At 40.1% G+C, this 42,569-nt stretch carries 35 protein-coding genes and 1 riboswitch (1 of these 36 cut by a window edge); of the genes, 18 read left to right on the top strand and 17 right to left on the bottom strand.

Annotated elements, in window-relative coordinates; all coding sequences use genetic code 11:
• From K5G00_RS15330 to K5G00_RS15385, 12 genes are all read right to left on the bottom strand, one after another.
• Positions 1 to 826, bottom strand: partial view of a sensor histidine kinase gene (locus K5G00_RS15330; RefSeq protein ID WP_238767059.1) — the 5' portion only. It extends 245 nt beyond the left edge of the window; 826 of the gene's 1,071 nt are visible here — the first part of the coding sequence; it begins with the start codon at positions 824 to 826; its stop codon lies off the left edge, out of view.
• Positions 827 to 831: 5 nt separating this feature from the next.
• Positions 832 to 1,821, bottom strand: a complete 990-nt coding sequence (locus K5G00_RS15335; protein ID WP_238767060.1) for an NAD-dependent epimerase/dehydratase family protein — start codon at positions 1,819 to 1,821, stop codon at positions 832 to 834.
• On the bottom strand, positions 1,818 to 2,636 hold the full coding sequence (locus K5G00_RS15340) for an SDR family NAD(P)-dependent oxidoreductase (RefSeq protein ID WP_238767061.1): 819 nt from the start codon (positions 2,634 to 2,636) through the stop codon (positions 1,818 to 1,820). Before K5G00_RS15340 ends, K5G00_RS15335 begins: the two co-directional genes overlap by 4 nt.
• Positions 2,626 to 3,084 carry a DUF2062 domain-containing protein gene (locus tag K5G00_RS15345; RefSeq protein ID WP_238767062.1) on the bottom strand — a complete coding sequence of 153 codons (459 nt, stop codon included), beginning with the start codon at positions 3,082 to 3,084 and terminating at the stop codon, positions 2,626 to 2,628. Before K5G00_RS15345 ends, K5G00_RS15340 begins: the two co-directional genes overlap by 11 nt.
• Complete coding sequence (locus K5G00_RS15350) at positions 3,081 to 3,716, bottom strand: SRPBCC family protein (protein WP_238767063.1); 636 nt, start codon at positions 3,714 to 3,716, stop codon at positions 3,081 to 3,083. Before K5G00_RS15350 ends, K5G00_RS15345 begins: the two co-directional genes overlap by 4 nt.
• Before the next feature lie 192 nt (positions 3,717 to 3,908).
• Complete coding sequence (locus tag K5G00_RS15355) at positions 3,909 to 4,895, bottom strand: glycosyltransferase family 9 protein (RefSeq protein WP_238767064.1); 987 nt, start codon at positions 4,893 to 4,895, stop codon at positions 3,909 to 3,911.
• A 59-nt stretch (positions 4,896 to 4,954) separates the two neighbouring features.
• A complete protein-coding gene (atpC, locus tag K5G00_RS15360) occupies positions 4,955 to 5,197 on the bottom strand; it encodes an ATP synthase F1 subunit epsilon (protein WP_238767065.1) in 243 nt (80 codons plus the stop codon).
• A gap of 17 nt (positions 5,198 to 5,214) precedes the next feature.
• Entirely contained in the window at positions 5,215 to 6,720 is a 1,506-nt protein-coding gene (gene atpD / locus K5G00_RS15365) for a F0F1 ATP synthase subunit beta (protein WP_238767066.1), read from the bottom strand.
• A 119-nt stretch (positions 6,721 to 6,839) separates the two neighbouring features.
• Positions 6,840 to 7,823, bottom strand: coding sequence for a polyprenyl synthetase family protein (locus tag K5G00_RS15370; protein WP_238767067.1), 984 nt, complete (start codon positions 7,821 to 7,823; stop codon positions 6,840 to 6,842).
• 5 nt (positions 7,824 to 7,828) lie between these two features.
• Positions 7,829 to 10,228, bottom strand: a complete 2,400-nt coding sequence (locus K5G00_RS15375; protein ID WP_238767068.1) for an efflux RND transporter permease subunit — start codon at positions 10,226 to 10,228, stop codon at positions 7,829 to 7,831.
• 113 nt (positions 10,229 to 10,341) lie between these two features.
• Positions 10,342 to 11,691, bottom strand: a complete 1,350-nt coding sequence (locus K5G00_RS15380; protein ID WP_238767069.1) for an outer membrane protein assembly factor BamB family protein — start codon at positions 11,689 to 11,691, stop codon at positions 10,342 to 10,344.
• A 71-nt stretch (positions 11,692 to 11,762) separates the two neighbouring features.
• Positions 11,763 to 12,446, bottom strand: coding sequence for a protein-L-isoaspartate(D-aspartate) O-methyltransferase (locus K5G00_RS15385; RefSeq protein WP_238767070.1), 684 nt, complete (start codon positions 12,444 to 12,446; stop codon positions 11,763 to 11,765).
• Positions 12,447 to 12,711: 265 nt separating this feature from the next.
• Here K5G00_RS15385 and K5G00_RS15390 point away from each other — a divergent pair, with 265 nt between their 5' ends.
• From K5G00_RS15390 to K5G00_RS15410, 5 genes are all read left to right on the top strand, one after another.
• Entirely contained in the window at positions 12,712 to 13,299 is a 588-nt protein-coding gene (locus K5G00_RS15390) for a YceI family protein (protein WP_238767071.1), read from the top strand.
• Positions 13,300 to 13,361: 62 nt separating this feature from the next.
• The gene (locus K5G00_RS15395) at positions 13,362 to 14,528 is read left to right on the top strand and encodes a hypothetical protein (protein ID WP_238767072.1); all 1,167 of its coding nucleotides are present in this window, start codon (positions 13,362 to 13,364) and stop codon (positions 14,526 to 14,528) included.
• 78 nt (positions 14,529 to 14,606) lie between these two features.
• Positions 14,607 to 15,191, top strand: a complete 585-nt coding sequence (locus tag K5G00_RS15400; protein WP_238767073.1) for a hypothetical protein — start codon at positions 14,607 to 14,609, stop codon at positions 15,189 to 15,191.
• Positions 15,192 to 15,204: 13 nt separating this feature from the next.
• A complete protein-coding gene (locus K5G00_RS15405; RefSeq protein ID WP_238767074.1) occupies positions 15,205 to 15,633 on the top strand; it encodes an RrF2 family transcriptional regulator in 429 nt (142 codons plus the stop codon).
• Between the two features lie 138 nt (positions 15,634 to 15,771).
• Positions 15,772 to 18,333 carry a S9 family peptidase gene (locus K5G00_RS15410; protein WP_238767075.1) on the top strand — a complete coding sequence of 854 codons (2,562 nt, stop codon included), beginning with the start codon at positions 15,772 to 15,774 and terminating at the stop codon, positions 18,331 to 18,333.
• A 119-nt stretch (positions 18,334 to 18,452) separates the two neighbouring features.
• Here the strand turns inward: K5G00_RS15410 and K5G00_RS15415 are convergent, their stop codons facing one another.
• The 3 genes from K5G00_RS15415 to K5G00_RS15425 are packed head-to-tail and all read right to left on the bottom strand — an operon-like array spanning position 18,453 to position 24,041.
• A complete protein-coding gene (locus K5G00_RS15415; protein WP_238767076.1) occupies positions 18,453 to 21,563 on the bottom strand; it encodes an efflux RND transporter permease subunit in 3,111 nt (1,036 codons plus the stop codon).
• A gap of 19 nt (positions 21,564 to 21,582) precedes the next feature.
• A complete protein-coding gene (locus K5G00_RS15420) occupies positions 21,583 to 22,779 on the bottom strand; it encodes an efflux RND transporter periplasmic adaptor subunit (RefSeq protein ID WP_238767077.1) in 1,197 nt (398 codons plus the stop codon).
• Between the two features lie 20 nt (positions 22,780 to 22,799).
• Positions 22,800 to 24,041, bottom strand: a complete 1,242-nt coding sequence (locus K5G00_RS15425) for a TolC family protein (RefSeq protein WP_238767078.1) — start codon at positions 24,039 to 24,041, stop codon at positions 22,800 to 22,802.
• 311 nt (positions 24,042 to 24,352) lie between these two features.
• A riboswitch (molybdenum cofactor riboswitch) is annotated at positions 24,353 to 24,488 on the top strand.
• A gap of 186 nt (positions 24,489 to 24,674) precedes the next feature.
• Here K5G00_RS15425 and K5G00_RS15430 point away from each other — a divergent pair.
• From K5G00_RS15430 to K5G00_RS15490, 13 genes are all read left to right on the top strand, one after another.
• Entirely contained in the window at positions 24,675 to 25,850 is a 1,176-nt protein-coding gene (locus tag K5G00_RS15430) for a molybdopterin molybdotransferase MoeA (protein ID WP_238767079.1), read from the top strand.
• Entirely contained in the window at positions 25,834 to 26,634 is an 801-nt protein-coding gene (locus K5G00_RS15435) for a GTP 3',8-cyclase MoaA (protein ID WP_238767080.1), read from the top strand. The genes K5G00_RS15430 and K5G00_RS15435 overlap by 17 nt, the downstream gene beginning before the upstream one ends.
• Positions 26,635 to 26,655: 21 nt before the next feature.
• Entirely contained in the window at positions 26,656 to 27,108 is a 453-nt protein-coding gene (moaC, locus tag K5G00_RS15440; protein ID WP_238767081.1) for a cyclic pyranopterin monophosphate synthase MoaC, read from the top strand.
• Positions 27,105 to 28,034 (top strand): MOSC domain-containing protein, encoded by a 930-nt coding sequence (locus tag K5G00_RS15445; RefSeq protein WP_238767082.1) that lies wholly within the window; start codon positions 27,105 to 27,107, stop codon positions 28,032 to 28,034. Before moaC ends, K5G00_RS15445 begins: the two co-directional genes overlap by 4 nt.
• A 61-nt stretch (positions 28,035 to 28,095) precedes the next feature.
• Positions 28,096 to 30,252: a TIM-barrel domain-containing protein gene (locus K5G00_RS15450; RefSeq protein WP_238767083.1), complete on the top strand. Its 2,157-nt coding sequence runs from the start codon at positions 28,096 to 28,098 to the stop codon at positions 30,250 to 30,252.
• 154 nt (positions 30,253 to 30,406) lie between these two features.
• Positions 30,407 to 32,410, top strand: a complete 2,004-nt coding sequence (locus K5G00_RS15455; protein ID WP_238767084.1) for an FAD-dependent oxidoreductase — start codon at positions 30,407 to 30,409, stop codon at positions 32,408 to 32,410.
• 166 nt (positions 32,411 to 32,576) lie between these two features.
• Entirely contained in the window at positions 32,577 to 33,152 is a 576-nt protein-coding gene (locus tag K5G00_RS15460) for a helix-turn-helix domain-containing protein (RefSeq protein ID WP_238767085.1), read from the top strand.
• A 95-nt stretch (positions 33,153 to 33,247) separates the two neighbouring features.
• Positions 33,248 to 33,457, top strand: a complete 210-nt coding sequence (locus tag K5G00_RS15465; RefSeq protein ID WP_238767086.1) for a heavy-metal-associated domain-containing protein — start codon at positions 33,248 to 33,250, stop codon at positions 33,455 to 33,457.
• Between the two features lie 62 nt (positions 33,458 to 33,519).
• Positions 33,520 to 33,894, top strand: coding sequence for an HYC_CC_PP family protein (locus tag K5G00_RS15470; RefSeq protein ID WP_238767087.1), 375 nt, complete (start codon positions 33,520 to 33,522; stop codon positions 33,892 to 33,894).
• An 81-nt stretch (positions 33,895 to 33,975) separates the two neighbouring features.
• The gene (locus tag K5G00_RS15475; RefSeq protein ID WP_238767088.1) at positions 33,976 to 37,839 is read left to right on the top strand and encodes an efflux RND transporter permease subunit; all 3,864 of its coding nucleotides are present in this window, start codon (positions 33,976 to 33,978) and stop codon (positions 37,837 to 37,839) included.
• Positions 37,836 to 39,068 carry a TolC family protein gene (locus K5G00_RS15480; protein WP_238767089.1) on the top strand — a complete coding sequence of 411 codons (1,233 nt, stop codon included), beginning with the start codon at positions 37,836 to 37,838 and terminating at the stop codon, positions 39,066 to 39,068. Before K5G00_RS15475 ends, K5G00_RS15480 begins: the two co-directional genes overlap by 4 nt.
• Before the next feature lie 2 nt (positions 39,069 to 39,070).
• Positions 39,071 to 40,861 carry an efflux RND transporter periplasmic adaptor subunit gene (locus tag K5G00_RS15485; RefSeq protein ID WP_238767090.1) on the top strand — a complete coding sequence of 597 codons (1,791 nt, stop codon included), beginning with the start codon at positions 39,071 to 39,073 and terminating at the stop codon, positions 40,859 to 40,861.
• A 35-nt stretch (positions 40,862 to 40,896) separates the two neighbouring features.
• Entirely contained in the window at positions 40,897 to 41,268 is a 372-nt protein-coding gene (locus K5G00_RS15490) for a heavy-metal-associated domain-containing protein (protein WP_238767091.1), read from the top strand.
• A gap of 73 nt (positions 41,269 to 41,341) precedes the next feature.
• Here the strand turns inward: K5G00_RS15490 and K5G00_RS15495 are convergent, their stop codons facing one another.
• Entirely contained in the window at positions 41,342 to 42,172 is an 831-nt protein-coding gene (locus K5G00_RS15495) for a class I SAM-dependent methyltransferase (RefSeq protein WP_238767092.1), read from the bottom strand.
• Between the two features lie 188 nt (positions 42,173 to 42,360).
• Positions 42,361 to 42,569: hypothetical protein (locus K5G00_RS15500; protein WP_238767093.1), on the bottom strand; the 209-nt coding region annotated here is incomplete at its 5' end.

Raw genomic sequence — 42,569 nt, forward strand, 5'->3', positions numbered from 1 at the left:
TATGGTTCACCGCATTTTCAACCAGTAGTTGTAAAGTTACCGGTGGTATGTATGTGTTTTCAATAAAAGACTTTGTGAGCCGGGTTTCAAGAAAAACACCATTGTCGAGCCGGGTTTTGATAAGAAAATAGTAGGAATCCAGAAACTCAAGCTCTTCGGAAAGTTTAACAAGGTGAAATTCATTTTTTTCAATAATATATCGCAGGGTTTTCGACATTTTCACTATAAAATCGGCTGAAAGATCGGCGTTTTTATACACCAGCGAAGAAAGTACACTTAGACTGTTAAACAAAAAATGAGGTTCAATTTGAGCCTTTAAAGCTTTGTATTGCGCCAGTAGATTTTCCTTCTCCAATTCCTGTGCCTTCAATTTTTCACTTTGAAGATTTCTTTGCGTTTCAAAATAACCGTCGAAACCAAGTATCAATAGATACAAACTCGTTAAAGCCACTGTTAGTTCCGGATTTAACAATGCTATCCGATTCCAGTTTTCTGCATTTCCGAACAGATAAATATCACCCAGGCGATACAAATGATTTAAAGAAGCTGAAAGAACAAAGCCCAAAATTCCGTGCAGAGATGTAAGTATAACAATACGATTTACTTCCTTTTTTAGGCGTTTTGTCCAATGATGAAAATAATCATTAAAAAAATCAGCTATCCACCAAATAAACAATCCATAAGCCAAAAAAAACAGCGTGAACACCAGGCTCCGGATATTTACCTCAAATGGCCCGTGTGGAAATGATTGATCAAAACTTTTAATGACTATCTGAATAAGAAAAACCACCCAAAACCGAAGCCAGAATTTTCTTATTCCATTCATTTAAATTAAAATTTGATATAATTATTTTTTTGAAACCACAAGATAGCTTTTTCCAATGATTGTTGCAGCGGAATCACTTCAAAATCAATCTCTTTAATTGCTTTTTCTGCTGAATAATAATTCCCGGCACATATCATTTTTGCATTTGTGCTTGTTAGCTGAACCGGAACTTTAAACCATCTTTCAAGCAGGTCGCCCCCATACCCCATTAATTTTAAAAACCATGAAGGGACAGGCACCAACAAAGGGTTTTGTTGCGTAATTTTCATAACCGCTTTAAAAAAATCAGCATAAGAAAGATTTTCTCCCGCTAAAAGATAACTCTCTCTGTTTTTGCCCTTCAGCATTGCATTTACAACACCTCCTGCAACTGATTTTGCATCAACAAAATTTTTTCCACCCGGAGGACAAAATACAAACCGTTTGTTTACAACGTGAAAAAAAATTTCTCCGCTGCTGGGTTTTACATCATTTTCGCCTATCAGAAAAGTTGGGTTTACCACTACTGTATCAAGCTCATATTTTTCTGACTTATTTAAAACCAGTTCCTGCGCTAACAGTTTGCTGTACGCATAACCCGATCTTTTTAGCCACAAAGGAAACGGATTCTTTTCATTTCCCGGGAAAACTTTTGTGCCATTGCCAAAACAGTTTGCCGTACTTACAAAAACAAAACGCATAATCTTGTATTTCACACAAGCTTCAAACAGAAATTTTGTGCTTTGGACGTTGGGTTTATAAAAAGCTTCGAGTTGTGATGGAGTTTGCGTAGTCCGGGCAGCAGCATGAATAACATAGTCACAATCCTTTACTGCCTTTTCCACGTCAGTTTCAATTGTTATCCTCCCGTCAAAAAATTCGCAATTTAATCCTTTCAAGGCATCCAGGTTGCTTCCTTTACGTACCATTGCCCGCACATCAAATTCCCGGTTAATTAATTCACGAACGATGTGCGACCCCAGCAAACCATTTGCACCGGTAACCAGTACTCTCATTTACATGCTCCTCCCGCAATTTGGTTTGAAGCGTTTATTTCTCTTTGAAGAGAAGATCTCATTATTCTGAGTCTCATCCACACCGGCACTATTTTGAAAACAAGCCAGCTCAATTTGTTCATAAATCCAGGGATAATCAGCACATCACCTTTTAAAAGTTTGCGCATACATATTTTGGCCACCAGCCGGGTTTCAAGCGTTGTACTCCGAATTAAGCGACTGTGACTTTCAATCCGCTGTGTAACTTCAGCATTTGTCCTCATCCCCCCGGGGTGGGCAACACTCACGACCACTCCTGTTCCTCTCAGTTCAGCTCCCAATCCACGTGAAAATGAATATACAAATGCCTTTGAAGCCGGATAAACGGTTTTAAACGGCATAGGCCCAAAAGAAGCCATACTCGCAATATTCAGAATATACGCTCTGGATTGTCTTCTCAAAACGGGGAGAAGCAGGTGTGTCAACAAAACCAAGGCCCGCATATTCAATAATACAATCTGATCAATATATTCGGTTTTAGCTTCCAAGAACGATTTTGTACCGCCCACACCGGCATTATTTATTAAAATTTCAATTTCAAAATCACCAATATTTTGTACAAACTGTTCAACTGCCCCAAACTCAGTCAGGTCAGTTTCAAATGTTTTCACCTGAATATTAAACTGTAAAGACAGCTTTAGTCCGAAACGTTTAATGCTCTCGCCGGGCAGAGCCGTTAAAATCAGGTTTCTGCTCCTACCTGCACATTCCAAAGCCAGCTCTTTTCCCAAACCTGCGCTGGCGCCGGTAATCAGTGTATATTTTTCAATGTTCATCAGGGGATTTTATTTTTCGGGTTAACAGAATTAGAGAAATATAATATCCAAGAATCATCGCAAGAATTCCGGTGATAAATCCTCCCAGCAACAATGACAGAAATACATCAGAACCAGCCTCAATAATAGTCCTGGCGAAACCAAGCCCAATCTTTTCCGGTATTTGAAATGCTGATTCTATTCCAAGAATCTTTTTGCCGAGCCAGTAATTAAACGCAAAAACAAAAACTCCGGTTGCCAGATTTGTATTAAAAACCCCGGCAATGGCAGCGGTTTTGTTCAAGCGGAAAAAAGAAGCCAGTGTCGCAGAAATTATCATTTGAAACCCCGGGAAAGGCAACATCCCCACAAACGAACCAAGAGCAAATCCTTTGGCAACCACTTTGGGTTCACCTTTTAAAGAGAACAGCCGTTTTACACCATTCCGTTTTACATTTTCTGTTTTCATTTTGCTTCGGCCAGTAGTTTTAACTCGTGGAAAGAATCAATAAATAGTTTCCGGATAACCGGATCCTGGATAAACCGGGGGAAAACCCGTTTGACATAAGAAACGACTCGATAATCGACGTCAGTAGTTCCACTTTTGTTTGTGCGGAATTTCCATTCACCAATGTAATTCTGCACCCGCTCAACACCATCTTTTTTTGCAAAAAAGTCGGGCTCTGAATAGACTGAGATAGTTGTTTCATCACTGAAAGTGCAAACCAAATATCTGGTTACCAAATCTTTTTGTTTAAAGGGCCACGGATAATCCATTAAAGTGTAGGTTACCCAACTGTTTTCATCCAATTTTTTTATTTCACACTTTTTAATTCCCACCGCCCAGAAATAATAATTTTCAACTTCGGAGAATTGAGGAAGAATCTCAGTCACATCTGCTTTAATCTTAAATTTGGCTCTCATCTTCCGTGTTTTTACCGTGTCGTTTACTATCCAACGATAATAAATGGAAACGTCATTGCTTTCCCTGGCGAGCTCCCATTGTCCTGTTTCGTTTGTTTTATTCTCTTTTGCGTTGGTATAAACAGACAGAACAATGCATAGAAAGAGCATAAAAAATCCTGCTTTCTGTTTAATCATCTTTTACTGTTTTCTGTTTTCACGACTAAAGTATTGTGCATTGCAGGTCTGGAAAAAGGATTTCCTGTGAACCGGCAAATTCCTTTTTAAATTGTATAAAAAGACAACTGAAACGTTTTTGTACTTTTTAAGTAAAGACAGAGAATCAGAATGATAGTGCGTTAAGAGGTGTTAAAAAATCAAAAAGGAAAATTAGTAATTCTCTTTTATCCACCGAACTGTCTCCTGCACTTCTATTTGATTCATACAATTAAAATGCTTTTTGGGACATTTATCAAACCCTAGTTTTGAGCAGGGCCTGCACTTTAAATCTTTAACTTCGATAATCTTAGAATCGGGGTGAGCCTGGTAAGGATACATACCAAATTCGGGAACGGTATTTCCCCAAAATGATAATACTTTCTTTTTAAAAGCAGTGGCAATATGCATCAGCCCGGTATCGTTTGCAAGAACCAGTTTGGCAGCACGAACCAACGATGCAGATTCATTCAAACTTAATTTTCCGACGAGATTTAATACGTTTTCCCCGGTTTCTGAATCCACTTCGGCTGCCGTGTGAATTTCGTTCTGACCACCAAGGAGAATTATCGGTAAATCAACGGCATTGCAAATTTCTATTATTTTGGAAACAGGAAGCCTCTTTGTAAAATAAGTGCCTGCAATTACAAAAACCAAAAAACTCTGTTGAAAAAACTTTGGTAGCTTGTTTTTGTCAAACTGCTCTTTTTCAGGAATAAAAAAATCAAGCCCCTGTTGGTCATTCTGCACATCAAAAACCGAAACTGTATCCAAATACCGATCAACGATATGCTTCTCGGGCAAACGGTTGATTTTAAACTGAATCATCAAAAACTTCTTAAAATTGAGTTTCTCAAAGGAAAAAGCAGGCAGTTTTAAACGACTTTTTATCCGGTTACTTCTAAAATTCTGGTGAAGATCAATAATATAATCCAGTTGCTCTTTTTCAAGCTCATCCAGCAATTCATTGATGTTTTCCTTCAACACATGAACTTTGTCGATAAATGGATTTGAGCGAACGATAGAAGCGTGTTTATTTTTGGTAACATAATGAATTTCTGCATTATCTACCTGCTGTTTTAGGCCCCGAATTACTGGTGTTGTTAAAACAATGTCGCCAATTGAACTAAATCGTATGATAAGGTATTTAATTTTCCCCATAAAATAAAAAACCCCGAAGATTAGATTCTTCAGGGTAATATAGTAATTTTTACTTTCTTTTAAACCGATTCCACCAACACAATGATTTTATTTGCCTTGTTTTCTACTACTCCACCATCGACTTCAAAGAGCTGCTCTTTTCCATTTTCCTCAACCACTTTTAGGGTTCCCTTTTCCAAAGTTGAAATAATGGGTGCGTGATTTTTTAGGATTTCGAAACCTCCTTTACTTCCTGGAAGTTGAACGAGTTTTACCTCTCCTTCAAAAACCTTTTTATCGGGTGTAATAATTTCAATAAACATGTTTATCAAATTCAGGATTAATTATCGGCCAACATCCGTTCGCCTTTTTCAATCGCTTCTTCAATGGTTCCAACCAGATTGAATGCAGCTTCCGGATATTTATCCACTTCACCATTCATAATCATATTGAAACCCTTAATAGTATCTTCTATTGAAACCAGTTTTCCTTCGAGCCCTGTAAATGCAGAAGCAACAAAGAACGGCTGTGACAAGAAACGTTGTACACGACGCGCACGATGAACCACCAGTTTATCTTCTTCTGAAAGTTCATCCATACCCAGGATTGCAATAATATCCTGTAATTCAGTATAACGCTGAAGCAACATAATTACATCTTGTGCACACTGGTAATGTTCCTGCCCAACAATCTCAGGGGTTAAAATTCTTGAGGATGAATCCAGCGGATCAACTGCAGGATAAATTCCAAGCTCTGAGATTTTACGGCTTAATACAGTCGTTGCATCAAGGTGAGCAAATGTTGTTGCCGGTGCCGGGTCAGTTAAGTCGTCGGCAGGTACATAAACTGCCTGAACCGATGTAATAGAACCTTTTTTAGTTGAGGTAATCCGTTCCTGCATCACTCCCATTTCGGTGGCCAGCGTTGGCTGGTAACCTACTGCCGAAGGCATCCTTCCCAAAAGTGCAGATACTTCGGATCCTGCCTGAGTAAAACGGAAAATATTATCAACAAAAAACAGAATATCACGACCGCCACCTTTTGAACCATCTCCATCGCGCAAGCTCTCAGCAATTGTTAATCCTGATAAAGCCACACGGGCGCGTGCTCCCGGCGGTTCGTTCATCTGACCAAAAACCATGGCCAGTTTTGATTTTTTTATTTTTTCGTTGTCAACTTTGGAAAGATCCCAACTCCCCTTTTCCATGGATTCTTTGAATTCTTCTCCATAATCAACAATATTGGCTTCAATCATCTCCCGTAAAAGGTCGTTTCCTTCACGGGTACGTTCTCCCACTCCGGCAAATACGGAAAGGCCACTGTGTGCAAGAGCAATATTATTAATCAACTCCTGAATCAAAACGGTTTTTCCAACACCGGCACCTCCAAACAAACCAATCTTTCCTCCTTTTGCATAAGGCTCAATAAGGTCGATTACTTTAATTCCGGTATAAAGAACTTCTGTTTCGGTAGTAAGTTCTTCGTATTTTGGTGGTTCGTTATGAATATTTAAACCTTCTTTTGGCAACTGTTCCAATCCGTCGATAGCATCTCCGACCACGTTAAGCAAACGTCCCAAAGAAACCTCTCCTTTTGGCATAGTTATCGGGCTTCCGGTTGAAACTACATCCATCCCCCTTCTCAGCCCGTCGGTTGCATCCATTGCAATACAACGAATCTGGTTTTCACCAATGTGCTGCTGGCACTCGACAATCAAATTATCCTTGCCTTCTCTAACTACTTCCAATGCATCGTAAATATTGGGGAGATCGCTACCTACCTGTTCGAAACTAACATCCACCACAGGACCAATAACCTGGATGATTTTACCAATGTTTTTAGCCATTTATGTTTAGATTTTATATCGGTTTTTTAACTATCAGTTTTTTCACTGCCCAACAAATTTAGTATTGTTTTGCTTTTTTACAACGAAAAGCCCTTTTTTTTGGGGCAAATTTAACGTTGTTAAAAAACACGTTGGAGCATTTTATTACTCAGGCTTTTAAGCGGAATTTTAAGATCCTCAGACACTTTAAGCTCATCCAAAATTTCAAGCGAATGCAGATAAAATGAATCTATTTTTTTCTGAATTTGTTGCTGAACACCAATCTGATTATAAATAGCTATAACTTCCTGTACTTTTTCCCCGGGGACAAAATCCTCTTTTTTTATCCAATAGTGAAGTCTCTCTGATTGTTCCGAATTTGCCATCTCAATAGCTTTTATCAGCAGGAAGGTCTTTTTATTGGCCAGGATATCACCCCCTATTTTTTTTCCAAAGGTCTCCTGGGTTCCAAACGTATCCAGCATATCGTCCTGTAGTTGAAAAGCCAGGCCTAAATTAATCCCAAAGTCATACAGTTTGTTAGCCATCTCCTCCGGAGCATCAGCCAGCAACGCACCTGTTTTTAGACTACAGGCCAGTAAAACTGCCGTTTTTAACCGTATCATTTCCAGATATTCTTCTTCAGTAACATCCAGACGAGTTTCAAAATCCATATCAAACTGCTGTCCTTCACAAACCTCAAGTGCTGTTTTTGAGAATAAACGGGCAACATCAATAATTCTAACTGATTCAATTTCGAGCAGGTATTCATAGGCTAAAAAGGACATGGCGTCGCCCGATAAAATAGCGCTGTTTTCGTTGAATTTTTTATGAACTGTGGGCCTGTTTCTTCGCACATCGGCTTTGTCCATAATATCGTCGTGTAAAAGCGTAAAATTATGAAAGACCTCAATTCCCAGAGCAGCCGGGATTGCCTTTGAAACATCTTCAGAAAATAAATTGTAACTGAGCAAAACCAAAACCGGCCGCAGACGCTTACCACCCATTTCAAGCGTGTAATCAACAGGTTCGTACAGTTTCAACGGTTCTTTCTTCCTGAGTTCCTGCGTGCGTTTCTGAATTTCGGTATTTATTTTCTCAAGTAACTCTTCAAATGTAAACATACCTGCTACTTCTTATTTTCTTCTTCTTTGTACGATATCTCCAAGTCCTCCAATTCAATATCTTCTTCCTCGTCGTAAATATGTAATAACGGTTCTTTAAACGATTTGGTTGTAGTTATTCTTTCTAAACTCGCCAGAAGCGAAGGCAGTAAAATTAAATTAGATGTAACCGCTACCAGCAAAGCAATGGAAACCAGAACACCCAATGCAACAGTCCCTCCAAAACTGGAAAGCGAAAAAATTCCAAACCCAAAAAACAACACAACCGAAGTATAAAGCATGCTCACTCCCGTTTCTTTCAAAGCCAAAACAACAGACTTTCCGATATCCCAGCCGGTTACATTTAACTCCTGCCTGTATTTGGCCAAAAAATGAATGGTGTTGTCTACCGAAATACCAAAAGCAATACTAAATACCAAAATAGTGGAGGCTTTTATGGGAATATCGGCATAACCCATTATTGCCGCGGTAAAAACCAGCGGAATTACATTTGGAATAAGCGACATAATTACCATTCTCCACGAAGAAAACATAATGGCCATAAAACCCGAAATCAGAAAAATTGCCAGCGCCAAACTCTGAAACAAATTTTTCAAAAGATACTGTGTCCCTTTGAAGGAAGTCACACTTGAACCGGTTACAACAACATCGTAATTATCGGACGTAAATATTGAATCAATATCCGACTTAAAATCAGCATACAATTCTTCCATCCGTTTGGTTCCAACATCTTTCATGCGGATGCTTACCCGCGTAATCTGCTGTGTGCTGTCCATAAACGAGTGCAGCAGGGTTGCATTTTCCTCGCCGGTTTGAGCGTATTGAAGAATAAAGTTTTTCTCGCGGTTATTGGGCAAACTGTAATAGTTTTCACGACCATTATAAAAACCCTGTTTTGCAAATTTCAGCAAATTCAACAATGAAAGCGAAGATGAAAGCTCGGGATATTCAGCAAGTCGTGTTTCCAACTGATCGATCTTTCTAAAAGTTGTCATCTGCATCACTCCTTTGGGCTTTTTTGTATCTATCATAATTTCCAGCGGCATCAGCCCGTCGAAATTACTTTCAAAAAATTTCAGGTCTATATATATCGGATCATCTTTAGGAATATCGTCAACCATGTAACCAGAAGTTTTCATCAAAGAAATGCCATAAAATCCGGCGGCAAGAATTATTGTTGTAGCTATGTACACAATTTTCCGACGATTTTGAGTAATGTTTATCAGCTGCGCAATTATCTTTGATATAAACTTATTATCCAGATGCTTAACATGCTTTGACGAAGGCGGCTCAATAAAACTGAAAATAATTGGGATCAATAATAAGGAAAGAACAAAAAGCCCCATGATATTTAAAGAGGCGATAATTCCGAACTCCTTCAACAAATTACTTTTTACGATAACAAAAGTAGCAAAACCGGAAGCTGTTGTCAGGTTCGTTAAAAATGTTGCATTCCCTATTTTTATAATTACCCGTTGAAGCGCCTTTACCTTGTTCCCGTGGCTTACAAACTCATGGTGAAACTTATTCAACATGTAAATACTGTTGGGAATACCAATCACAATCAGCAGCGGAGGAATCATTCCGGTAAGTAAGGTTATTTTAAAACCAAACAGCGCCAACATTCCCATCGACCAAACCACACCAATTAAGACAATAAGTACCGGAAAAAATACCGCTTTGAAAGAGCGGAAAAATATAAATAAAACGATGATACAAATAGCCAGCGCAAGAACGCTAAAAAAATACAGCTCCTTTTTAATTTGAATGGAATTAACCACACGAATGTATGGCAAACCGGAATAGTGTAATTTTATGTCTTCATCTTTTTCAAACTGACGACTGACTTTTTGAATGGAACGGATGAGTTTTTCCCGTTCCTTTGACTTCATCTTTTCTTTGTTTACAGTGATTGCAAGCAGATAAGCACCCGTTTCCTTATTGTAAAGAAGCCGGTCGTAAAAAGGTAAACTTCGCAAAATTGTGGCATATTCATCCAGCTCTTTTTGCGATTGCAGTGTGTCGGGAAATACCTTAACAACCTCAAACTGTTTCTTTTCAGTATCCTTTACAAGATTGTAGGAATTTGCAACCGAAATCAGGTTTTCCACGCCATCAATTGCAGAAAGTTCGGCGCACAACCTTTGCCAGCGATGAAAATGGGCAAGATGAAAAAAATTGGAATCTTGTGTTCCGATGACAATCAGATTTCCTTCTTCTCCAAAAACTTCAACAAAATTTTGATAGTCCTTGTACGCCTGATCCTTTTTGGGAAGCAATGACGAATATTCGTACGACATTTCAACCTTTTGTGCATGATAACCCAAAAAGCCGGTAATTAAAGCCAAAACGATAAGCAATAAAATTTTATTCCGAAGGATAATGCTGGAAACCCTAAGCCACATACGATCTCATGTAAATAAACAATTTGGCGAAAATAAGACAATTATTCGGATTAATAAAAAGAGATTCCCTGCAATCACGGAAACTTAAATTAACCTCAAATTTTTCTGAAATACTATTTCCCTGAAACTGCCACCAAATGATTCCCCGTTCTGAAAAACAAATAGTTATCGGAAATGGCTGGTGTGGACATTACAGTTTCGTGCAACTTATTTTCCCGGAGGATCTCAAACTCAGGCCCGGTTTTTACAGAATATACTACTCCGTCGTTGTCGGTTATGTAAATTATTCCATCGGCAGCAACAGGGCACGATGTATAACTATTTCCGCCGCCCACCTTCTCAGAATACATTTCTTCCCCCGTAACAGCATTGTAGCAGGTAAGTTTACCATTCCAGGCTGCATTATACAAATATCCGTTGTATAATAGCATCGTACTCATATAGGAACCCCCTCGCAATTTTCCCCATTTTACAAACTCGTTTGAAGTTTCATTTTCATCCAGTGTAATATCACCGCGCGCATTGTTCTGAATGGCCAGAATCGGGGAAATCTTTCCGTGTGCGCTGTTAAAGTAAACCAGATTCTCACCAACAATTGGCGTCGGAATCGGAATATCGCCACCTCCCGACTGCTTCCACAATTCTTCACCGGTTTCAAAATCGTATCCTCCCCGGTGTTTATATCCGTTAACCGCAATTCGGGCTTTTTCTCCTTCATAATAAACATTTGGGGTACACCATCCCGGGTATTCATCACGTTTCACTTTCCAAATCTCACCACCGGTTTTTATGTCGTAAGCCGCCAAAAATGAATTTTCAAAAACATCACATTGAATAACAACCACATTGTCGTGAATCAACGGCGAGCTGGCAAATTCCCATTCAGCACCCGGAACCAAAAAGAAAACCGACTGAAGAACACCAAAGTCCTTCTTCCATTGCAAGTTACCATTCATGTCGTAACAATACAATCCCTCTGAACCAAAAAATGAAACCACATATTCGCCATTGGTTGCCGAAGTGCAGTTTGCATGTGTCGACATCGGATGTCGTTTTTGTTTAGGGATTCCTGAATATGCGGTTTTTTGCCATTTTATCTCGCCCGAATTTTTATCAATACAATAGGTAATCCAGTCGTGAACCGAGGAATCCTGCACCGGAGCGATCGAACCGTAAATTCCGGTAATAACCTTTCCCGAGTCGGCCTGACTGACCGCTGTAGTTATAAAAATATTATCGCCCCAAACCACAGGGCATGAGTTGCCAAGTCCGGGAATAAATGTTTTCCAGGCAATATTTTCACCAGTTTCTGTATCCCATTTTTCAGGCAAATTTGCGTTGTCCAAAACACCGCTGGCATAATTTCCACGGTACATAAACCATTGTCTCGCCGGATCTGTTTTTTGAGCACAACTAAAAATGAATGGAGTAAGCAGGAATATCAGCAACAGTTTAGTTCTCATTCTGAATGATTTTTGGTTAAATTCAAAATAACAAATAATCTGTCAAATTTTATTACGAGAAGACACTAAAATCAATATTTTCTACCGGCTTCATCTAACATAGGCACAAAACGAACAGGTAATATTTTCTTTTCTTTGATTTTTCCTTTCTTCTTTTCCAACAACACCAACTGTTGGGTATACGACTTGCCAACAGGAATTATCATTCGTCCGCCTTCGGCAAGTTGTTCTTTCAATGGTTCAGGAATATGTGTCGGAGAGCAGGTAACAATTATTGCGTCGAAAGGAGCATATTCAGGCCAGCCTTTGTAACCATCGCCTGTTTTGGGAATAATATTTTTATATCCCAGGTCGTTAAACAGATTTTTCGCTTTCCTCGCCAGCGACTCAAAAATTTCTATTGTAAAAACGGAATCACACAACTCGGCCAAAATTGCTGCCTGGTAGCCGGAACCTGTTCCAATTTCCAAAACTTTGTCTTTTGGATCCAAATCAAGAGATTCAGTCATGAATGCCACTACATATGGTTGCGAAATGGTCTGCCCTTCATCAATCGGAAGCGGAGAGTCATTGTAAGCAAGAGCTAAAAATTCCGGATCAACAAATTTATGTCTTTCAACAGTTCTGAACGCTTTCAAGATTTTCTCATCCGTAATCCCCCTGGATTCGATTTGTACAGCCACCATATTCATCCGCCGATTTTCAAATTTCTGTGCGTTTAAACCGACGGAAAAGAATAGTATTAAAAAACTCAAAATCAAAACCTTTAAAACTTTAGTTCTCCAGTAACTCGTCATAATTTACTCCTTTCATTTTTCAACGATAAATTCAGTTCTAATGTTTCCGGCATTTTAACTTGTCAAAATATGTTGATAACATCCGAATGTAAACTCAAGGTTAAATAGAAATGTTTTAGAACACTTTAGGCCCAAAACTGATATTCATCATCATTTGCATAAAAAATACAATATTATATTTGTCCTATTAAAATGATAGGATTAATAGATTAAAAAATTAATTATGAAAAAATCGAACCTTAAATATTTACTGCTAAGCGTTTTAATCTTTTCGCTTGCAAACACTTTAAGTTTTGGGCAACAACAATTTAAAGTCATTCCTTCTGAGAGTAAATTGGTCGTCTCCGGAACATCCTCTGTTCACGATTGGGAAATAGAAGCCGAAGAATTTAGTTGCAATGCGACAATCTCTTTTAACGAAAATTCGATTACAGAAATTAGCAATGTGAATTTTACATGTCCGGTTGAGAGCCTCAGGAGCAACAACAAAATAATGAACAATAAAACACAAAAAGCACTAAACAGTGATAAATCTCCTGAAATAAATTTCCGTCTTGAAAATTCAGTAGCTGCAAACCTCGACAAAAATTCTTATGAGTTAAAAGGCCTGCTGACCATCAACGGAACAGACAAAGAAGTTGGACTCAAATTTACTTATGACAGGGCCACTCAAAATCGAATAAAGATTGAAGGAGAGGTTCCTCTAAAAATGAGTGATTTCAAAATTGATCCACCAACAGCTATGATGGGCGCGCTAAAAACAGCAGACGAGATTAAAGTTACCTACAACATTATACTTGAGAATAAATAACAAACAATTTGGAAGCTGACCCAATCAGCTGAATTTGATGAATATAAATTTAATTTTTAGTTATGAAAAAAGTAATTGTTCTATTATCGGCAGCTTTGATAAGTATGCTATCCTTGGGGCAACAATTTGAAAAACCCAAACTAGAGGCGAGTGAATTCGAGAAGGTGAAAGCAAAAGTTGGCGCTGGTTTTGCACTTCAAATGCAAGCTCTGGATCATGAGGCTCCGGTTGAACTTATCGATTTAAAAAATAATTTCAATTTACCTACTGCAAGTTTAAGCGTTACTGCAGATCTCGCACCTGGTATACAGTTGTATATCAACAACTACATGTCATCTCGTCACCATAATGAAGCGTGGGTTGAAGGTGGTTATTTAACCATTGATCACATGCCATTTTTGCCGGCCAGTGATAACCTTATGAAATATCTTACCATTAGAGCCGGGGTAATGATGCCCAACTACGGAGATGCTCATTTTTTCCGCAGCAATAATGGTAACGTAGTAAACAATCCTTTTGTCGGGAACTGGATTATGGACGCTTATACAACCAATCCCGGCCTTGATATTTTGTTCCGAAAAGATGGATTTTTAGCTCTGGTTGGGACCAACAACGGACGCGTAAATTACGGACGTGGTGGTAATTTAGGCGAAGATCTTGTTTTCAACTGGAAACTGGGTTATGATAAAAATATCAACGAAGATTTACGTATTCGTGCAACTTTGTCCGGGTATCATGTAGGAGACGGACACAGTGGCTCTTATTTATGGGACGGTGATCGTGCAGGTGCCCGCTACTACAACGTAATGCAAACAGCAGATGCTGAAGGCGACAACTTCCGCTCAGGGCGTTGGTCTCCCGGAAGCGGGCAGTCTCAGATGAACAGCTACATGGCAAACGTATTTGTTCAGTTTCATGGGCTGGAAGTTTTCGGAATTTATGAAAACATGAAAGGGGAAAAAAACGAAGCTGACCAGCACTTCACTCAAACGGCAGTTCAGGCACTTTACCGTTTGGGCAGCTTTTATGTAGGTACACGCTACAATAATGTAAGCAATAACGACGGTTCCTCTGTTGACCGTACAAATATTGGTGGCGGATGGTATATGACCCCAAATGTTGTGGTAAAACTTGACTATGTAACACAAAATTACGAGGGACCTGCTCAGGGATCCATTGATGGAGGTAAATTCAATGGAGTGGTACTGGAAGCAGGTATTGCATTTTAGTAATTAAAAGGTAGTAGAACTGGTTGTCCGGGATTTCCGGACAACCTTTCAATTTTATATTTCGGAATGTTTATCTTTTTGAAATACCAGATTTCTGTTTTAATTCTCTCGATTGTTCCCCTGTTTATCAATCACGGAAACGAAAGAAGCGGATTAAAAGTAGATGGAGATTGTCTAAATTATATTCTAATTCAGGGCTCATCAAACATTAATCAATTTGAATTTATTAATTATGATCCTGAAATTAATCAACCTCAAACTCTATTTCAAAAAGATGAAACATACCAAAACATACAAATCCCGGTAAAAGAATTTTACGGTCCAAACAACAGGATGCTTAACGACTTTTTTAGTATGGTAAAAGCCTCGGAATATCCTTATATTAAAATTGATATAGAGCCACGTGAGAAAGCTGACTTTGACGAAGCAACCGGACTAACAAACTTTAAAACAAAAATCTCAATCGCCGGAAATACCCGCAATTTTATAATTCCCTGTGCGATTAATTTTTGTGAAGATTCGGAAATGGTTTTAACAGGCGATATCGAATTAGAATTGTCTGATTTTGAAATTGAACCACCCAGAAAACTATTGGGCACTATAAAAGTAAATGACGAAGTTTTTGTTACATTTGCTTTTAAATACGATTTGAAAAAAACATAATCAACTATCTGTTTTGAAGTTTAGTACAAAAACCAGATATGGTGTCCGTGCAATTCTTGAGATTGCTATGAATGACTCCGAAAACGGGATCTATCAAAAAGATATTGCCAAAAACCAGAATATCTCATATAAATATCTCGATCATATTATAACAGCTTTAAAAGTTGCTGGTTTAGTAACAAAAGCAGGGGGTCGCAAGAGTGGCTATATTTTAACACGAGAACCGGAAAAAATTACAATTAATGATATTCACAACGCTTTTGAGCCCGGAGTCTGCGTTGTTGACTGCCTTTCGCACAGTTACACCTGCAAACGTGAAGGGATTTGTGCCTCAAGAGGATTCTGGGGACAACTGAACAATAAAATTACAGAATATTTGACTTCGGTTACACTTAAAGATTTAATCGAAAAACAGGTCAAACTAGACGACATTATCAATTAGTTTCCTTTCACAAATTATCCCCAAAATTCTTCCTTTTCCGATTCCAAACATAAATACTGATTTTTGAAAGCTTCCGCTTTGAATTAATTTTTTATTTTAACGCCCTTCAAATGAAATATTTAATCTAAAATCAGAATAATGCAAGGAAAAAATCTACTTCTTTTCTTATTGGCAATTTTGCTAATAAACGGGAAAATTATTGCCCAAAACGAACCGGTTACCACAGCTAATTATCGCCTGGCAGAACGCTTCTCTCCGGAAAAAATAAAACGAATGGTGTTTAGTACTTCGGTAGATCCCAATTGGTTAGAAACCGGAGACAAATTCTGGTATTCTTATAAAACATCTGAAGGCGAATTCTTCTATTTGGTTGATTTAGATAAAAAAACAAAAACAGCTCTTTTTGATAATGATAAAATGGCTGCGATGCTAACCCGGATAACAAAAGACCCGTACGATGGAAAACATCTGCCACCCATAAAACCAAAATTCAAAAAAAACGACACTGTTTTTCAATTTGACGTAACAAGTTCTCAGGACGAAGAAAAAGAAAAAGTAGAAGAAAGTTCTTCTGAAAAAAAGGATTCAACCCAAACAGATGCCGGCAAAAAGCCAAAAAAGGAAAAGCCGAAAAAGAAAGTTTTTCATTTTGAATACAACATTGCGAGCGGCGAATTATACGAACAGGAAGACTGGAAAGAGGAAAAAAAGCATCCGTCGTGGGCATCCATTTCACCCGACAGTTCGTACGTAGTTTTTGCCCGCGACTACAATCTGTATTGGATGGATAGAGAAAACTTTCTGAAAGCATTGGAAGAAGAGGAAGATAAAAAGGACTCCACCATTGTTGAACATCAGCTTACTACCGACGGCGAAAAAAATTATGCTTTTGGAGGCGGCTACACTCCAAAAGAAAATGATGATGAAAAAACCATAAAAAAAGAAAGCGAGAAACGCAGGGGTGCTTATATTTTGTGGTCGCCGGATTCGAAGAAATTTGCACTGGAACGCAACGACAGTCGCAAAGTAAAAGCACTGTGGGTAATTAACGTGTTGAACCAGCCACGACCGGATCTGGAAACCTACAAATACCAAATGCCGGGCGAAAAAGAAGCGCCGCAAGCCGAACTCTGGGTTTTTGATATGGATAAAAAAGAGGGCGAACAAATTGATGTTTCTGCTTTTGCCGACCAAACCTTAAACATTTGCCGGGCTAACTTAAGCAACAAAGAAAGGATAAAAGACTACATTCCGCGCAAATGGCTTGCAGAGTCATCAGATAAAATTTATTTCACCCGCACCAGTCGCGATTTACATAAAATTGATGTTTGTGTTGCCAATACAGAAAACGGTGAGGTTAAAACTCTTGTTGAGGAGCGACTAAATACCTATGTTGAAATCCAGGATCCTCACTTGATTAATAACGGGAAGGAATTTATTCACTGGTCGGAACGCGACGGATGGGCTCACTTCTATTTGTATGATGGTGAAGGAAATTTGAAAAACCAGATTACTTCAGGTCCGTGGCACTGCAACGAGATTTTAAAGGTAGATGAAAAAAACAGGGTAATCTATTTTACTGCCAACGCACTCGAAAAAGACGAGAATCCTTATTTCGAACATCTTTATAAAATAAATTTCGATGGTTCGGGATTAACACTGCTCAACCCCGGAGATTTTAACCACAGCGCCGAAATGAGCGATTCGTACCGTTATTTTATTAATAATTTCTCAAGAGTAAACACTACTCCTGCATCAGAAATCAGAGATAACCAGGGGAAATTGGTAATGCAACTTGAAACGGCTGATTTGAGTAATCTTTTTGCTGCAGGTTACAAATTTCCGGAAATTTTCAAAGCCAAAGCAGCTGACGGAATTACCGATATTTACGGTGTTATGTATAAACCTTTCGATTTTGACTCTACCAAACTTTATCCGGTTTTGGAATACGTTTACCCTGGCCCGCAAACCGAAGCGGTAAATACCTCGTTTTCATCAAGAATGGACAGAACCGATCGTTTTGCTCAGCTGGGTTTTGTTATCGTAACACTTGGAAACCGCGGTGGACATCCCAGCCGCTCAAAATGGTATCATAATTACGGATACAACGACTTGCGCGATTACGGATTGGCCGACAAAAAATATGTACTGGAACAATTGGCCGATCAACATAAATACATTGATATTGAAAAAGTGGGAATTTCCGGCCATTCCGGCGGAGGTTTTATGTCAACAGCAGCACTCCTGCAATATCCCGATTTTTACAAAGTTGCCGTTTCTTCTGCCGGAAACCATGAAAATAACATCTACAACCGTTGGTGGAGCGAAAAACATCACGGCGTGAAGGAAGAAATCGATGATAAAGGTGAATCAAAATTTATCTACGATATTGAAAAGAACTCGGAACTGGCCAAAAACCTGAAAGGAAAGTTGCTTCTGGTAACCGGCGACATGGATAATAATGTTCATCCCGGGAATACTATCCGCATGGCAAACGCATTGATGAAAGCAAAAAAACGTTTCGACTTTTTTATTATGCCCGGACAGCGACACGGGTTTGGCGACTACACAGAATACTTTTTCTGGCTAAAGGCTGACTATTTCTGCAAACACCTCATCGGTGATTATTCTATTAGCACCGACATTTTTGAGATGCGCCGCGAAACCAAAATGACACCAAGTAAAAAACGTTCAGAATGACCAACAAATAAAATCTTCCAGGTTTGCGAAACCTTGAAGGTTTAAAAATTCATTCTGATATTACACCAAACTTAACTAAAAAGGATGCTTTCAATAAAGATCGCATCCTTTTCTCCTTCTTAAAATCTCCGTTCAACTCCCCCCTCTGTTGTTATAATTTTTTTACTGTTTTTTCGTTTTTCTACCCAATAATAAACAATGGGTAAAACCATTAAGGTTAAAAGTGTTGAAGTAATCAAACCTCCAATTACCACCGTTGCCAATGGTCGTTGAACTTCTGAACCCGGACCGGTATTAAATGCCATTGGAATAAAGCCTAAACTGGCTACCAAAGCGGTCATTAAAACCGGACGCAGACGATCAGCTGCTCCTTCAATAATTAATTTTTTTAACTCTCCTTTTTTCTCTTTTCTTATTTGGTTGATATGATCAATCAGAACAATCCCGTTTAAAACGGCCACTCCAAACAATGCAACAAAACCAATACTTGCCGAAACCGACAAATACATGCCACGCAGCCAAAGCAGGAAAATTCCTCCCGACAATGCAAATGGCAGGTTCAGCAGAATAAGAATCGCATATTTCATTTTGCCAAAATTCAAATACAACAAACCGATGATGATAAAAATAGACAAAGGTACTACCAGCATTAAGTGACGCATTGCGCGACGCTGATTTTCAAAAGTTCCGCCATATTCAATAAAATAGCCGGCTGGAATATTTGCCTTTTGCATAATTTCATTTTGAAGATTGGCAACATAACTCCCCAGATCAATATCTTTTATATTGATTCCGACAATTAAACGCCGCCATCCATTTTCACGTTGAATTTCGCGGGGACCTTCCTGCAAGGCAATTTTCGCGACCCGTTTTAACGGAACATAATCGCCGTTAGGAAGATGCACCGGCACATCCTGAATTTTATGCAACTGGTCACGAATATCTTCAGGGTAACGTACGGCAATTCCAAAACGCCGCTGTCCTTCGTAAAGCTGACTCACTTCCTGTCCTCCAATTCCCGCTTCAATCACCTTTTGAACGTCGTTCACATTCAAACCAAACGAAGCTACTGCTTCGCGGTCAATCTCGACAGTTAAATAGGGTTGGCCAACCGTTTGTTCCACATAAAAATTATCGGTTCCATCCAGCTCGGGCAAAAGCGTTGAAATATTCTCTCCAATCTGGCTAAGAACATCCAAATCTTCACCATAAATTTTCACAGCCAAATCCGATTTTACACCGCTGGTCAACTCATCAACACGCATTGCAATCGGTTGTGTAAAATTATAAACAAGTCCGGGTTCCGTCTGCAAATACGGTTCAATCTGCGAAACAATATCTTCCTTTGCTATTCCTTCTCGCCATTCCTCGGTTGGTTTCAAAATAACCCAAACATCGGTTTGGTGAACCCCCATCCAGTCGTTAGCTAAATCGGAACGCCCGGTTTTTGGAACGACCGTCTGAATTTCAGGGATATTTTGAACCAATTTCCCAGCCAGCCAATTGGCATTTTCAATCGATTCATTCAGTGTCACCGACGGCATTCGAACCTGTTCAATAAGAATGGAACCTTCGTCCAGTTCAGGAATAAACTCGGTTCCCAAACGCGTCATCAAAAAAACCGAAGCTGCAAAAATCATCCCTGCAACCGAGGCCACAAGCCATTTTTTATCCATATAAGTTCCCAGCGATTTTGTATAACGCGGCTTCAAAAAATTAATGAGATAATTTTTGCGAACTTTTACTCCTTTCCGAAAAACGATAGCCGAAATAGCGGGCACAAAAATCAGCGCCAAAAGCAGGGAGCCTAAAACAGCCGCCGCTACTGTAATTGCCATCGGCCTGAACAGAATACCTTCCATCCCGCTAAAAGTCATAATCGGAACATACACCATCAGAATAATCAGCACTCCAAAGAAAATGGGCCGCACCACCTGCTGTGCCGACTTTCGTATAATTTCATCTTTGTTTTTGCCCTTTTCTTTCTGAAGTCCGTGGACAATATTTTCCACCATCACAACCGAACCGTCAACCACCATACCAAAGTCGATGGCTCCCAAACTCATCAGGTTTGCAGCCAGTCCAAATTCGCGCATCCCAATAAAAGCAAACAGCATGGAAAGAGGAATAACCATCGCCACAATCAGCGCTCCCGAAATTTCGCCAAGCAGAAGCAAAAGCACAACAATAACTAGAAATCCACCTTCAACCAAGTTAGTTGAAATCGTTTCAGTAGTTCTGCTAATTAAATCCGACTGGTCGTAAAATTTTTCAATTTTCACACCTTCTGGAAGATTTTGATTGATGTTATCAATTTTTTCTTCAATTGCCGAAATCACTTTTCTTCCGTTACCTCCGCGAAGCATCATCACAATTCCGGTTACAATTTCACCTTTTCCATCCTGAGTAACGCCTCCCTGCCGGATTTGCGTCCCAATTTCAACACTGGCCACATCCTTTATAAATACCGGCTTATTGTTGATGTTTGTGATGATAATATTTTCAACGTCCTCCACTTTATTAATTTGTCCAACACCCCGGATAATAAACTGCTCGCCGTTATGTTCCAAAAAGTTCCCTCCGGAAACACTGTTATTGTTCGCAATTGCATCCAACACTTCCGAAATGCCAATTCCAAACATTCGCAAACGACCGGGTTGAACAACCACATTGTATTGTTTTACAAATCCGCCAAATGAATTAATCTCAGTCACTCCCTTCACAACTTTCAACTGAGGAGCTATTAACCAATCCTGAATTTCGCGTAATTCAGTAAGTGAATAATTTTCACCGCGAACAACATATTGATAAATTTCGCCGAGTGCCGTTGTAATCGGCCCCAACTGCGGACTGGAAACATCGGGCGGAAGCTCGTCGGTTATCGATTGCAAACGCTGGCTTACCATCTGGCGGGCAAAATAAATGTCGGTTTTTTCTTCAAATTCAACCGTAACCGCTGATAATCCAAATTGTGAAATGGAACGCACTTCAGCAACATCGGGAAGTCCGTTCATTGCAGTTTCAATCGGGTAACTTACCAATTTTTCCACATCGTAAGGAGAGTAACGTCCTGCTTTGGTAATCACCAGAACCTGAACCGGCGTTACATCGGGTAATGAATTTATGGGTAATTGAATCAGCGAGAAATATCCGCCCACAGCCATCAGAATAACCAGCGAAAGGGCTACAAATTTCTGCCGAACACTAAATGTGATAATATCTTTAAGCATTTTATTTTCTTTTTCCGGATTATTCTTCAGCAATAATATCGAACCTGGAAAGCGCTTTTAAGCTGAAAACATTGGAAACAGCTACATCTTCGCCATTTTTCAGCCCGCTGTTTACAAATACATACTGGTCTCTGATTTCGGAAACTTCGATGGGACGCTTCTCATAAATTCCGTTTCCTTTTTGCACAAATACAATCGCCTGGTTGCCGTCGTAGGTAAGTGCTTCAACCGGAATTGCAATCGTCTCTTTTTGCGAAGAAGTGACAATCGACAAACGAACGTTCTCGCCCGGTTTTGGCCAGCCAGCAGAAGTTGGGACAACAATATTAGCAATTACCGAGCGGCTGCTTTCGTCTAACCCGGGATTGATCGATGTGATGCGTGCATTCAGTAAATTTTCCTGTTTCTCCCGTTTTGAAACAGCAACCGAATCTCCAACGGTGATAAGCCGGGCGTCATCAGGAGATAAATATGCACGAATTAAAACTTCACGTGTGTCCAACACCCGGGATAAATTTTCAAGTGCATTTACCGATTGCCCCAGTTCCACAAAATTTTTCTCAACAACACCATCAATCGGTGAATAAATTTTTAATACAGGATCAATATTTTCTCCCTTTGTAAAAAGATTGATTTCATGGTCTGAGACACCGACTGCTTTCAGCCTTGAATAAGCTGCACGAGAAGAGGCTGTTGCCCTGTCAAATTCTGCAGTGGCTCTTTCCAGTTCATTTGCAGAAGTTATTGTCTCTTCAACTAGCTGCTTTAAACGCGTTAAGCGATTGGTCTGAAAACGCTCCTCAGCAAATGCCTGTAAATATTCCGAAACCAGATTCCCAAATTCAAGACTTTGAATTTCAAATAATACATCGCCTCTTTTTACCCAACTCCCTTCAAATTTATACACTTCATGAATCTGTCCGTTTATCGGAGTGCTAATAATACTGGCGTGATTGGGCGCCTGAAAAACCACACCGGGAGCAACAACCGAGTAATCAATAAAATTATTGGTAACCTGTACGGTTTTTATTGTTAGCTCCGATTGCTCTTTGTCTGACAGTTGAATGAGATTGTTGCCCACGTCTTCTGTTTTTAAAGAAGGAGGCAATTCTGTTTGCTGAGAAACTTCACCAGAATCCTTTTTGCTTTCTGAACCGCAGGAAAAAAATAACACTGTGATTCCAAATAATAATAAAGCAGTAATTTTATTTTTCATTGTTCCTTTGATTTTTTTCACTAATAGACTAAATCTTCTTCCAGGTATTTTTCGAGGCTAACCAATTGAAGGTAGTAATCACGCAGGGCGGTGAGGTAACGCTGTTCACTTGCCAGATAGGTCTGTTGGGCATTAAGCAGGTTTAGTAAATCCACCTCACCCAACTGGTATGCTTTTAAAGTCAGACTCTGTAAAAGAGAAGCTTTTTCTTTCATGGTTTCGTTGTACCTCTTAATTATTGAGCGGCTAACAGAGTAATTGTGCCATGCATATTCAATTTGCTTTTTTGTGTTGAGCCTGATTTCCTGTTGTTTCCAGCGAATCTCATCCTGCCGTGCCAGCGCGGTATTTATTTTTCCTTTTTGTTCCAAAGGATACCAGATTGGTATTCGAAGCCCCACTTCAAAACCTTTAAAATTATACCCTGAACCATAATCCTGCTTGTACAAATTCAAACGAATGTCAGGAAGAATGTTACTTTTTGCTTCCTTTATATAAAAGTCAGCAGCTTGCAACTGGTGTTCAGTAGCCAAAAAATCGGGCTGCTTTTCCTGCACTGCGAGCGTCATTATTTGAGAGATCTCAATATCAGATGCCCGAAGCGTATCCGAAAACCCGACGGAGTATTTCTGATCTTCAACCGGTAACCCCATGGCATAAAACAATCCATATCTTGCTTTATGCAGTATCCACTGTGTCTGATCCAAATCATTTTTCGCCTCTTCCAGCCGAAGCTCTGCATTTGCTAAATCAATCCCATTTCCCATACCGGTTTCAAATTTGGTATAAACGGCATTGTATAACTCTTGCGCCAGTTTTAACTGATTCTGCATCGAGTTCTGTAAATAAAGCGCGTACAAAACTTCAACATAATAGCTTTTCACTTCAGCTTTAATCTCATTCTCTCTTGAATTTATCTGAAGTTCCAAAGATTTTACTTCCTCAGCCAGCGCTTTTAAACGATAAGAAGTAGTAAGCGGAAAATCTATTTCCTGCGAAATCGTAATTCTTCTCTCATCAAAAACATCACCCGGCCCGGAAGCAATTCCTTCTTTAAAATAGCTAATCTCGGGCGAAGATATTCCGGTTTCTGTCCGCCAAAGATTTTCTTTTTGTTTTAACTGTGCATACAATTGCTGTAGCTCAGCATTTCTGTCAAACGCCGATTCAACCGCTCCTTTTATGGTAAGCAAGCTGTCCTGAGCAAAACATTGAACAGAAAAAAACAAAAATCCGATTAGAAATATTTTTTGCTTATACATGAATATTTTTTGGTTTTATATTAAGTTACGGAAACAATCCGATATAATAACCTTATGTTTTAAATTAAGTTCAACAACCACACAAAATCGCTTATTGAAAAATTTGAAGATCCGATTCATAAATACTATGACACGAATTGATATAAAAACTTGTTGTCTAAATCCAAAAAAATAAATCAAATTATCAAAATAGCCATAAACAACTGTAATACAACAACTAAAATATAGAATCATTTTCTTTAATAATTTAAATTCATTCATATGTAAATATTTGTATTTTTGCATTTATCAATTCTTCACAGTCGGTTTTTGTGAAGAAGAGTCTCCGAGGCAAAAGACCTAAATAATTGTACGGTTTTCTGCCCGATGGGATGACCCGGAAACAGGTTATCCTCCCGAATCAGTCAGAAGACTGATGAATTGGAAAGGAGTCAGACTAAACGAATGATGAATGCCTCATCAGAAAAATCTGTCTTCTTTTTGAAAGGTTGAAGTAAAAGACACGTAGATGACAGACATAAAACAATTTCGCTCAATGGCTTTTCTGAAAAAGTTTTTTCAGATTTTGCCCGGCGGCAACACTTCTTTTTGTGAAATTTATTCCGTAGTTTCATTCATCAATTCAACGAACAAATGAACCAATTTGATAAAATTCAAACCACAATCGCGTCACTTCGCTTCATTACGAAAACAGAAGAAATTAATTTGACTGAAGCATTTTCCCGAATTTTGCAGGAAGATATTGTGGCCGACATAAACATGCCGCCTTTCGACAAGTCGGCAATGGACGGTTACGCATGCCGATTTGAAGATGTGGGTCAGCCCATGAAAATGCTCGAAATAATAAGTGCCGGTAGTGTTCCTTCGAAAAAAATTGGGGAAAATGAGTGTTCTAAAATAATGACCGGTGCTGCTGTTCCGGAAGGTGCCGACTGTGTATTTAAAGTAGAAGACTCCGAACAGCTTGAAGGCGGAAAAGTGATTTGTACAAACCCCAAAACAGCAAAAAATATTTGTTATTTGGGTGAAGATTATAAAACCGGAGAAATCCTTATTTCAAAAGGAACCAAAATAAATGAATCGCATTTGGCAGTTTTGGCCGGAGCGGGCTACAGCCGGGTAAAAGTTGCCAGCCTTCCGAAAGTTGCCCTGGTAACAACTGGTTCTGAGTTGGTTGAACCTGATCAGGTTCCGCCTCCGGGAAAAATAAGAAACAGCAACGCATCACAGGTTTCTGCGCAACTCAAAAAAATGGGAATTGAGGTGAATTATCTTGGTTTGGCTGCCGACGATTATCAAAAATTGTCGGATATAGTTAGCAGCGCACTTGAAAAATTTGACATTCTTATATTTACCGGTGGCGCTTCTGTAGGCGATTTTGATTTTATTCCACATATTCTGAAAGAACAAAACTTCTCAGTGCTTTGGGAAAGGTCGGGTTTGAAACCCGGAAATCCGATTACCGTTGCTCAAAAAGAAAACAAATATTGCATCGGACTTTCCGGAAATCCGGTTTCGTCGCTCGTGCAGTTTGAGTTTATTGCCAAGCCGCTGTTGTATAAACGAATGAACTGTAACTTTCAGCCAACAAGATTTAAAGCATTAATGGCTTCTGATTTTCACCGCAAAAAAGCCGACCGAGTAGCGGTTATTCCTGTAAAAATAAATAATGAAGGCGAAGTTGAAACTATTCCGTTTCACGGTTCTGCCCATATAAATTCGCTGGTTCAGGCCAATGCGTTAATGGAAGTCCCGCTGGGGCAATTCGAAATTCACAAGGGAGATTTTGTTTATGTTCGACCGATATAACCGAGAAATAAATTACCTGCGCATTTCGGTAACCGACCGCTGCAACTTTCGCTGTATTTACTGCATGCCAGAAGAAGGAGTGCCTCATAAACAACAATCGGAAATTCTGTCGTTCGACGAAATTACCGAAATTGTAAAAGTCGGCGCTCAACTAGGAATTACCAAAATCAGACTTACAGGAGGAGAGCCGCTTGTCCAAAAAAATATTGATGAACTCGTTAGAAAAATTTCTGAGATTCCGGGGATTTCAGAAATTACAATGACAACAAATGGTGTGTTTCTGCCGAAAATGGCGCATAAATTAAAACAAGCCGGATTGAACCGTGTAAATATTAGTTTGGATACTCTGAACCCGGAAAAATTTAAACAAATAACCCGACTGGGAAATCTGGAAGATGTTTTACACGGAATTGACGCAGCCATTGAAGCAAATCTGAAACCTGTAAAAATCAATTTTGTACGAATTCCGGGAGTAAATAAAGAAGATGAAAAATCTATTCGGGAGTTTTGTGACGCTAAAAATCTGAAGCTTCGTTTTATCCGGCAGATGAACCTCAAAACCGGCGAGTTTTATCCGGTAGAAGGAGGCGCTGGTGGAATCTGCGCCATTTGTAACCGACTTCGTCTAACAGCAGACGGAGACATCGTTTCCTGCCTGCATTCATCGCGCCGGTTTAACATCAGAAAATTAGGCATTCAGGAAGCGTTTAAATTGGCTGTAGAAAAAAAACCAAAGTGCGGAGTTGGAACAAAATCGCACGAATTTTTTAACATCGGAGGATAAATTCAACTTAAAAAAGAACACATGAATTCACTTTCACATATCGACGACAAGGGCAAAGCCAACATGGTTGACATTTCGCAAAAACCCGACCAGGTACGCACTGCACGTGCCGAAGGATTTATAAAACTTCAACCTGAAACCATCAATCTTATTCAACAAAACCTGATAAAAAAAGGAGATGCAGTTGCCATTGCAGAATTTGCAGGAATTCAGGCTGCCAAGGAAACCTCGCGTTTGATTCCGCTTTGTCATAACATTGTAATTACCAAAGCCGAAGTGAAAGGCACGGTTATGGACGACGGAATAAAAATGGAAAGCCGGCTAAAATGCATCGGTAAAACCGGAATTGAAATGGAAGCGCTTACTGCGGTAAGTGTTGCGCTGCTCACCATTTACGACATGTGCAAAGCGGTGGATAAAACCATGGAAATTGTTTCGGTAAAACTTGTCTCAAAAGAAAAATCAGATGTATGAAAAAGCTGAAAATTATTTCGGTAAATATTTCAGAAAAAAAAGGAATTGTAAAAACTCCGGTTGAACAGATTATTTTAAATAAAACCGGAATTATGGGTGATGCACACGCCGGGCACTGGCACCGACAGGTGAGCTTGCTTTCGCAGGAAAGTATTGAAAAAGCCGAAAAACAAGCTAATGCCAAATTTCCACCGGGAACTTTTGCTGAAAATCTAACGACCCAAGGAATTGAAGTTCATAAAACTGCTCCGCTTGATCGTTTTGTAAACGACGAGGTAGAAATGGAAGTAACTCAAATCGGTAAAAAATGCCACACCAGCTGCGCCATTGGAAAACAGATTGGAAATTGTATTATGCCGCTCGAAGGAATATTTTGCAAAGTGATAAAAGGTGGAATTGTGAAAGCCGGAAGCACCTTTGATTTTGTTCCCTACATTCTAAAAACAAAAATTATCACGTTAAGCGACCGCGCATCAAAAGGCGTTTACGAAGATCTGAGCGGCCCAAAAATCAAAGAACTCCTGGAAAAAAAACTTCAGGAAAAAAACCGTCATTTTTCCATAGAAAACACCATTTTACCTGACCATAAAGAGCAACTTGAAAAAACAATTCAAAAAGCGGTGGAAGAAAAAACCGACATCATTTTTACCACCGGCGGCACAGGAATCGGGCCACACGATATCACGCCCGAGGTAGTAAAACCCATGCTCGACAAAGAAATTACGGGAATTATGGAACTCATCCGTGTAAAATACGGCATGAAAAATCCGAATGCAATTTTAAGCAGAAGTGTTGCCGGAGTTATTGGGAAAACACTGGTTTATGTTCTTCCCGGAAGCGTGAAAGCAATTAACGAATACATGACTGAAATTCTTCCTACGCTGGAACATTCGCTTCGTATGTTACACGGAATTGATGCACACTAAAAAACCCCACAAAAACACGATGGAATAATTTATTGCCTATTTTTACTCCAAACTTAAACCAATGAAAAAACTACTATTTATTCTTTGTGCTGCTTTTGTATTATCGTCGTGCGAAAAGAGGGCGCAAACTTCCACCAAACAACAAAACGATATATGGGAAAAAACTTTCCCCGGAATTTGGAAAGTAACTGTAAATACACCAGAAGAATTCAATCTGCTTTCAGCCGCGAACAAAAAACCACAGGCCGAATCGTTAAACAAAAAAACCGAAATTGATTTGCCAATTTCGATAGATGAAATCAAAACATTTTCAGAAAATGGAAGAACGGTTCTTCATTTTCCACTTGAGAAAGGAGAACAGATATATGGTTTTGGGTTGAATTTCAAAACTGTTCAGCAACGCGGAAGGATTTTGCGTTTGCACGTCGATCATTACGGAGGAACAGACGACGGAAGGACACATGCTCCCGTGCCGTTTTTTGTTTCCTCAAAAGGATATGGTGTTTTGGTAAATTCGGCTCGTTACATCGATGTTTATGCAGGAACAGGCGTGCGGGTTGATGCAAAAAATCCTCCGGTAGTTTACGACAGGAACACCGAAAAAGACTGGTCGGCGCAACCGTATTCCGACAATTTGGAAATGGTAATTCCTGCTGAAGGAGTTGAAATGATTGTATTTGCCGGGGAAAATATGCTCGACGTAATTCAGCGATTTAACCTGTATTGTGGCGGCGGAACACTTCCTCCAAAGTGGGGATTGGGTTTCTGGCATCGCACTCCGACTCTTTTTACCGAAGACGATATTCAAAATGAAATTGATGGTTTTAACGAAAAAAAATTCCCTTTGGATGTAGTCGGACTTGAACCGGGCTGGCACACAAAAGCGTATCCCTGTTCTTTTGAATGGTCGCCTGAACGATATCCAAACCCTGCTGAATTTATTAAAAAAACGGCCAATCAGGGAATCAGACTCAACTTGTGGATGAATCCTTATGTTTACCCGGAAGGAAAACTTTATGAAGCGTTGCTTCCTTACGCAGGAACAAATACAGTTTGGAACGGAATTGTTCCCGATTATACAATGAATGAACCGCGTATAGTTATGCAGGAACATTTCAAAAAGTATCAGTTTGATATCGGCGTCAGCGGCTTAAAAATAGACGAAGTTGATGGGCACGACCGCTGGCTTTGGCCCGATGCAGCCCAATTTCCTTCGGGGAAAGACGGCGAGCAAATGCGACAAACCTACGGGCTTCAAATGATGTCGCTGACAGATGAAATTTTCAGAGAAAAAAATGAACGTTCCTACGGATTGATTCGCGCTGCGAACGCCGGTTCTGTTTCCTATCCCTACGTAATCTACAACGATTACTACGACCACAAAAATTTTATAACAGCTTTAATTAATTCGGGATTTTGCGGTGTACTCTGGACTCCGGAAGTACGCTCCAGCAAAACTCCGGAAGAATGGCTCCGGCGCATGCAAACAACTTGTTTCTCTCCAATGGCAATGATTAACGCCTGGGCCGACGGAACAAAACCGTGGTCGTATCCTGAAGTTTATAAGCAATGTCAGGACGTCGCCTTTTTACGCATGCAGCTGCTTCCCTACCTTTATTCAACTTTTGCGGATTATCATTTTAACGGAACTCCACCATTTCGTGCAATGAATCTGGAAGAAGGTTTTGGTTATAACGCAGAAGTGGAGAAAACAGAATTCAATGCCACAAAAAATCCGTATTCCGAAGCGGTAAAAAAAGAGGTAAAAGACCAATACATGATGGGAAAAAATATTTTAGTTGCTCCACTTTTTGCAGGTGACAAAGGAAGAGATGTGATTCTGCCCGAAGGAAATTGGTACGATTTTTACACCGGCAAGTTGGTTGGCAATGGAGAAATTATTCATGTGAAAGATGGATTTGAAAAAATACCTCTTTTTGTAAAAGACGGCGGAATTATCCCGATGATTCCAAAAATCAGGCAAACCTCTGAATGGGTTCAAAATACTCCTCTTGAAATCCGTGTTTACGGGACTGCTCCCGGCGAATTGGTTTTATATGACGACGACGGTTCAACCTTTAATTTTGAAAATGGAAGTTACACTACCAAAAAACTAACAGCAGCCAACGGAAAAGGAAGTATCGAAAATCTGCACAATTCCGACCAGTGGGTTTATGGCGATGTACAGTGGAAATTTATGAATTCAAGCGAAAACTAAAGTCAATTTTAAATCTTCATTAAACAATAAGTTAACATTTGCTTTTTCTTACATCTGTTTTTTGAAAAGTTATTTAGTTTGTACATATAAATCTAGATATTTACATATCTGGATTTTTAAATTAAAAATCAATCGATCAGAAAAACAGATAAACATGGAAAAAATTCTAATTATAGGAGGAGTTGCAGCAGGAGCCACCGCTGCAGCCAAAGCGCGGCGTTTATCGCCCAATGCACAAATTACCATGCTCGAAGCCGGCCCGGACATTTCATTTGCAAACTGTGGATTACCCTACTATATTGCAGGCGACATCGACAGCCGCTCCAAACTAATTTTGCAAAGCCCGGAAAGTTTTAATGAACAATACCAGGTAGAAGTAAACACCAATACGCAGGTAAGTAAAATAGACAGAGAAAAGAAGCTAGTACAAACCATCGATAACCAAACCGGCGCAGAAAATACGTTTGAATATACAAAACTAATTTTGGCGCAAGGAGGGAAACCCATTCAACCGGAAATTCCGGGAGCAAATTCCGACCACGTTTTTAGTTTATGGACACTGGAAGACATGGACAAAATTGATAATCACCTGAAAAATAACGAGCCCAAAACAGCTGTCGTTGTGGGGGGTGGTTTTATCGGACTTGAAATGGTTGAAGCCTTGGTTAAACGCGGGTTAAAAGTCCATGTTGTTGAGAAAATGCAACATGTGATGGCAATTTTGGAAGCTGAAACCGCCGGATTTATCACCCGCGAACTGCGTGCTTTCGGCGTTGGAATTCACACTGAAACCGCCGTTACAAAAATAAATGCCGATTCAGTAGAACTGGACAACGGTAAAAAAATAAATGCCGACATGGTATTGCTTTCCATCGGTGTTCGTCCCACTTTACAACTGGCTAAAGATGCCGGTTTGGCAATTGGTGAAGCCGGAGGGTTGCTGGTAAGTGACAAATTGCAAACTTCGGATCCAAACATTTTTGCAGCCGGCGATATGGTAGAAATTGAACACCGTGTTAACGGTAAAAAAGTTCGTATTCCGTTGGCAGGCCCGGCAAATCGCCAGGGAAGAATTGCGGCAGAAAACGCATTTGGAGGAGAGCACAGTTACAAAGGAGCCATTGGAACTTCAGTAGTTCGCGTTTTTGATGCCGTTGCCGGAACAACGGGTCTTTCTTTGAAACAGGCACGCTCAGCAGGAATTGATGCAGATGCCATTGTTGTTCATAAAGAACACCATACTTCTTACTATCCGGGTGCTGAAACCGTTAGTGTTTTGCTGGTTTTTGACAAGAAAACAGGTGTTGTTTTAGGTGGACAAACAGCAGGATACAAAGGAGCTGACAAACGGCTGGATGTAATTGCAACGGCTTGTGCAGCGAAACTTCCGGTTAGCGAAATTGCAGACATCGACTTTGCCTACTCGCCACCAATCGGAACCGCAAACGATGCAATGAACATGGCAGCCTATGTTGCTGAAAATAAAATGTCGGGATACAGTCCAAGCATTATGGTGTCGGAACTTGATGATTATTTGGAAAGCAAGCAACAAGTAATTGTATTGGATGTTCGCGATGTATTTGCACATCAGAAAAGCAAAATGAATGGCGCTTACCATTTGCCATTGGAGATGCTTCAAGCAAATGTGGAACGAATTCCAAAAGATATTCCTATTCTAATTTATGACGAAACAGGTAAAAAAGGTCACCAGGCACTTAGAACACTCGTGGGCGCAGGCTGCCAGGAGGTTGTAAATATCTCTGGCGGGCATACTTCATTACAACGTTATGCCATCGCTGCCGGTTTTAAACACATCGATATGGACATGCTTCCTATCGGGAAAAAAAATGTTGACGAAAAGGTTATGGAAGAAACCGAAACCAATAAAAATGTTGACACAGCAGAATTAAAACGCCTGGTAGTTGACGTACGTACTCGTGGAGAATTTATGGGTGGAGCTTTCCCTGATGCGATAAATATTCCTTTAGACGATTTAATGTCAGGAAGCGGAGAACTGGGAGACGACATGGATCGCGAGATTGTTGTTTACTGTGCCACCGGAGCTCGTTCAGCGTATGCACAACAGGTACTTCGTCAACGCGGATTCTCCAACGTAGTTAACGGCGGAGGAATTTCAGCCATGATGTCAAGATATTAAAAGACATTCTAATAAATTTTAATGCCGGTAACATTAAGAGTTATCGGTTTTTTTTTATCGTAACGTTTGAAACAATATTTTTCAGCGACTTTACAATTCCTTTTCATTGCCCCAATAACAAACCATATCCATTTCAATTTGTTACCTTCACAAAAAATTAGTTTCTGTGGCAACAGTTTTACACATAAAAAACATGGTTTGTCCACGTTGTATCGAAACCGTTGAATCTGTTCTATCTGAAAAAGGTTTTAAAGTGGAGTCGATAAAACTGGGTGAAGCCGAAGTTGACAAAGAACCTTCAGCAGAACAAATGCGTGAGCTTTCAACCACACTGAAGAGCAGAGGTTTTGAACTTCTCGTTGACAAAAAACACCAAATTGTTGACCAGGTAAAATCAGAAATTATAAAACTGATTCACCACAGCGAAAATGACATTCTGAACATAAATCTATCGAGCCATCTTGCCCAGACAATTGGTGCTGATTATTCTTCTATTTCAAATCTTTTTTCTTCATCGGAAGGAATTACAATCGAAAAATTTGCCATCCTTCAAAAAATTGAAAAAGTAAAAGAACTCCTTTCCTACGGCGAACTCACTGCCAGCGAGGTTGCATTTAAATTGGGCTACAGCAGTGCGGCGCATCTTTCCTCTCAATTCAAAAAAGAAACAGGAATGACTCCCGGGCAGTATAAGAATCTGAAAAATAAAGATCGGAAACCATTGGATCGAATCGGAAAATAAATTACAACACTCCAAAATCTTACAATTCTTTTCAAAAATTATATAAAATCCATAGTACTCAATCTGCATACATTTGTATTAAAAGTTTTTATAAAATGGAAAAGATAGTTTTAAAAACAGATTTGAGTTGTAAACACTGTGTTATGAAAGTGGAACCCGTGTTAAAAAATGAAGCCGGAATTATTGATTATTCCGTTGATTTGGAACATCCGGATAAACTGGTAACTATTTCTTCAGAGGGATCAAACATTGATTCGGTCATTGCAGGATTCAAAAAAGCTGGCTATTCCGCAGAAAAAATATAAATTGCACCCGAAAAAGAAATAAACTTTTATCTGATAAAATTTGTTACCGATTTAAAACAAGCATGTTACAAAAATTCAGCCATATAACGTTTTCGTGTCTGTTGTTGATCTCAACAATGGGGATGGCTGTGAGTAAACATTATTGCAGCGATAACCTGGTTTCTGTTTCGCTATTTGAAGAAGCGGATGCTTGTTGTGGCGACATGGGATGCTGTCATACCGAAAATGAATTTATTCAGGTGAAAGATGACTTCTCGGCACCAAATATTTCAACGATTCCCGTATTGGCAGAAATTACAATTTTAGGTCACGATTTGTTCGAAGGTCTGAATGTAACTTTAGCTGAAACAGAAATTCAAAAAAATACTATCTCTGGTTTACCTTTGCCTTCCTCGGTCTCTGAGGCATTGTCACTGAAACAGGTATATCTTTTATGAAATTATTATGATAAATAATTTGGATTGACTTGTTGAATTCAATCCCGTTCATTTATTGTTTGAATTTCATAAGTAACAGATATGCTAAATAAAATTATACGTTTTTTTCTTGAAAATAAATTAGTTACCACACTGGTCTTACTCCTCTTCGTAAGTTGGGGGATCATAACCTCACCTTTTGGCTGGGATACCGGAGTTTTACCAAAAGATCCTGTGCCAGTTGATGCCATCCCGGATATTGGCGAAAACCAGCAGATTGTATTTACTCAATGGATGGGACGCTCGCCGCAGGATATTGAGGACCAGATTTCCTATCCGCTGACAACGTACCTACTAGGGATCCCGGGTGTAAAATCCATCCGCAGTTCATCCATTTTCGGATTCTCAAGCATTTACATCATTTTTAATGAAAATATTGAATTTTACTGGTCGCGTTCGCGGATACTGGAAAAATTGAATTCGCTGCCATCCGGCCTGTTACCTGAGGGCGTTCAACCTTCGCTTGGCCCGGATGCAACTGCTCTGGGACAGGTTTACTGGTACACCATTGAAGGCCGCGATAAAGAAGGGAATCCAACCGGAGGCTGGGATTTGCAAGAAATTCGTACCGTGCAGGATTTTTTTGTAAAATATTCGCTGAATGCTGCCGAAGGTGTTTCTGAGGTAGCGTCCATTGGTGGTTTTGTGCAGGAATACCAAATTGATGTAAATCCTGACGCATTAAAAGCATACAACATCCCTCTGTACAAAGTCATGCTGGCCGTTCAGAAATCGAATCGTGATGTGGGCGCAAAAACCATTGAAATCAACCAGGCAGAATACCTTGTTCGCGGACTAGGTTATATAAAAAATGTTGGCGACATTGAAAAAGCAGTGGTTGCAGTTGAGGATAATGTACCGGTTCGTATAAAAGACATTGGGGTGGTTAGTCTCGGACCTTCCACACGAAGAGGCGCACTCGACAAAGATGGTGCAGAAGTGGTTGGAGGAGTTGTTGTAGCTCGTTACGGCGCAAATCCGCTGGAAGTCATCAATAATGTAAAAGCAAAAATTGCAGATATCGCCCCGGGGTTACCTTCAAAAGTACTACCCAATGGAGTGGAAAGCCAGCTTACCATCGTACCGTTTTACGACCGGTCAGGTTTAATTTACGAAACACTGGGAACGTTGGAAGAAGCGCTGTCACTTGAAGTTCTGATTGTCATTCTCGTGGTTATTATCATGGTTTACAATCTGAGGGCATCATTGCTCATATCAAGTTTACTGCCTATCGCCGTGTTGATGGTTTTTGTCGCCATGCGCTATTTTGGTGTGGATGCCAACATTGTCGCACTTTCGGGTATTGCCATTGCTATCGGAACAATGGTGGATCTGGGCGTTATTCTTTCAGAAAATATAATTAAACACACAAAAGAAGCCCCCCCCGGACAAAAACTGATTACAACTATCTACAACGGATCGGCAGAAGTGAGTACAGCGATTTTAACTGCTGTTTCTACCACAATTGTCAGTTTTATTCCTGTATTTACCATGCAGGCTGCAGAAGGGAAATTATTTATCCCGCTGGCTTTTACTAAAACATTTGCACTGATTGCAGCGCTAATTGTTTCGCTGTTTATAATGCCGGCGTTGGCACATTGGTTTTTTGGAGCGCGTATTAACAGCAAAATCATCCGGAAATGGGTGAACATCGTTCTTATTCCGGCTGGAATAATTCTGCTGATTTTCGGACAAATCTGGGGCGGAATGATGATTCTGGCATTTGGACTGGCAGGCGCATTAAAAGAAGTTCAAGGTCGGCAGAGAGAAGATCGTAGTCTTGCAGCAGATAACCAAAGCTGGAAAAACCACTTACGGAAAGCCGGCAACTGGTTTCTTGAGTACATTGAAATCGTTATTGTACTGATTGGTGTTACCTGGCTTCTGGCAAAATACTGGCTGCCACTGGGACCAACAAAAAGTTTGGTAATGAACGTCGTGTTCGTAGCCATATTGCTGACTATTATTTTGGGAGCATTTGTTTTACTTGAATATTTCTACAAAAAAATATTAACCTGGTGCCTCGACCATAAAATCGCGTTTCTATCCATCCCTGCATTTTTAATAGTCGTGGGTATTACAATTTGGATGGGCTTCAACAGTCTCTTCGGACTTTTGGCCCGTGGGTTTGACAAGGTTGGATGGAATATCCGCACTACTGAAGTTTGGTCAACATTAACACATGAATTTCCAGGCATAGGAAAAGAATTTATGCCATCACTCGATGAAGGAAGCTTCCTGCTGATGCCGACTTCAATGCCACATTCAGGTGTTGATTATAACCGGCAGGTGTTGGGTCAGCTCGACATGCTGATTTCCAATATTCCGGAAGTTGAATTGACCGTTGGAAAACTCGGCCGCGTGGAATCAGCTCTCGATCCTGCACCAATTTCGATGTACGAAAATGTGATTAACTATAAACCCGAGTTTATGCTCGATGAACGCGGCCACCGTGTGCGCTTCAAAACAGACAGCAAAGACAGGTTTATTCTGACTTCAGGTGACACGCTTTCAAACGAGAAAGCGCTTGAAATAAATATTACACGCAAGGATTTAATTCCCGACGAACGCGGAAATTATTTTCGTAACTGGAGGGAAGATATCAAATCGCCCGATGATATTTGGAATGAAATTGTGCGTGTTTCCAAAATTCCGGGAGTTACTTCTGCGCCAAAACTGCAACCAATTGAAACCCGGCTGGTGATGTTGCAAACCGGAATGCGCGCGCCAATGGGAATAAAAGTATACGGACCGGATTTAACTACCATTGAAGAACTTGGTCTGCAACTGGAAGACATTCTGAAAACAGTGCCTTCGGTAAAAGCCCAGGCTGTTTTTGCCGACCGGATTGTGGGAAAACCTTATCTGTTATTCGACATTGACCGGGATAAAATTTCACGTTACGGATTGAACGTGGAAGATGTCCAGCAGACAATTGAAACCGCTGTGGGTGGCATGAAAGTTACTTCTACAGTAGAAGGACGCGAACGGTTTCCGGTGAGGGTACGTTACCCGCGTGAATTACGCGACGATCCGGAATCACTGGGAAAAATCCTTATGCAAACGCCAACCGGAGCACAAATTCCTTTAAACCAGCTGGTGCATATAAAATACCAGCGCGGGCCACAGGCAATTAAAAGCGAGGAAACCTTTTTAGTCGGTTACGTTCTATTCGACAAAAACGACGGATTCTCGGAAGTTACCGTGGTAGAAGATGCTCGAAATGCTATCCAGGAACGGATTGACGCCGGAGATTTAGAGGTTCCTGCAGGCGTGAGCTACAAATTTTCAGGAAGTTACGAGAACCAGGTGCGTGCAGAAAAACGCCTGTCGATTGTTGTGCCCCTTGTATTGGCTATTGTATTCCTGATTCTTTATTTCCAGTTCAAATCGGTGTCCACTTCGCTGATGGTATTCACCGGAATTGCGATGGCTTTCAGCGGCGGTTTTATGATGCTTTGGCTTTATGGTCAAAATTGGTTTGTTGATTTTTCCGTTTTCAGAACCAACATTCGTGAACTTTTCCAGATGCAGACCATCAACCTGAGTGTCGCGGTTTGGGTAGGTTTTATCGCCCTGTTTGGTATTGCCACTGACGACGGCGTACTTATGGCAACCTACCTAGACCAGAGTTTTGCCCGGAACCGGACCGATAGCAGAAAAGGAATCAGAGCCGCAGTAGTAGAAGCCGGGCAACGAAGAATCAAACCGGCGGTAATGACTTCGGCAACCACAATTATCGCGTTACTGCCGATTCTGACCTCAACCGGCCGAGGGGCCGACATCATGATTCCGATGGCAATCCCGGCATTTGGAGGGATGATTTTTGCCGCCATCACCTATTTCATTGTACCGGTACTTTATAGCTACCGCGAAGAACGAAAACTTAAAAAGAGTCAGTCATGAAAAAGATAATAACAATACTAATCATATTCATTTCAGGGATTAGCGCTGTGCAGTCACAAACACTTGAAGATTATTTCCGGGTGGCTGCCGAAAATAATCCGGGGCTGCAGGCCAAATACAAGGATTTTGAGGCTGCACTGCAAAAGGTTCCGCAAGTAAGTTCACTGCCTGATCCCACGTTTTCTTTTGGCTATTTTATCTCGCCGGTAGAAACACGTGTTGGTCCCCAGCGGGCGAAATTTTCTCTCACCCAGATGTTTCCATGGTTTGGGACCCTGGAGTCAAAATCTGACGCCGCATCGTTGATGGCTGAAGCAAAGTACCAGGCCTTTTTAGATGCACGTAATATGTTGTATTTCAATATAGCAGCCGCATACTATCCGCTTTATGAGCTGAACAGGATGAAAGAGATTGAACAGGAAAATATTGACATCCTTCAATCGTATAAAACCATTGCCAATTCAAAATTTAAAAATGGTGCTTCACCAATGACAGATGTATTGCGTGTAGATATTATGCTTAAAGATGCACAGACCAGTCTCAGCATTATGAATAAGAAAGAAAAACCACTGCTTGTGACATTTAACAACTTGCTTAACCGGGATGAAAATGAAACAGTGGTCGTTCAGGATTCACTGACTTTAGAGTTATTGCCCGAAAATTTCAGAAAAGATTCGTTATTGGTGAATAATCCGATGCTGGAAGCACTGGATCTGAAAAAAGAAGCCAGTAAGGCCAGTGAAATTGCAGCTCAAAAAGAGGGACTTCCGAAAATTGGTCTAGGACTGGATTATGCGATTGTCGGGAAACGAACCGATATGGATGTAGCCGACAATGGCAAAAACATACTCATGCCAATGGTTTCGGTGAGCATTCCTATTTTCAGAAAAAAATACAACGCGGCAGAAAAAGAGGCTCAAATCATGCAGGAAAGTTATGAGTTTCAAAAAGAAGAAACCATTAATTCTCTTACCTCAGGATACGAGTCCGTTTGGTTTCAAATTCAACAACAGAAAGAATTAATTGAATTGTACGATGAGCAAATTCTGGAAACCAACCAGACTTTGAATCTGTTATTCAGCGCTTACGGAAATTCAGGAAAAGATTTTGAGGAAGTGCTGCGAATGCAACAGCAACTGTTAAAATACGAGAAAATGAAAGCCATGGCAGAAACACAATACCAGACAGCTTTGGCAAAATTAAATTACATCACCGCAAAAACATATTAACAATGAACACAAATAGAAAAACAATAATTATAGTTCTGGCAACACTGGCAATTGGTTTGTTGCTGGGATGGTTGATATTTGGTGGTTCAGAAAACAAAGCTACCGAGGAGCATCAGCATGAACACAGAGAAGAAGAAGTTGCCGGAGAGACGACCTGGACTTGCTCCATGCACCCGCAAATTCGCCAGAATGAACCTGGTGACTGCCCCATATGCGGTATGGATCTGATCCCACTGGAAGAGGAACAAAACGGAGGTATCGATCCTGCAGCCATAAGTATGTCGGAAACCGCTATGCAATTAGCCAATATTCAAACAGCCGTGGTAGGTTCTTCTGATCCTGTAAAAGTGATTAGACTTGATGGAAAAATTCAGGAAGACGAACGCTTGGTTTTTTCACAATCGTCGCACATTCCGGGGAGAATAGAAACTTTAATGGTGAATTTTACCGGCGATTACGTTCAAAAAGGACAGGCAATAGCTTCGATATATTCGCCCGATTTGGTTACAGCTCAGGAAGAATTATTTGAAGCACAAAAGATTAAAGATTCGCAGCCACAGCTTTTTGAAGCAGCCAAAGAAAAGCTGAAAAACTGGAAGCTGACCGACGAGCAGATTGAACAAATTTTAACTTCCGGAACTGCGCTGGAGACTTTTGATGTGCAGGCCGATGTCTCGGGTTATGTTACACAAAAAAAGGTAAACACCGGCGATTACGTACGCAGGGGTGAAGCAATTTATGAAATTGCAGATCTTTCACGGGTATGGGTGCTTTTTGATGTATATGAGTCAGATTTGTCCTGGATCAGCAAAGGCGATGATGTTTCTTTTTCGATTGAGTCGCTTCCAGGCGAAACATTTAAAGGAACCATCGATTTCCTCGACCCGGTTATTAATCCCAAAACAAGAGTTGCAAAGGCACGGGTAGTGAAATCCAATCCGGGATTGAATCTGAAACCCGAAATGTTTGTCTCCGGCAAAGTAGAGGCTAAACTGCCTCAAACCGATGCCCTTATAGTTCCGAAAACAGCTGTTATGTGGACGGGTGAACGCTCGGTGGTGTATGTTAAATCGGAAACCGATCAGGGTGTGTATTTTAACATGCATGAAGTGGAACTTGGTCCTGCACTGGGCGAAACCTACATTATTAAAGAAGGAATTCAGGAAGGTGAAGAAATTGCTGTTCACGGTACTTTTAGCATAGATGCCGCAGCACAGCTTGCCGGTAAACCAAGCATGATGAGCCCTGAAGGAGGTTCGGTTTCAACAGGCCATAATCACGGAGGAATGAATATGAACGGAAAAAACACCCAGCAAATGCCGGAAAAAGTGGAAGCGGTTCTGACCGATCCAAAGTTTAAAGCTCAATTGACCGACGTGTATGAGAACTATCTTAAAATGAAAAGTGCATTTGTAGAATCCGATGCTGCAAAAGTTGCTCAGGAAGCTCCAATAGTGAAAAAAGCTTTAGAATCGGTTGACATGAAATTACTGGAAGGTAACGCTCATATGGCCTGGATGGATCAATTAAATACATTAAACAGTAGCATAGAAACCATTCAAAACTCTTCGGACATTGAAGAACAGCGAACGGCTTTTTCAAATTTTAACAATGCATTTTACAAAAGTGTGAAGATGTTTGGATTAAAAGACCAAACAGCCTATTACCAGTTCTGCCCAATGGCTTTTGATAATCAGGGAGGATATTGGCTGAGTGATACCGACGAAATTCTTAATCCTTATTTCGGAGACATGATGCTGAATTGTGGCGAAAACAGGGATACAATACAATAGAATTATAATTTATTAACCATTTAAAATTCAAAAAAATGAAAACAAAAGTTTTAAGTTTAGCAGCCCTTTTTATGATGGGCGCATTGTCCGTTTTTGCAGGAAATAAAACGGAAAAAATTAAAGTAAAAGGAAATTGCGGAATGTGTGAAAGTCGTATAGAAAAAACGGTAAAAGGTATTGATGGAGTTTCAAAAGCTGACTGGAATAAGGATACAAAAATGCTGGAAGTTACTTTTGACGACGCAAAAACCACTTCCGACAAAATTGAAATTGCAGTAGCCAAAGTGGGTCACGACACGCCTCATCACAAAGCTGACGATAAAGTTTATGAAAAACTTCCGGCGTGTTGTCATTATGATCGGACCGCTGAAAAATCAGAAGAATCGCATGAGGGGCATATGCACTGATGTACGAAAAAACTGTTCTATTCATCGGGTGACTTTGAGTCACCCGATGAATTAGTTCGACCAACAAAATAACTTATTGTAACCTTGAGGCTGTCCAGGGTTCTGAAACTCCACCCTTCCTAGAAGTTCCATTCATATTATTTTTATCTACCCGGCATCTGTAATTTACCCCGTTACATGTAAAACTAAAAATATCACCTTCCAATTTGCCCTCTGAAATGTCAAAATATCGCACACCTCTTTTTAGTGTCCCCGACACTGTTTGATAATTTTGAATTAATTTCAATTGCCCCTCGTTACATTTCCAATCTCCTTCAACTTTGGCAGGTACAATCCACAGGTAGGCAAGGTTCCAGGTAATCGATTCGTCTTCAATAATTCTCATTTCATCATACGGCCAGTCCTGCATCGAAAAAGAGTTGGTTATAATCCGTGTTCCGGGTTTGAGTTCAAGCAGTCTTGGACGCAACTTTCGGTTTATTTCCGGTAAAAGAAACATGGTAATTACAGTAGCTTTTGAGAAATCATATTCATAAAAATCAGCTTTAACAAAATTGGTTTTATCTGCCACGCCCTCTCTGGCTGCTATTTTTTTGGAGTATTCAACCATATCAGGATTAAACTCTACTCCTTCGGCACGAATGCCTCTTTTTGCTGCAGCAATTACAATACGCCCGTCTCCGGAACCTAAGTCAACAAGGTAATCGGCAGATGTTAGTTTTGCCATTTCAATCATCGTATCAACCAGTGCTTTGGGAGTAGGATACCAGATTACATCCTTTCCTGCCTGCCCCAGTTGCGGTTCGTAGCTATCGTTAGATGTGTTTTGTGAAAACAAAATTCCCGGAACCAGTAACAACACGATTCCCATGAACAGCGGCGCCAAACAATTCCTGTTTTTCATTGGTTATAAGTTTTAGTCTTTAACTCTCTGGGATAAAATCCTTTAATACCGAATTCATTATACGATAAGTTAGGAAAAAATCAGGATTAATTTGCAAATGCATTTGAATTTTATTTGAAGCTTCGTTATTGAGCAGGTGACTGCAAATCACCGCCTCAACTTCGAAACGTGCACCTGCCGACTAGAGTTCAGCTGGTGAACAGACGACTGAACTGTCGCTGCTTAATCAGAACGGGAGTCACCAGCTCAACCAGGGAAAGCCACCTGCCTAAGAATAGATTCAACTCCCTTGTACTATTGTTATACCATTTTAAATACAAAATGCCGCATTGAAAATTTTTAGGTAGTGTTTGTTTCCGGTTATTGACATTATGGTTTCGGGTTGCATTTCTATTAC

Source organism: Maribellus maritimus, from assembly GCF_022267315.1.
In the GTDB taxonomy this organism is placed as follows: Bacteria; Bacteroidota; Bacteroidia; order Bacteroidales; family Prolixibacteraceae; genus Draconibacterium; species Draconibacterium maritimum.

Bases quoted from the DNA above. Each gene is read 5' to 3' on its own strand.
- K5G00_RS15335 (WP_238767060.1), bottom strand. From the start codon at position 1,821: ATGAGAGTACTGGTTACCGGTGCAAATGGTTTGCTGGGGTCGCACATC.
- K5G00_RS15340 (WP_238767061.1), bottom strand. From the start codon at position 2,636: ATGAACATTGAAAAATATACACTGATTACCGGCGCCAGCGCAGGTTTG.
- K5G00_RS15345 (WP_238767062.1), bottom strand. From the start codon at position 3,084: ATGAAAACAGAAAATGTAAAACGGAATGGTGTAAAACGGCTGTTCTCT.
- K5G00_RS15350 (WP_238767063.1), bottom strand. From the start codon at position 3,716: ATGATTAAACAGAAAGCAGGATTTTTTATGCTCTTTCTATGCATTGTT.
- K5G00_RS15355 (WP_238767064.1), bottom strand. From the start codon at position 4,895: ATGGGGAAAATTAAATACCTTATCATACGATTTAGTTCAATTGGCGAC.
- atpC (WP_238767065.1), bottom strand. From the start codon at position 5,197: ATGTTTATTGAAATTATTACACCCGATAAAAAGGTTTTTGAAGGAGAG.
- atpD (WP_238767066.1), bottom strand. From the start codon at position 6,720: ATGGCTAAAAACATTGGTAAAATCATCCAGGTTATTGGTCCTGTGGTG.
- K5G00_RS15370 (WP_238767067.1), bottom strand. From the start codon at position 7,823: ATGTTTACATTTGAAGAGTTACTTGAGAAAATAAATACCGAAATTCAG.
- K5G00_RS15375 (WP_238767068.1), bottom strand. From the start codon at position 10,228: ATGTGGCTTAGGGTTTCCAGCATTATCCTTCGGAATAAAATTTTATTG.
- K5G00_RS15380 (WP_238767069.1), bottom strand. From the start codon at position 11,691: ATGAGAACTAAACTGTTGCTGATATTCCTGCTTACTCCATTCATTTTT.
- K5G00_RS15390 (WP_238767071.1), top strand. From the start codon at position 12,712: ATGAAAAAATCGAACCTTAAATATTTACTGCTAAGCGTTTTAATCTTT.
- K5G00_RS15395 (WP_238767072.1), top strand. From the start codon at position 13,362: ATGAAAAAAGTAATTGTTCTATTATCGGCAGCTTTGATAAGTATGCTA.
- K5G00_RS15410 (WP_238767075.1), top strand. From the start codon at position 15,772: ATGCAAGGAAAAAATCTACTTCTTTTCTTATTGGCAATTTTGCTAATA.
- K5G00_RS15415 (WP_238767076.1), bottom strand. From the start codon at position 21,563: ATGCTTAAAGATATTATCACATTTAGTGTTCGGCAGAAATTTGTAGCC.
- K5G00_RS15420 (WP_238767077.1), bottom strand. From the start codon at position 22,779: ATGAAAAATAAAATTACTGCTTTATTATTATTTGGAATCACAGTGTTA.
- K5G00_RS15425 (WP_238767078.1), bottom strand. From the start codon at position 24,041: ATGTATAAGCAAAAAATATTTCTAATCGGATTTTTGTTTTTTTCTGTT.
- K5G00_RS15430 (WP_238767079.1), top strand. From the start codon at position 24,675: ATGAACCAATTTGATAAAATTCAAACCACAATCGCGTCACTTCGCTTC.
- K5G00_RS15435 (WP_238767080.1), top strand. From the start codon at position 25,834: ATGTTCGACCGATATAACCGAGAAATAAATTACCTGCGCATTTCGGTA.
- moaC (WP_238767081.1), top strand. From the start codon at position 26,656: ATGAATTCACTTTCACATATCGACGACAAGGGCAAAGCCAACATGGTT.
- K5G00_RS15445 (WP_238767082.1), top strand. From the start codon at position 27,105: ATGAAAAAGCTGAAAATTATTTCGGTAAATATTTCAGAAAAAAAAGGA.
- K5G00_RS15450 (WP_238767083.1), top strand. From the start codon at position 28,096: ATGAAAAAACTACTATTTATTCTTTGTGCTGCTTTTGTATTATCGTCG.
- K5G00_RS15455 (WP_238767084.1), top strand. From the start codon at position 30,407: ATGGAAAAAATTCTAATTATAGGAGGAGTTGCAGCAGGAGCCACCGCT.
- K5G00_RS15465 (WP_238767086.1), top strand. From the start codon at position 33,248: ATGGAAAAGATAGTTTTAAAAACAGATTTGAGTTGTAAACACTGTGTT.
- K5G00_RS15470 (WP_238767087.1), top strand. From the start codon at position 33,520: ATGTTACAAAAATTCAGCCATATAACGTTTTCGTGTCTGTTGTTGATC.
- K5G00_RS15475 (WP_238767088.1), top strand. From the start codon at position 33,976: ATGCTAAATAAAATTATACGTTTTTTTCTTGAAAATAAATTAGTTACC.
- K5G00_RS15480 (WP_238767089.1), top strand. From the start codon at position 37,836: ATGAAAAAGATAATAACAATACTAATCATATTCATTTCAGGGATTAGC.
- K5G00_RS15485 (WP_238767090.1), top strand. From the start codon at position 39,071: ATGAACACAAATAGAAAAACAATAATTATAGTTCTGGCAACACTGGCA.
- K5G00_RS15490 (WP_238767091.1), top strand. From the start codon at position 40,897: ATGAAAACAAAAGTTTTAAGTTTAGCAGCCCTTTTTATGATGGGCGCA.
- K5G00_RS15495 (WP_238767092.1), bottom strand. From the start codon at position 42,172: ATGAAAAACAGGAATTGTTTGGCGCCGCTGTTCATGGGAATCGTGTTG.